Raw genomic sequence first — 52,573 nt, 5'->3', positions numbered from 1 at the left:
ACCGACGTGACGTGCCCGGCGGTGACGCCCGGCACGACTGTGGACAGGCCGCGTTCCTGCACGCCGATGGTGATCCAGTTGCAGTGAAAGGTGGTCGATCCGCCGGACGTTGAGGCCCGCAACTGGAGCCGGTTCCACGCGCCGGTGAACAGGGCGGTGGGCGCGATGTTCATCACGATCGTGGACACGCCCGTGCTGGTGATCCCGTACAGCCGCACGTTGCTCGGCCGTGCCTCGATCCGAAGCGTCGCGTAGGTGCCGGTGGTGCGCACTTCCAGGATCGTCGCCGCCACCGCTGGGTAGTCGGAGAGCTTGTAGACGCATTCCACCCGCCACGCCCCGTCCGGGCCCACAGGCACTTGGGCGCCGATCGCGCCGGCGGTGCTGACCTTGGGGAGCGCGGACGATCCGGCGAGGGTGTCATCGCTGGCGAACTCGATCCCGTCGACCACCATCGGCTGCACGCCCGGCATTGGGCTGTACGCCTGGGTGGCCTCACGCTCCTCCTCCATTGGCCAGTACGCGAGCAGCGCGGGCTCGGCGGGGATGCGGCGCCGCAGGGTGGACGCGAGGGGTTTGACACCCTGCCCGAGGCGGCGGGTGATGCCGGATGCCTCCAGCGGCACCCACACGTCCTTACCGGACACACCCCAGCGGGACGGCCAACTGCTGACTTCGCCGACGAAGCGCGTCAGCCGGTTGGTCACCGTGGCGGTGCCTGCCAGGGTCCAGACGTGGCCCGTCGCATCGGTGAAGGAGGCCGCCCCGGGCGTCACCGCGGTGAAGTCAGGGCTCGCCACCACCGTGCCGTTGATCCCGCTGCGGACCTCGAACCGGTAGCCGGAACCGGTGAAGGGAACGCGGGGCGGGTTGGTCGTGGCATCCGGCGAACCCACCAGCAGAGGTGCGGTACCCGAGTAGATGGAGGTTGCCGTGGTCTGCACGACTGGATTGCCGATCTGCGTCCACGGCCCTGCTGTGCTGCGCGCCCAGTAGAAGGTGACCGTCCGGCCGCCGGTGCCGTTGTCTGCGTCCAACGTGGCGCGCAGCGCGCACCTGTCGGGCAGGGTCGGCAGCGTCACGGCGGCGACCAGGACCGCGACGCCGTTCTCGGACCACGAGAGCAGTAGCTGCTGGTCGAGGACCCGCAGCGCGTAGGAACGCTGGTTCGTCGCCCCGTCCCACTTGCCGATCAGGACTTGGTTGAGGTCGCTGGCGGTCCAGTCGATCTCGACCTCGGCCCGCAGGTCGATGTCACCGATGATGTCCAGCGGCGCCGTATCCGGGGTGGACACGACGCCGGATAGCGAGCCGTCCAGGACCAGCCGCGGCGTCTGCCCGGCGACCGTGACCCGCAGCGGAGTGTTACGGCCGATGAGCCCGTAGAGGGGACTCCGCGGGTTCTTCGGCGAGTAGCGGCCGTCCTTGTTGTTCAGCCCCACCTGGCAGCGCGCCGGGTCCGAGCGGGCCGCCTCGTCCCGTCGGCCCCGGCTGATGCTGACCTGCTGCCGCCGGGTGAAGGTGTCGCCGGTGACGTCCGTCCAGGTGTCGCCCACCTGGATCTCGACGCGCAAGTCAGGGAACGCCATCAGGTACCTCCGAAAGCGACTTGGACGTTGCCCCGCCCTTGGACACGGACGGTCTTGCGGAGCCAGCGGGTGAGGTCATCGCCCCCATCGGAGGCGTCCACGATGACCCGCACCACGGGGGTCTGCTGCGAAGTGGCGGCCCCGCCTGCCTGCGTGCCGGGCGTGCCCGCGCGCGGGGCGGTGAGCGCTGCGGTGCCGCCCTGTCCGACCGTCAGGGCCGGGGCGTTGCCGTTGAGCGCGTCCTGCCCGGCCTGCGCGACCCGCGCCATGGCGCCGGTGACAGCGCCCTGTTGCTGGGTGATGCCGTGGGCCCAGTCGCCGATCAGCGCGCGGCCGGAGTAGGTGGTGTAGCCGCGCCCCGAGAAGGGGCCTTCGCGGGCGGGTGAGAAGGGGAAGAGGTTCCGCACCTTGCCGACGAGGGACTTCGCCTTGTTGTACAGGTCACCGGCCTTGCTCACGATTCCGTTTATGAAACCGCTGATGAGCGACCGGCCACCGTTGTACAGCTTTGAGCCCAGGTTGCCCAGCGCGGAGACAGCCCGGCCCGGCATCCCGCGGATCCAGCTGATCGCACTGCTGATCTTTGCGGTGATCGCGGAGACCATGCGGCTTCCGGCGGAGGAGGCAGTGCTCGAGAGCCGACCGCCGAGGGATGAGATCGCGCCGACAGCACGGCCGGGGAACGCCTTCAGCCAGGTAAGCAGGGCGTTCCACTTGGCGACGGCCCAGTCCTTCGCGGCCCCGAACCAGCCCGAGACCATCTCCGGGATGTTGGAGAACCAGCCGATCGCGGCCATGATCCCGCTGACTGCACCAGAGATGAATGACTTGATCGCGCCCCACACCGCCATCACGACGTTGCGGAAAGCCTCGCTCTTCTGCCACGCCACGACGATGATCGCGACCAGCGCCGCGATCGCCAGCACGACCAGGGCGATCGGGTTCATGGCCATGACCGTGTTCAAAATGCCCTGCGCGATGGCCCAGCCGCGGGTCACGGCGGTCACGATCGCGCCGTACATCGCCCACAGCTTCATGCCCAGCGCGATCGAAGTGATTCCCACGGCGATCACGGACAAGACACTGGGCGGGATCGCGTTGATCACCCCGGCCAGCAGCGTCGCAAGCTGGGCAGTCACCCCGATGAGCGGCGACAGAGCCACGAACACCTGGAGCGCGGCACCCGCGAGTGTGCCGAACAGCTGCGCGCCCTCGCGTGCGGTGTCCATGAAGGCGGCGAACCCATCCGAATCCTTCAGCGACTGGCCCCAGTTCGCGAATGCCTCGGACATGCGCACGAGGCCGCCCTCGACACCGTCGCTGGTGGGCAGGAACGCCTGGAGGAGCCCGGCGAATCCGATCGCCAGGTTCTTGATGACGGTCAGGAAGTTGTAGAGCGCCGGCCCGGCAGCCGCAGACATGTCCGCGGCCCACTGCTTGAAGCCCGCGGACTTCACCCCACGGGCGACATCGTCCAGGAACCGGCCGATGGCTCCGGCCGCTGCCTTCACGAACGGGGTCAGGGTGGGCAGCAGGTCACGGAGGATCTGGATGCCCTTGGTGAACAGCGGCATGGTGGTGCCGCTCATCTCGTCGGACCACGTCTTGTAGTCCTTCTTCAGCCCGACGAACTCCTTGGCCGTCGCCCTCGTCGCCGGAGGTAGATCGTTGAGCGCATCGGTGTACTCCTGTTGCGCCTTCGCCGCCTCCGCTCCGCCCTTGGCGGCCGCCTCCTCGGCCTTGGCCGCCAGCTCGGCGACATCCGTGACGGCCTGGAGCTGCGGCTGTGCCGCGAGCTGGAAGGCTTTGACCGCCAGCCCGGCCGCGGCCGCGCCGGATGCCAGGCTGGCGAACGCCACGACGGCCCCGGCAAGGGCCGGCACACCTGCCCCGACCGCGGCGATAGCCGGGCCCACCCGGCGTATGGCCTGGGCGGCCAGATCGGCGTGGGCGCGGATGCCGTCGGACAAGCCGCGCCCGGCTGCGTCTCCCTCGGAGACGAAACGCCCCCGCAGGTCGCGGAGGGTGCCGTCCGCGTCGCGCTGGAGGCCGCGGAGGCGGAGCGCAGCGCGGTCGAGGCCGTTCTGCCAGCCGGAGTCATCAGCCCGGATGAAACCGACCAGTTCGCCGATGCTCAGAGCCACGATGCGCCTCCCCTCGGCAGCTTGGGGACCTTGGGGTCAGGAGGCGCGAAGTGCCGGGACAGGCGGCCGTCAGCGCTGAGGAGGCCAAGGATGCGTAGCCGAAGCCACCGCCAGGACCGGGCCCGGAGGATGCCGGGCTCCTCGGTGTCGATGCCGTAGACCTCGTGCAGGTCGCACTCGATCAGCGGCCACTGCTCCAGCAGGGCGGCCCATGTCAGGTCGTCGCGGCCTTTCGGCCTTTCCCGGAACCCTTGCGGCCGCTCGTACCACTCGTAGAGCCCCGTCGTTTCGTCGCGCTCACCGCAGCCGATCCATTCTTCTTGGCCTTGGCCCGGCGCTCCGCCCGATTCGGGGCCAGCTGAGAAGGGTCCCCAGCCGCCTTCCAGTACTGCTCGGCGGTGTCGATGCCGCTGACGATCCAGAACATCGCCGTGAGCCCGGCGTGCCGGAGATGGGACCAGTTGACGCCGTCCTCGCGCAGCTGCTCAAAGACCGGGCCCAGGCACAGCTGAAGAAGGTCGCGTTCCTCGTCGTCGTCGAGGAGCGTGGTGTCGATCGCCTCGCCTCCTTGGACGAGCCGGGCGGCGAGGGTGGTGATGCGCTGCACCCGCAGGCCATCCTCTGCGGACGGGCTGGGGATGCGGTACGTCTTGCCCTGGATAGGAAGTTCGAGCGCATCGTCGAACAGCTCGTCCAGGGCCTCGAACCGGGCCGCCACGTCAGGCCGCCAGCGGATTGGTGATCTGGGACAGCGGTCCGTTACCGGTCAGCGTCACCTCGACCTGATCGAGGTCGTTGGTCTCGCCACCGGACGGGGCCCACTCCACCAACGCCGAGCCCTGGTACGCCTCGGGGAGGCCGTTGCGGTCCATCCACCGCACCGGCACCTCGGAGTCCGCGCCCCAGCCCATCGCGACGGCGCGGAGCTTCTCGTGGACCGGGTGGTAGGCGGTGAAGTCCGTCGAGGTCTTGCGGTTGAACGTGGCCTGCACCTCCCACGCCTGGCCGGTCTTGGTGTTGCCCGCCCAGCCGTCATCGTCGTACGTGGAGCTGTCCTCGTGGTTGGGCTCGGCCGACCACTCGAACGAGGTGATCGCGGGGCACAGCTGCCAGTCCGCTGCCTCAGCGGTGCCCATGTTGACCTCGAGCCGCCACCGGCGGGCCAGGGCAGTCACGGGGGTGGGGGTGCTCATCGCACGGTCCTCCTCATGTTTCGATCAGAAGCGGCGCGGGCCTGACCGGCCGCAGGTAGTAGTTCGCGGTCAGCTCTTGCCGCCCCCGGTCGTCCGCGCCGATCCAGGCCAGCGACTGCCGCCACATCAGGGCCACGTGAATGCCGCCGAGGGTGGTGTGCTCGCGCATGTGCAGCAGCTCGTACACGGCGTCCTCGCGTTCGAGGAGCACCCGAGGATCCGGCCCGGCCCGGAATCGGATCTGGATGCCCTGAACTACGTCGGTAGTGCCACTGCTGTCATCCACCGAGTACGGAGTGATGGCGATGATCTGGTCCGGGGCGTCCGGCACGGCGGTGACCGTGATGCCGACCTCCGCCGCGGTGTACGCCCCGTTGGCGTGCCAGGTGCCGATGCCGTCGGCCGCGAGGAGCTGCGCCAGGCCCTCGACGAGGGGGATGGTGTAGCTCACCGCAGCCACCGGCGGATCTCGGCGGCGATGATCTGGAGGACCCGTTCCCGTTCCCGGTTCATGGGGTCTTCCAGATACTTGGCCTTCCTGCCCGGTGCGTGCCGCCAGGTCAGCTCTTCGTGCTGGCGGCGGGCGTAAACGGTGTCGTACGAGACGGCACCGGAGAGCGTGGCCTCATCGACCGTCGCCGTACCCGACCGCTCCAGCGTCCCCTCATCGAGGGGGACTTCCTTCTTCGACTCCGCCAGCACATGCTCGGCGGCGAGCTGTAGGCCGCGGGCGGCACGACGACGGCCGCCGCTGGTCCACAGGCGACGGCCGTTGTAGGTGAGGCGCGTGTACTGCGTCATTCGAGCTGCACCTCCAGGTGGTCAGGGGTGGCCAGGCCGCCGCCGTCTCGGCGCAGGGCGTTGATGACGACTGTCTTCCGGCCCTCCGGCAGCGTCACCCGGGAGCCAGGCGGCGCCACCGTGGCGAGCGGGCAGAACGCGGTGCTGCTGCTCGTGGTGTCGGCTCCGTCGGCTGCTCGCACCATCCGGGTCTGCTCGTCGAGGAAGCACCGCACCGTGACCGGCGAGGCGTACACGTCGCCGTACGCTCCGGACCCCTCGTATGCCTCTACCTGGATGCGGTGCCGCAGCAGCCAGTTGGGGACGGCGCTCACCAGCTGCACACCGCCCCGAGCTGGAAGATGTCCGGAGTCAGGTCCGGGCTTTGCAGTTCGTCGCCCACCTGCGGGGCGATTTCACGAGCGGCTGACGCGGCGCCGGATGCCGATCCGGACCGAGACAGGCTCACCGAGCCGATCCCCACCGAGCCCCAGCCCACCCCGGCCGCGCCGATGCTGTCGCCCAGCTCGCCCCACCACTGCACCTGAGCGCACACCGCCCGCTGGATCGCCTCCAGCACGACCGTGTTGATGGGCATGCCGTCGGTGTCGACGTCGTACCAGCACAGCCGCAAGACCTCTGCCTCCAGCATCCGCGTTGCGCGCGCGAGCAGCTGGTCGGCGTCCTCGGGCGGGGCCTGCCCGGTGTAGTCCTCGAGGTCGTCCGCCGTGGCGTAGATCCTGGCCACCAGGCACCCCCTTACGCGCTTGCTCCGATGAGGACCACGTCGTATGTCACCGACGTGCTGCCGCCGGAGTTGGCGACCTTCAGTAGGTCCCCGGTCGTGGCGGTCACCGCGTAGCAGGTGGCGTCGGCCGTGCCGGTGCCCACGCCGATGAACGAGCCCGGCCGCAGAGTGACGGTGCCGGTCGAGTTCAGCAGCGTCGCCCACGTGTTGGACGAGGCCGCCCCGATGACGACGTTGTTGCTGTTCCCCGCCGAGGCTGCGATGTAGAGGCCCTTGATGCGGGCGAAGGTGATCGTGGCCCCGAATGCGTCCAGGAGCACGCCCGCCAGGTCGAGATCCTCGCTCGCGGAAGCTGGCAGTGTGCGCCGGTCGCTGAACAGGCGATCGGCCTTGCCCGCACCGGTGCCCGACGCCAGCTGAACGGCCCGCCGGACCGTCAGCGGCGCCGAGCCCGTTGCGAGGTCGAGCGCGCTGGTCTGCTCGGCCGAGGCCGATACCGAGATGCTGCTCGACAGTCCCATGCCAGTCTCCGATCAGCTCGCGATGACCAGCGGCACGTGCCGCTTGAAGGCAGGGTTGGCGATCGTGGCCGGAGCCGTCCCGGTCAGCGAAGAACCGGAGGTCTGGGCGAGGTTGCCCTCGCCGGTGAGAAACGGCTTCGCCCCGACCGAGCCGACCAGGGTAGGCACCGTGGACGCAGTCACCGACAGCGCCGCGTAGTAGATGCCCGACTTGGTGATCCGCTGCGCGGTGGCCAGGGCGAAGGTCTTGGCGGTGTCGGCCGCCCACGCCTCGGAGGTCTTGTCCGCGGACTGCGCGAGGAGCGCCCCGGCCCCGTTGTAGAGGGCGGCGAACTGGTTGGACAGGGTGGCCCCAGCCGTGCCGCCGGAGGTGAACGTCAGATTGGTGATCAGGTCGCCGTCCTGGAGGTAGATGGCGACCGAGCACATGACGCCTGACGCCGCGGTGGCGGCGTCGTCCAGGCCCGTGCGCGGCAGGTTCGCCCGGTGGAAGGTCACCTCGGGGTCGGGGCGGCCGGCCGAGTTCAGCCAGCCGAGATCGTTGCGGGGGTTCCCGCGGAATGTGCCGAGGACAGTCACTTCGTGTCTCCCTGCTCCTGCTCGCCACGGGCGAGGATCGTCTTACGGGCCTTGCCGTTCTTCTCGGCGTCCAGGACACGCGCGGTCTCGTCCTCGTCGGCGGTGTCGAGGTAGGCGAGGACGTCGTCGACCGAGTGCTCACCCGGGTCGAACGCCTCGTCGCCGTCGCCCGGCTCGCGCTGCGTCGTCCCCGTCTCCTGGACGTGCTCTTCCTCGGTCTGCTCGTTGGCCGGGGCGACGCCGTAGCCGTGCCGCCGGAAGTACTCCAGCGCGGCGCGGCCCGCCTTGTCGGTGTCGTCGACGTAGCCGGTGCCCTTGGAGAAGGTCACCCCGACGGACTCGCCGGAGAAGGACCGGACGGGAGCTTCGATCTGGTAGCGCATGGCTCACCGCACCTTCACGTTGCGCAGGACACCGCAGGACTTCGTGTTGCGGAGCACCGCGGCGACCGGGCCCATCTCGACCTCACCGGTCTTGACCGCACCGGCCACGGTGAAGTCCGGCAGCCACGTCTGCACCAGCGGGGTACCGGCCATGGCCGCCCCGTGGAAGGCATCCAGGCCGAGGCTGATGGCGTAGATGTCGGTCAGGCCGCTGATGACGCCGCCCGCGCCGCCGCCGTCGGTGTCCGCCGAGCGGATGGGGATGATGGGGGCCGATCCGTCGGCCCGGTCGCCGAGGTCGACCAGCACCCAGTCGCCGTACCGCTCGATCAGGACGCCGAGGCTGTCCCGGTCGGAGGTGTACTGCGCGGCGCGCCGCGCGAGGGACTTGATGCGGGAGATGGACTTGGTGTTACCGAGGATGGCCTTCACCCCGGCGGGGACACTGCCGTCGGCGCCTGTGTCGCCGGAGCCGGTCTGCGAGCCAACGATCCGTGACAGGAAGTCGTCGAACGCATCGAAGGCCGTCATGGCGATGTCTTCGGTGGTCACGGTCGCCGGGGACCAGTCGAGGTAGCCGGTGCTGATGCCCTCGTTGAGCGGCAGGTACTCCGTGCTCTGGCCCGTGAGCGCCTTGTCGAGGCCGTCGAACCCCGCGTCGTCGACCGCAGTGTCACCGAGGATCATCTCCTGCTGGAAGCGCGTGCGCACCGAGGTGAGCTTCTGCGACATCTGGAACATGATCTCGTTGGTCGCCGCGGGGCCGAGGTTGGCGAGCTTGCGGTCGACGTTGAACGCGCCACCGAGGGGGTGGAGCTCGACGGTCTTCCGCTCGCGGCTGGCCTGGTTCGGCACGTACTCCTCGTTGAACCGGCGGAACGCCGCGCTGCTCGGGGCGAGCAGGCGCGTGTAGCCGTAGGTGAGGGAGCCGCCGCCGGTGCCCGGGGTGACGGTGTCGTCCCAGACCATGTTGTTCAGCAGCCAGCTGTTGCGCCGCAGGTTGTCGATGACCGCGTAGTCCACGTCGGCCTGGGTGTTGATCGCCGCCTGAGCGAGCGTCACGGGCATGGTCTCTCCCTGGTGTGTCAGGTCTGGTAGTGATCGCGAATCGCGCTCGCGAGGCCGCCCTCGCCGCGCTTGCGGGCCCCGTTCTCGCCCGATCTGCCGTTGAGGTCGGCGCCGGATCGGCCCGCAGGCTGGGCGCGAAGGTTCGGATTGCGGCCGAGGGCCTCGTTGATGGTCTTCTCGACCGCCCTGTTGAACGCCTCGGGATCCGAGGTGTCGAGGCTGTCGATCGCGTCGCAGAACGCCCGGCTGTCGAGCAGCGTGTCCGCGTTGGCGCCGAGCCGCTGCGCCGTCTTGAAGATGTGCAGCTCGATCGCAGCCGAGGCGGCCTGCTCCTGCGCGGCGGTGAGTTCGCCGGTCGTCTGCCGCAGTTGCTCGGTGAGCTGATCTGGCGTGGGCGGCTGCTCGCCCTCGTCCAGGCCAATTGCCTTGCTGATCGACGCGAGGAGTTCCTGTCGAGCCTCGTCGGCAGCGTTCCGCTTCGCGACCACGCGCGCTTTGCCAGCTTCTTCGCGGGCCTCGCGGATCACCTTCGCGACCGGGTCCGGCAGGGAGTCCACCTTGCCGTCCCACTGGAAATCCGCCCACGGATCCTTCGGCTGGGACTGCCCAGCCTGCTGCCCGGAGGGCTGCGCAGGCTGCTGCCCTTCCTGCCCGGTGCTCGCGGCCACAGCCGCCTCAAGGCTGCTGTCACCGCCTGCGCTGCCGGATCCGGATTCGCCGCCGTCCCCTCCGTCGGCGTAGACGACGGGGGAGAAAGAGCCGTGGCCGTAGGGGTGTGCCCAGGCGGAGCCGTCAAGGCGCTGCCTGGCAAGAGTGCGCTTGTGCATGGTGGTGCCCTCCTGGGGCATGGGTGAGAGCCCGCGCCAGGCGGGCCGGTTGGGTCCTGCGGTTGGTCAGCGGCGCGCGACGGTCCGGCGGCGGGCTGCCTCGACGGCACGCCGTTGGATCACCTCTTGCCGGGTTCTCGCGTCCGCTTCCTTCGGCAGCCGCTCGTCAAGACGGGCGAACATGTCCGGTCGGGCTACGAGACCGGCCGCTGCACGGTCGATGTCCTGCTGCTCCTGCTCTGTCGACGGAGCGGTCCTGGCGGAACGTTCCTGAGCTTCTCGCTCTCGTTCTGCGCGCACCGTTGCGGCTGCCCACTGCCGTACGGAGGCCGCGCGCTGCTGACTCTCACGGGACTCTGGGCGCACGATCTCGCCAGAGCCGGGGACGACCCGACGGTCGCCGCGTGAGCGCTGGATTTGCTCGATCTGCCATTCCGGCAGGTCTCCCCGAACGACGCCCTGCCGTCGTGCTTTCTCGATGGCGCGGCGCTTCAACACATCCTCGCGAGACGCGGCGTTCTCCACCTGCGGTGTCTGCGCGTCGGCTCGGTTGAATGCTTTCTCGGACCAGAGGTCAGCGACGAGACGACCGACCTGGACTCTCTCCTCGCGGGTCATCTTCCTGTCCGTCGCACTCGGTTTGCTGCTATTGCCCTTGTCGCCTTTGCGACCGGTGACAGCGAGCTTCTTGAAAGCTGCCGCGCCGTGCTTCTTCCGGCCGATCCACGCCGCAAGTGCCTCGGGGTCGCGGGCGCCTTGCTTCGCGAGCTTGGCGACGAATGCTTTGCCCATGGCTCCTCCCGTAGGTTCAGCGCGCGGAGCTGATCTGCTCGCGCTGCCGCTTCCTGGGCAAGCCCTTGGCGTCCGTCAGCTCACGGATGCGGGCCTGATAGTCGCGGACGCGGGCGCCCGCGCGGCGCCGTGCGGCCTCGTCCAGCGCGGCAGCCTGGCGGCGCTTCCACGCGCGCACCTGGCGCTCCAGATACCGCTGCTGCTGGGTGTCCTCGTACGTCGCCCCTCGCGGGTGCGGGGGCGCCTGCGGGCGCGTGGTCACGCCCGGGAGGTACGCCGAAAGAGAGTGCCGGCAGTTGTGTACTACGATGTCGGCAGTTAGGTACGCACCTGTTGAGGTCTGGAGATCATAGGCATGTCCCCGGTACCAATCGCGATCGACATCGACGACCTCATCAGGCGTTACACCGCAGGCGAGACCTGTCAGGATCTCGCCCACGTCTTCGGCGTCAGCGAGGCGACGCTGCGGCGGCGCCTCAGGGCCAACGGCATCGAAATCCGTCAAGGCCCCAGCTACCGCACTTCCGACGCGATGACCACACGGGAGCAGCGAGCCCGCACCCGCGAGCGCTTGCAGCTCCACGCCGGGCCCCACGAGGCCACATTCGCCAAGCTGCTGGACGCCGAGGGGCTGGAGTACGTCCAGCAGCGCGCGTTCGGCCCATACAACGTCGACTTTGCCCTTGTAGGAGCGCCCGTCACCGTGGAAGTCGTTGCTGGTGGCGGTAGTGCTCGTGCAGCAGCCATGCGCAGCGAGCGCATCGAATACTTCCTCGAAGCTGGCTGGAGCGTCGTGGAAGTCTTCTGCGGCTGGGGACGCGACCGCGTCCCTTTCTCCGCTCGTGCCGCTCAGTACATACATGCCTTCGCGGACACGCTCGGCAGCGAGCCATCCGGTCGTGGTCAGCACCGGATGATTCGGGCTGACGGTGAGACGTTTACCCCGCGCCGTCGTCAGGTGAATTGATGGCCCCTCGTACCAGGCGCGTGCCGCGTTCTCGACATCGCCGAGGGCACGGCACGCCTGGTTCCCGAGGATGGCGTTCGGATGGAACAACCCAGCGGCGCGGGCCTCCAGCAGCGTGCCGACGACATGCACCGGCACCTGCCTCGGACGCCGCAGCAGCCCGGCCCGCTCGGTTGTGTGCTCGGCCATCACCGTCCGCGGCCCTAGAGGGCCGTCGAGGGCGAGTATTTCGCCTTCGTACGGCTCGCACAGCGGGCACTCCAGGGGGCTGTCGGAGACGATGACCAGCCCAACGCCGATGGCCTGGAGGCTGTCGGTGTGCGCCTCGATTGCCGCGCGTGCCGTGACGCTGCGGACGGCCATCTCGGCGTAGGACGCCATGTCCCACGGGCGACCGGCGCGGTCCACGAAGCCGGTGATGCCGCGCGCCGCGAAGTCGTTCAGCGCGCGCTGGCTGGCCTGTCGCCGGGTCTCAGTGCCCAGCAGCGGCCCCGCCGTCACCCGCGTGATGACGGTCCGGAACGCGTCGAGGACAGCGCGGGTGATGCGGGCGTATACGGGCCGGGTGTCGGCGGCAGCGGAGGCTGCGAGCCGGTCGACCGCCGCGGCGTTCGGCAGCGCGCGGCGCGCGGCCAGGTCCTCGCCGATGGGCAGCGCGCCCAGCTCGGCGACGGCGGCTTGTTGGCCGCGTTCGTACGCGGTGGTGAGCGCCTGCCTGATGGCGCCGTCGGCGTCCTGCTGGAGGGCGGCCGAGACCTCCTCGACCGCCCTGCGCAGGTCTCCCACTGCCCGGAGTTTCAGCTCCGCCCACAACGGGCTCTCCAAGTCCGCTGCCAGGGCGCCCGCGAGACGCTCCAGCAGGGACAGCTCGGCCGCCTCGTACAGGTCACGCACCTGCCGGGCCAGGTCCTCCGCCATCTCCGGCGACACCGGCATCCCCGGCCTCCTCTGCTCCGACGTCCATCGGGTCGGAGACCGCGCGGCCGGATTCGGCGAGGATCCGCCGCACCTCGGCCTGCTGGTCTGCCTCGTCCCAGTCCGGGTGCACCAGAGCGACCAGGGTCTCGGTGGACGCGGCCTCGGCGCGGCGCAGCGCGTCGGCGGTCTCGGCGAGGGTCTTGGTGTCGTCCTGCACTGAGTCCTGGAAACGCACCTCCGGCCGCTCCACCTCGACCGCCCGCATGCCGGGGAACAGGCCAGACGCTTCGAGGGCGAGCTGCGCCTCGACGATGTCCGCCAGCCCTACGGCGGCGAGTTCAGCTTTGCGCGCGCGGGTGCTCATGCTGCGCGTGGTGCGGGCCTTGATCTCCGTGGCGGTGACGGCTGCGCCGGCGGAGTCGTCGCCGAAGGTGTTGCCGGAGTATCCGGCGTTGCGGACGACCTTGCCCACCAGTTCTTCGATGGTGGCGTGGTGTTCCTCGTGGCGGATCGCGAACTGGTTCAGCGTGATCGCCTGGTCAGCGGTAGGCGGGATGTTCATTTCCGCGTAGACCTCTCGGTCTTCCCATGTCGCGCCGCGGCCGGGCCCGTTGCTGGTCAGGTAGCCGGACGGGACGAGGATGCGCGCCTTGGCGAGCCTGATGTCGCGCATCCATGAGGTGTACGTCTCGTCGATGCTGGACAGGAACGTCTCCGCGCCCTGGTAGTCGCTCGTTCCGAGGCAGCTGCCGCCGGGGATGTCGCGCCAGTCCGGCGCGGCCACCGTGTTGGGGATGTAGGAGGCCGTCAGTCGCCTGCCGATGTTGAGCTGGCGGGCGGGCTTCAGGCCCCGGGTCGCTTCGAACGCGCCGAGGTCGATGGGCTTGCCGAGGTTGTCGATGGTGCCCTCGTAGACGCCGTGCAGAATCTGGCCGGGCTCGTGGCGCTCCAGGTGCCGGACGACCTTCTGCCCGTCGGCACCGAGGATGGTCCAGAACGTGACCGCGCGCAGCCGGTCGTATGCGAACTCAGGTGCAGCGCCGTCTGCGTGGACGGTGCTGATCCAGGGCCGGTCGCTGATCTGGTCGTCCCAGACCAACCGTAGGTAGACCCCGCCGAGGGCCGCGCTCACCTCGCCGCCAGCGAGGAGCGTGCGCTTCAGCCCGAGGTCCATCATGTCCTCGAGGCGTTGCTGCGTGTCCTTCGACTCCGCCCTGAGTACGGGGGGTTCGGAGAACAGCAGGTCAGCTGAGGTGCGGGCGATGTCGCGGGCGAGCGGCATATGGAGGTTGGCGCGCTTCTCGCCAAGCGGGGTGGGCTCGCCCCAGAACCAGCGGGCGACGGTGCCGACCAGGCCGCCGCGGTACTGGCTGGGCCGGTTCTGCGGTTGGCCGAACCTTCCGCCGTCGCGATGCCGGTTGAGGTACCGGTAGGCGAGCCGGTCGGGGTTGGCGGAGTACCAGGCTGACCAGTCCTCCAGGTCGCAGCGGATCGCGGGGTGGACCGGCGGCCACGAGGTGCCCTTGTCAGGGAGCGCCATTCTCCACCCCCTCATCGTTCTCACCTGGGTTCTCCAGGTGGTCGGCCGCTGCCCGCAGAAACAAGGCCATCTCCCGGGGGAATGCGGCCTTGTCGATCCCGCTCTCGGTCACCTTCACCGTGACGCTGCCCCAGCACGCCTCCGTTTCGCCTGCCCGGATCTGCACGGGTAGCTTCATCTCCAAGGCCATCAGGCAGCTACCTCCAGGTTCGCGCGGATCAGGCCCCGCCACTCGTGCGCTGTGCTGTGCAGTCCATACCGGAGGGCGTCCACGCTGTGGTCGTCCACCTTCAGCGGCTTGTCCTCGCCCGCCGCCGCAGCCTTCTCATCCCACGCGTACGACGGCAGCTCGGCGAGCAGGCCCGTGCACGAGCGGTGCACCGACAACAGGTCGGAGCCGAGCGCGACGCTCACCGACCTGATGCCGTCCTTCACGTCGTTGTCCGCCTTGGCCACACCCGGCACCCCGTCAGTCCACAGTTGCGTCATGAACGAGGCGGCCGAGGGGTCAACGAACACCCACTGCGGGGCCACCCCTTGGGCGTCACGGTGCCGATATGAGCCGAGCCAGTCCCGCACACCGCGGCTGTACTCCGCGTCCGTCAGCTGACGGCGGGCGGCCCGGGAGTCGTGCCGGTACTCGGAGGCGACGTACAGCCGGTCGTCCATCCCGACACCGATCAGCAGCGCCGCGAACGGGTTGATCGTGCCGTAGTCCAGACCGACGCACATCCAGTGCCGGACCTCCGGGAGGATGTCGACGACGTGCCGGGACTCCTCCCACATGTCGTAGACCACGCCCTCCGCCAGGCACCACTCGCCGAGGACGAACCGCCGGTAGAACAGGCCCTGATACTCGACCTTGAGTGCCGCGACGTACGCCTTGGGCAGGTACGGATTGTCGTCCAGGCTGAAGCTGAACCGGTGGACGTCGATCGCGTCCGGGGCCTGCGAGGTGATGACGTTGCCCTCGCGGTCGAGGTGCAGCTTCGCCCGGTCGAGGATCTTCTTCTTCAGCCAGTGGTTCGGGCCCTCGGGGTTGGTGGTGCCGAACCACTGCGCGCCCTCCACGGACAGGCGGGTGCCGAGCATCTGGAAGAACGTCTCGGGGTAGGTGGTGACCTCGTCGCAGTACGCGCCCGCGAGCGTCAGACCCTTGATCTTGTCGGCCGCCCGCTCGTCGTTCGCCCCCGCGACGTAGATGGTGCGGCCAAAGATGACGACCTCGCCCGCGCCCGCCTTGTAGTTGCAGCGCTTCACCCCGACCATCTCGACGATCGGGTCGATGACGTTGCGCTTCAGCGTCCGCTCGGTCTTACCGACCATGAGCAGCGCGCCGGGCGGGCCGGTGCGGATGTAGCGGAGCCACACCATGATGCTGCTGACCGTCTTGGAGGAGCGAACAGCGCCTTCCCAGAGGTTGCCGCGGGCCGTCGCCAGGCGCACGGCCTCTCTCTGCTTCCCGACAAGGGGAGCGATCACCGCTGGCCACCCCCTGATCAGTCGCTCATCATCCCCCTGAGCCAGGCGTCCACAGCGGCCAGGCCCTGCTGGTCGGACTCGGGCGGGCACAGCTTGAGACTCCGGTCGATCGCCTGCGCGGCGGTGGACATGAGTGCCCGCTTGGCGTCGGCCGGCGGTTCGGGGACGTCGCGCTCGTTGTAGTCGTTGTCCTTGCCGCCGAAGTTGTAGATGACCGATGGCTCCCACATCTGCTCGGTCAGCCGCTCGGCGTCGTCCTGGAGCGCCTCGGCGAGGATCGCGCGGCGCTCGGCCAGGTCCGCCATGCGTGCGCGGGTGGCCTCCTCGGTGGCGGTGCGGTCGAAGGAGAGGCCGAGTCGTTGTGCAATGACGCTGATGGTGCGTCCGGAGCGTTGGAGGCGGCGCGCGATCTCGTTGCGGGAGCAGCCTTCAGCGTGCAGCTGCCGGACGTCCTCCTCCGTCTCCTCGGTGACCGGGCGCGGCGCCTCTCGGGACATGGGCACCTCCGAGCGTGCGTCGGCCCGGCCTCGCACGAAGCGACGGCCGGGCCGGAGTGAGTTGGTGTCAGCGGCGGCGGAAGAGGCAGATAAGCGCGCTCCGGTCGCTGGTCAGTGCCTTGCCCTCAGCGGCGCACATGTTGGCGAGCGTCCAGCCTTGGGCTTCGATGGCCTCGATCTGCTCGCCGACGCCGCTCATGAGTCCGGTGGACCGGGATCCCGCGTTCGCCTCGATGATTTTGAAGACGAGAGTGTGGCGTCCCTCGGCGTACGCGTCAGTGGCCGCCTTGGTGGCCAAGTCGGCCTTGGCGTTGTTGATCCAGCCCATGGTGTCCCCCCAGGGTGTTTGTGGTGAGGGGTGCATCATGCGCGTGTTGTGGGGCGCGGTGGGCGGGTGTGTCTGTTTCGTGACAAAGGCCCGCGCTGCGGCGGGCCTCTTGTGTCCGGGCACGCCGGACTTGGGGCCAGTGTGGGGCATGGTGTGGGGCTGGCGCAACTACGGCGTGTGACGTGACGGGGCTGGCCATGCCGCCGCCCCGCTCTTTGCCGGGCGGGGCTGGTGTGCTCGAGTAGCCGCGCAGCCCACGCGGGTCGGGTAGGAACCGAAGCAGCGTGGGCGAGGTCAGTACAGTCACGCTCAAGCTGCGGTGGTCTGGATACTCGCGAGGCGGTGCCGTGCCACCGTGGCGTACCGATCGGACAGTTCAATGCCGACGAAGGCGCGGCCGGAGGCGAGCGCCGCGACTCCGGTGGATCCCGATCCAGTGAATGGGTCAAGCACCGTTCCTTCGGGAGCACAAATCCTGATCAGTTCTGCCATCACCTCATCTGGCTTCTGAGTTATGTGTTGACGTTTCTCCCCGCGAGGCTGCGATCCGGTGACCAGCCCGGGCAGGTAGACCGGGTTTCGGTTGGCGTCGACCGACCCCTTCGTGGCCCACAACACGTACTCGCACGCGCGACGGAAGCCACCCTTCGCGGGGCGTGCGATGGGCTTGTGCCACGGAACGATTCCGCGCCATGTCCAGCCTGCCGCTTGGAGGGCGTCGCTGGTAACAGGCACTTGCCTCCAGTCAGCGAAGATCAGCAAAGGGCCGCCTTCTCGGGCCAGTCTGTAGCACTGGCCGAGGACCAGGGACATCCATGCCAGGTATCCGCGCTGGTCGCGGGTGTCGCCGTCGAAATCTGGTAGGGCGTGCTTCGCGTCGCCAGACACGTACTTGCCGCGGGTTGTGTCATTGGTGCGTTGGGTGGCGGTCATTCCGCCGGAGTTGTATGGCGGGTCCGTGATGACGGCGTCGACGGAGCCAGTGGGCAGGGTGTGGAGGAGGGTCAGGGCGTCTCCACGGTGGAGCGTCCAGTCGGACATGTTGTGCCTCCTGGTGGCGGTCGCTTGCACCGTGGTGGCGGCGAGCGAGTCGGTGCCTCGAACGACAATGATCCGATGGAACACGCGTTCGGCGCCAGGTCGTCACGTGTCGGCGCAGTGAGGCCCCGCTGCGGCGGGGCCTCGGTGCCGGGCGCTACCCGGCTCGTAGCTGCCAGTGTGGCAGTCAGTGGCCGCAGTTGGGCTTGGTCCACCAGCCGCAGTCTTCGCAGTACTCCATGATGGTGCTCCTCGTCTCGGTTCGGGGCGAGGCCCGAGGCGGCCTGGTGCTCCGCCCGCGCGGGCCGGGCGGAGGCAGCCGTCAGACCTTGCTCCGTCGGCGGGCGGCCTCGGCTGGGTCCCGTACGACGAAGCCGCTCTGGCCGATGGGCTCTACACGCACCCTCTCTTCGGCGGGCCGCCCCTCGGCGTTGTTGTTGTCGTTGGCGGGCTGACCTGCGGCAACAACGGCCGCATCCTCGGGCCGCAGGGCGAGAGTGGGGTGGACAGCCGGGCCGCCCTTCACGCCGGTCGACGAGCCCCGGCCGCGCATCCTCACCGCCTCGATGGGGATCTCCCACTTCTCCAGCACCTCCCGAACGCGCTCCGAGGTGGTGCCTATTTCCTCCGCGAGGACGGCCAGATGGGCGTGCGGTGTGCCGACCCGGGTCAGGGCGATCCGCAGATCCGGCAGGATGGGCAGAGGCGGCCCGGCGGGGGCTTGCTCGACACTGGCCCCCGGCTCCTCGTCGCCCTCCTCGCCCTCGGCGCCCGGGGCTGCGGCGCACCAAGCGGCCAACAGGAACCAGACGGCGCCCGGCCACATCAGCCAGCGGGTACCGGACACCAGCATCCCTGCGAACGCCACGGCCACCGCGGTACCCGACAGGCGGCGGAGCAGGTCCCGCCAGCCGTCCTCTACCAGCCAGGTGCCGAAGGACCGCAGCAGCGTTCCCGTACCGGCGGCGACCCGGGCTACGGCGTTGTGTGAGGCGGTCACTGGACAACCCCCGACCACCAGGCGCCGCCCGCGTTCGCGAAGTTGGCGAGCGGTGTTGCCAGGGCGCCGGCCACTCCCCCGTTGAGACCCAGGCAGATGCCGCAGATCACGCCGAGTGCGAGCTGCTTCTTGGGGAGCTTCTTGGACCATTTGAACGCGCCGATGACCATGGCGGTGGCGATCAGGACCATGACGTTCCCGCCGTCGGACAGCGGGGCGAGGCTGGCGCGTGTGACGTCGGTCGTTCGGCCTCCGACGCCGTAGACGAGGGCGAAGTCGCCCACTTTGTTGCCGCCCCACAGGACGATCTTTCCGGCGCCGCCGAGGAGGCCCCCGGCGCACAGGATGGTGAGGACGCCGTACAGGCCGGAGAGGGTGAAGGGTACGAGTTGGCGCCAGTCGCGGCCTCCGCCGCCGTCTTCCCCCTTGGCGCCCTTCTTGCCTTTGAGCCACCAGCGTTGGACGACGAGGACGAGGATGACCGTCCCTGCTGCGGCGCCGCCGAGGCTGACGCCGTTGGATCCGAGGTTCATGGGTGCGGGGTCCTCAGTGGGATAGGGCGGCTGCGGCGGCCGCGGCGATGACGACGATGAGCGCGGTGGTGCGGACAACGGGCAGCACGATCGGGTGCAGCTCGGCGCGGCCGATGACGGCGAGGCCGAGCGCGGCGGCGAGTGCGCTAGCGCCGAAGAAGACGAGGGCAGCGGCGGTCACGGGTAGAACCCCTCCCGCTTATCGGCTGGGGCGTCGGTCTCAGCCCGTTCGATCTCGCGGGTGAGGGTGCGCCGGACACTGTCCGGATTGGTGTCCGGACCGAGGACGTCCCGGGTGATGGAGACGACCGCTGCCTTGTCGGTGATGCCGCGCTTCATCAGCTCACGGACCGCTTCCGTGATCCCCTCCGGGCGTTGTCCGGACAGCATGTCCGCCCTGGCCAGCGCGATACGGGGGTCCTCGGGGGGCTCCTTGTCCGGGCGCTGTCCGGGCTGGTCCGGATCGCGCTCGACCGTGATCCTGGCGGGGAGCTGGTGGAGGGTGAGGGCGACCTGTACGGCGTCGACGATCACGCCGTAGGTGACGAGGAGCGCGGCCAGTTCGGCCGGGGGCAGGGTGGGCTGGGACTCGTGGGCGATGCGGATCGCCTCGGCCGGGTCCATGGTCGCGAAGTGCTCGCGAAGCCTGTCCGTGGCTGTCCAGGTCTTGTCCGGCTGCTGTCCGGACAGCTGTCCGGCGTGCTCGATGTGGGCTACGGCGCGGACCTTGACGCCGCGGCCGGCACGGACGGGAGCGAGGAGCCAGGCCCAGCCGCCGAACGCGGGGAGCCGGAAGGGCCGCTCGCCGCGGGCCGCGCGAGCTTCTGCGCGGGGCCCGGCCCAGGACAGTTCGGACACGGCGAGGAGAGCCAGTGTGGGGACGGAGAACAGCAGGGCCGCGGCGAGTCCGCCGCCGATGAGGTCGGCATGGAAGACGTTCAGGTAAACCGAGGTGCCGGTCATGGCGAGGGCGGCGAGGCGGGCTCCGGCGGCGCTGCGCCCGGCCTTGGACGCTTCGGAGGCGAGGTGGAGGCAGGCGTATGCGGCTCCGTCGAACACCGCCACGGCGGCACCGGCGATGGCTTCCGGCGCCGAGTAGTGGCGGGCGACGGCGTAGAGGGACCATCCGGTGGTGGCGATGGCGGCGATGGAGACGATCCCGACGGCGGTGCGCCAGGTGTCGAGGCGTTTCACGGGTGCTCCTGGAGCGTGGGGCCGGGCCCGCGCTGGGGGATGTACGCGGGCCCGGCCGGTCGGGTGGCTACCTGAGGCCGAGGCGACGGGCCTTGGACTGGGAGGCTCGGTCGAGGTCGGCTCGGGCGTCGGCGCCGGTGGCGTAGTCCTCACGGCACCGGTCGACAGTGGCCTCCGTGCAGCGCTTGGAGGTGAGTTCGGCGTCGGCGCGGCGGCTTTGAGCGGGGCGGCCGGTGCTCCCGGAGCGGAAGATCCTCATGCGGTCACCGCCGGGCGGGGCGCGGCGGGGGCGTGGTCGTCGCGGCGGACGGCGCCGGTGACTCCAGCCGCGGTGCGCACCGTGCTGATGGTGCGGCCGGCGCGGCGGCCGAGGATGCCGACGGCGATGGTGCGGCGGGCTCCCGGGGGCGGGGTGGGGTCGATACCCTTCATGCGGCTGTTCCTCCTGGTAGCTCAGGTCGGATGGCCGGCCCCAGCCGGGCTCTCACACACCGGCTGGGGCCGTGTTGTTGGTGCTGAATCGAGAGTAGCGACTTCCTAGCCATATGGCTAGGAAGTCAGGAAGAATGGTGCCCATGGCCGACGAGGTCGAAGGAGGGCCGGAGATGATTTCGCTGCGCGAGGTGGCGCGGCGACTGGTGGCCGAGGGTGTAGTCGAGGCAATCAGTCACCAGCGCGTGTCACAGCTGAGCAGGGATGATCCCGCCTTCCCGCCGGTGTCGACGATCGGCCGGTCGAAGGCCGTGGACTGGCGCGCCGCGCTGCCGTACTTCCAGAAGCGGAAGTCCCGGCAGGGCGAGCGGACGGACCTCAAGGACCGGGACGAGGGATAGCAGACGCAGCGGAGCCCCCACCCGATCGGATCTCAGAGTGGGGGCTCCGGCACGCCGGGGTGCGCCCGGCGGCGGCCGGGGAGACGCTGGAGGCGTGGTCCGGGTACCGCACGTCATCGTCCAGCCGTCCTCGCCGACCGGCGGCCGGGCGGTGCGCGTGGACTCCACGATCCTCGGCGTGGCGAGCAGGGTCGCGGTGACAAGGCAGTCGCTGTCGTTGCGAGAACCCCGAGGGTTGATCGCCGTCAGGAGAGGACGCCAGCACGGCCGGCGAGGCCGCGGAGTTCCGGGGTAGTGCGGCCGGAGACGAGGAGACCGGTCAGCATGGCCTTAACCGCGGGCCGCGTGTGTGTCTCCTCCGCAGCGCAACGCTCTGCCTCCAGCAGTGCGCCGATGCATTGGTCTCGGCGTCCCCACTGGGCGTAGGCGGTGGCCTTGTCTGTGTAGTACAGGGCACGGCGCTCTACGGTGGGCAGCGTCATCGGGTGGAGGTCGTCAGCGGCTGCGATGGCGGCGGAGGGGTCGCCGGCCTTGTATTCCGCCGAGACCAGGTGGAGCTGAACGGTGGCGGGGTTGAACCCGCCGGCGGTGTCCCGAAGATGCGTGGTACCGATCAGCTGGCCGGCGATGGCCGCGGCCTCCTTGGTGAGCTGGCGCATACCTTCCTGGTCGCCCTGGTGGGCGACGGTGTAGGCGGCGCACTGAATGAGCAGTCCCCGTTGTGCACTGCCTACGGCCCCGGCTTCGCGAAGCGCGGGGTCGTCGGCGGCGTTGAGAGCGAGGGCGAGGGACTGGTCATGCCATCCGGCCTTCCGTGCCAGTACGGCCTGCTGGCGGGCGGCTTCGGCGACGTCGAGCGGGGCGCCGCTGGCCTGGGCGAGTTGGCGGGCACGGTCGGCGGCCATCCATCCGAGTTGGGGTTCGTCGAGTTTGATGAGGACGCGGGTGGCAAGCAGGTAGCTGCGTGCGAGAACGGCGTGGTAGTCGGCGCCGAAGGCTTGGTGACCCGCGCGGATGAGGTGTGGCAGGCGGACGGCGAGAGCGCCGTAGCTGGAGGCGTTGAAGTGTGCGGCCGCGCGCGCAAGTTCGGTGGGTAGCTGGTCCGGCGAGTAGGCCGGTGGGATGGCATCGAGGCCGAGCATCGCGTCTCGCAGGCCGGCGACGAGGAGGTCGCCGGGCTGGACCTCCTTGGCGGGGTTGGTGCCCGTAGTGGGGGCGCCGATCGCTGCCGCTGCTGTGATCGCCAGGTTCGCGAGCAGTGTCCGTCGCCTCATCGCGTCATCACCGTCCTCGTGCCGCGGGATCTCCACAGTAGGCGCGGGCAGGCGCGGGTACGGGCCGGTTGACAGATCGCGGCGAGGCGGCGGTTCGGCGGGGCCCAGGGCGAGGCCGAGGTCTTGGGGCGGGATGTCGAGCGCCCGCGCGAAGCGGCGTAGCACGATGACATCGGTCATGGGTGACTTACCGCGCTCTAAGCGGGAGATCTGCGCCGCCGAGTAGCCGGTGAGGCTGCCGAGCTGGGCGAGTGTCATGCCTTGGGCCAGGCGTGTGCTTCGCACGCGTTGGCCGGGTGTCATAGCTGCTGCGGGAGCCGCATGTGAACGTGCAACCACATCCATAACCCCGTCCCGGTGGTATCCGAGGCTGCATTGCCTCCAGCGTATTGGTTCGGCGGCCGCCCGTGGGCGTTTTGCATGACATGCAAACCGTTTGCAGCCCTAGGAGTACAGCTGTCCAGGGGTGAGGCAAGTGCGGTGCTCTTGGAGCGCGGCGGTCGGCATCCGCTGGCCGCCCTCCTTCGGGCACCTGGGAGGTATCTGGTGCAACTCTCCAATCTCACCCCCTCAACGGCCGGTACTGCTGCCGTGGACGTCCGCCTCACCCCGAGCTACTACGTCCATGCGGCGGGTCTCGGAGGTTTCATCGAGGGACTGCTGGCGACCTGCCGGACGGTCTTCGACGTCAAAGGCGCCATCACGCTTGGACTGGATTCTCCCGCCGCGGCCGGGCTGCTGCCCGCGGAGCGCGGCGTCGTGGAGGCCGGTGCGGTCGTGGACGGTGACGTCATCGTGGAGGCCGGGGCCCGCGTCGAGGCGGGCGCTTGGGTCGTCGGCCCGGTCCTGATCTGCTCTGGCGCGATTATCTCCCGGGGCGCACTGATCCGGGATCACAGCGTGATCGGCCCCGGCTGCCAGATCGGATTCGGCGCGGAGATCACCCGCAGTCTCCTCGCCGGGGGTTGTTTCATGAAGCACCCCTCATTCATCGGGGACTCGGTCATCGGGCGGGGCGTCAACGTGGGTGCGTTCTGCTCCACGACGGGGCTGCGCTGCACCGGGCCGGTCATCGAGCCAGCGATGGACGAGATCACGGTAACGCTCGACGGTCAGCGCATCGGCACGGGGCAGACCAAGTTCGGCGCGGCCATCGGCGACGGCGTGGCGCTCCCGGCCGGTACGGTCCTCTCCCCCGGGACGCTGATCGGGCCCGGCACGGTGATCTATCCGCGCGATCACGTCGGCGGTGTCCTGCCTGCCGGTTCCCGGGTCCGGTGAGCCCGGTGACCCAGACCTCACCTCTCCCGACGGTCACAGACGACATGGTCATCCGGGTCACCGGCGGCCGTCCGCTCTCGGGCCGGATCACCGTGCAGGGAAGCAAGAACATCGCCTTGCACCTCTATGCCGCGACGATCCTGACGGACGCCCCGGTGACGCTGCTCGGCGCGCCGGCGATCCTCGACACAGACGTGTGCGCTCAGATCCTCACCCACACCGGCGCTCAGGTCACCGTGGTCGGCGACCAGTTCACCGTGACCGCGGTCTCTCAGGTGCGGCCGGAGATTCATCCGCAGCTCGGCCGCCGGGTGCGCACGACGTGCGTCCTTGCCGCGACGGTGCTCGCTCGCTGTGGGCAGGTCTCATTCCCCCTGCCCGGTGGAGACGCGTTCTGTCCCCGGCTGATCGACCGGCACGTGGCGGCGATGGAAGCCGCTGGTGCGACGGTCAGCAGCGACAGCACCGGCATGTTCGCTCAGTGCGGGCCAGGCGGCGTACGCCCGTTCACAGTCGACGTCGGCACCCCCTACGGCCCGAGCCTCGGGGCGACGGTGACAGCCCTGCTCCTGGCTGCTCGGGCCCCCGGCACAAGCTTGATCACCAGCCCCAGCGTCGAGCCGGAAGTCACCGAGACAGCCCGGTTTCTCGCAGAGCGCGGCGTCGGCGTCCACTGGGACAAGGCCGGGCTGCATGTGACCGGGGCCGAGCACATCGCGGGCGGAACGTTCGCGGTAGCCGGGGACCGGATCGAAGCCGCCACCATGATCATGGCAGCGGCTGTGACCGGCGGGAGCATCCGCCTCGGCAACATCACCACGACCGGCCTCCCGACCGGGCTCACGGCGCCGCTCGCCGATGCCGGGGTCCACCTGGTCGACGCGCCCGGGGGTGAAGTGCACATGGCCCCGACGGGGCCGCTGCGCGCGGTGGCGACCGCGACCGGGCCTCACCCCGGGCTGCCCACGGACACCGCGCCCCAACTGGCCGCGATGCTCACCCAAGCCCACGGCACCTCGCAGATCGCGGAGCGCATCTACCCGCAGCGGGACACCCACCTCCAGGGGCTGACGGCCTTCGGCGCGGCGGTCTCCTCCAGGGGCCCGGAGGTCCTGGTCCACGGGGCATCACGGCTGCGCGCGGCCCAGGTGGAGGCGGCGGACATCCGGGCCGTCACATCTCTACTGATGGCCGGACTTGTGGCGGAAGGCACCAGTACGATCCGCGGCATGTACCACCTCCGGCGCGGCTACGGCCATCTGCTGTCAAACCTGGCCGTGCTGGGGGCCGACATCACCACCATCCCGGAGGCCCGGCCATGTCCCTGACCCCGTTCACCGTTGACGACCTGGACCGTCTGCGCGACACACTCAACGATGTCATGGCCGACGGCGCAACCCCGGGCGGCGCCATCGTGTGCGGCACCCTCGACGGGCAACGGAGCGTGCTCGCCACCGGCACCGTCGCCCCCGAGCTCGGCGACACAACCCCGGACAAGAACACGATGTACGACGTCGCCTCGCTGACCAAGGTATTGGCGACGTGGCCGCTGGTCGGGAAGGCCGTCACCGCCGGGCTCCTCGACCTGGACCAGCCGGTGCGCGACTTCCTTCCCGCGATGAGCGGAGAGACACCCAGCGGTGAAGCGACCGTGCGTCAGCTCATCACCCACACCGCCGGCCTGCGGTCCGCAACCCGGCTAGACCTGTACCGCGGTGCGGAGGCCCCGCTGCATGAGCTGCTGTGCCGGGAGCCGCTGGAGGACGTCCCGGGAGCACACCGGTACATCAACCGCGGGTACATCCTGCTCGGTCTGGTGCTCGCTCACGTGCACGGCCAGCCGCTGGACGTACTCGCCGCCGAGATGTGGCGGGAGCTGGGGATGACCGACACGGTGTACGGACCGGTCGGCCGCGGTCCGAACGTGGCTCCGACTGAGGAGCGCATCCCTGGCGTCCCTCGTATCTGGGGTGCCGTGCACGACGACAATGCGGCGCTGCTGGGCGGTGTCGCCGGGCACGCCGGTGTCTTCTCCACGCCGCGGGACCTGGCGCGGTTCGGGGAAGCGCTGCTCACCGCCCACCAGGCGGGGGGCGAGGACGCGTTGGGTATGTGGCTGCGGGCGAGCCTCGTTCCCCAGGCGTCGATCGAGCCTGGCCTGGAGCGCGGTCTGTCCTGGATCGTGGCGGCTGGCGGGCAGGTGGCGTATCACCACGGTTGGACTGGCACCAGCCTGTACCTGGCGCCGGAGGCCGGACGGTACCTGGTGATCGCCACGAACGCTGTCTACTACGGGCCCGCCCGGTCGCGTATCGCCCCGCTCCGAGCTCTGGCACTCAAGACCATCTCCGCTGTCTGACAAGGTTCCTTGTGGGTGAGCTGATGGCTGAACACGCGGCTCTTGGCGTCGGCGGCCTTGCCGGACGGCGGCTCATCCACACCGCCCCATAGACGTGAGGGTGGGCCCGCTCCGTCCACCCTCCGGAGCGGGCCTCCTGCTGTCACGCAGCGGTGGTCTCCCGCTCCCGCCAGGTGCGGCCGCAGTCCGCGCACTGGACGGCCGGCGGTTGGCCGTCGCCGCCGTGCACCTCCAGCACTCCGCGGCATGCGGGGCAGGGCCAGTCGACGGCGACGGCCTGGCGGGCGATGCGGAGCGCGGTCTCGACCCGGGCCGCGGCCTGCGCGGCCACGGCGGTGATGCGGACGGCGTGCAGGGGGCCGAGCGGCAGGAACGGGCCGCTCACGCCCTCGAGCCGAGCCAGGAGCCACGCGGCGGCGTATACGGCGCTGCGCGCCCCGGGGTAGCGCCAGCGGCGAGGGTCGGCCGCATCCTGGGCGGCGAGCTGGTTGCGGCGAGCGATCTCCTCGGCGGTCCATCCGGCGCCGCGGGGTGCGCGGGCCATGGCCGGGCGCTGGATCTGGGAGGCGATGACGTCGGCGCAGTGGACGAGCTCCGCCTCGACCTCTCGCATGACGTCCAACACGTCCACCGAGATGGGTGCGGGGCTGGCGCCGGGTCCGGGCTGGTCGCGGTCGGGCCGGGTCGGGTGTGTCAGCCCGTCGCCGACGTGGTCGCAGCTCGCGCACTCGTAGGTGGTGCGGCCGTCGCCGAGGCGACGGGTGACGATGCGCTGGGTGTGGGTGTGCTCGTCGTGGTCGAGTTCGGCCACGAGCTGCTGGATGCCCATCCTCGGGGGCCAGGTGGTCTGTTGGCGGGCGGTGAGGGCGTCGGTGAGGTCGCTCCACCGGTTGATCACAGTCTGGAGGTGCTGGGCGGCGGGGATCATCGTGGGTGCTCCTGCGGTGCTCGGGGTACGGTGATCTCGCCGTGTGGGGCGCGCCTGGTCTGGGGAGACGAGAGGCGCGCCCCGTCGTCGTGTCAGGGCCGGTCGCCGGGCATCGCCTTCGCCGCGTTGTAGGCGTTCAGTGCGTCCACAAGTTCGCGGTCGAGCTGGGCGCGGTCCTCGTGTCGCCGCTGGGCGAGGCGGTCTTGGAGCCAGGTGATGGCGGCGACGCCGGTGAGGTGGGCGGCGAGGATGATGGCGAACTGGGCGGCGGTCACCGGCGGCGCTCCTTGATGGCGAGGTTGACGAGGTCACGTATTGCCGCAGCCTCCTTGCGTTCCCAGGCGTGGGTGATAGCGGCGATGGATTCGCGGCGCCGGTGGAGGAGCTGGTGGTGCCGTTCCTGGGCTTCGGTGAGGGTGGTGGGCGGGGTGTCGGGGAGAAGGTCCTCGGCCCAGTTGATGGGGCCGGTGGTGAGCGGGCCCCCGGCCGGCTCGGAGGGCGCTCCGTCGAGGGCGTTGTGCAGCTCCTCGCGCTCAACGTAGGTGGGCATTTCCATGCCGCTCTCGGCGACCGTGCGCACGCGGGCGATGGTGGCCTCGGCCCGCTCGGCGCGCTTCCGTAGGCGCTCAGTGCGGTGACGGAGCAGCTCGAGGTCGGCGGCCAGCTGCTCGGCGCGCATGCCGGTGTGCTCGGCGCGGGCGTCCTGCCGGTGCTGGTCGCGCTCGGCGTCGGTGAGCTGGTCCCAGCGCGGGGTGCCCCGGTTGAGGGCGGAGGCGGCGACGCCGACGCGGGCGAGGCGGTCGATGTGCTCGGGGGCGGGGCTGTCCGGGCTTGTCCAACTGGCGCCCGCCTCGCTGTCCGGACTGTCCGTCCTGGTGTCCAGGGCGTCCGCCCAGACGATGCGGGTCGCGCCACCGTGGCCGTGGACGTGCTCGGCGTCGGCAAGACTGGCCCAGTTGACTGTGGAGGGCCGGTCGCCGCGCCACCGTATGGTCACGGTGCTGTCGGGCCACTGGCAGCCGTCGGCGACGGTGCCGGTGCCGGAGACGCCACTCACGTCGCGGTCCCGCTGGAGATGGAAGACGCGAACGGCTGTGCGCCCGCGTGCGCGCCGTTCCGGGGTCGCCGCCCCCTCGGGGGCGTCTGAGGGGCTGTGAGGACCGTGGGGCGCGGCCCGGCCCGCCTCGCGGGGCTGCCCGTCGATCACTGTCCGGTCGTCGGCGGTCGGGTGCGCGGCGAGCCAGGTCCGGTACGCGTCGATCACATCGCGGACTTCGGTCTCGCGGGGGCAGCTCTCGGGGTTGTTGTAGGGGCAGTCCCCGTTCCACTCCAGGGCGTAGTGCACGGCGCGTACGGGGTCGCCCAGGGTGAGCGGCCACTTGGCGGCGGGGCTGGTGTCGGTCATCGAGTCTCGGTCTCCTCGGTGGACGAGTTGAGGTGCGGGAGGTCTGGGTGCCCGGGGCGGGATTCGAACCCGCACGCCCGCGGGGGCAGCGATTTTTAAGATCGCGGCGTCTGCCGTTCCGCCACCCGGGCTCGGGCCCGGCCGCGTGGACGGCGGCCGGGCCGGGCGGGTCAGTTGTTGGGGTGCGCGCCGCCAGCAGCCGTGAGCGCATCCATCAGCTGTCCGGCCAGGCCGCCGAGGCTGATGGCGTTGGCCGTGGTCATCGCGGACCGGGTCCAGTCGGTGAGCGGGGCGATCGCGGCGGCGGCAGTGTTCGCCGCGGCCTCGGTGGTGAACGCCGCGAGGGCGGGGCCGTCGTGGTGGGCGAGGAGCCACCGACGCTCGGACAGGGGGCTGATGTCGTCGGGGGCCTTGGCGATGCGGAGGCCGGGGGCGGGTTCGACGGCGGCCACGGTGACGGGCCCGGTCGAGGTGGCGATGGTGTAGGTGGTGGTCATCGTGCTCCTTGGATGTGGTGTGCTGGTGTTGCGGCCGCCCCTGTTACCGGCAGGGGCGGCCGTCCTGCGGGGGTGGGTCATGCGGTGGGCGGCGACTGGATGCCGAGCCGGTCGAGTACCGCGTGTAGGACCGTGCCGGGGTCGGCGTCCGGCTCGGACGCTGCGCCTTCCACGGCGTGCCAGGCGGCGCTGTACTCGTCCGGGGTGAGGACCCGGCGGCCGGTGTCAGCCGGGGCGGCAGACGACGAAGCGTCCCGGTTGACGAGGTACGCCTTGAACTCGGCAACAGCCTTCCGGTCGCCGTTGGTGAGTTGGGCGTTCGGGTTGTTGCCGCAGCGCGGGCCGACCGTGGCGGCCTCGTCGTGACGCGGGGTGGGCAGCACAGCCAGCAGGTCAGCGCCGCACGACGGATGGACGCAGATCCCCCCATCGGGCAGATCCTCCGCCGTCACCTCATGGAAGTCGGCATACCGGGAGGCGGGGGCGGGCTTGTGGTGGAGGCAGTGCAGGAGTCGACCTCGGTCCTGCTGGTAGCCGACTAGGCCAGTGGCGGCGAGGCGCTGCACCTCTCGGTCGGGGGCGATCTCAGTGGCTCCGCGCCAGGCGCCGGGCGGGGTGGGCGAGGTCATCGGTTGGCCTTTCGGTCGGTGTGGCGGGCAAGGGTGAGGAGCTGCCGGTCCGCGCGGCGCCGGTTCGGCCGGCGGGCGTGGGCCCAGGAGCCCATCAGCGGCGCGGTGATGCAGACCACGAGGGCGACGAACGCGATCAGCTCGAGCACGGCGGGCTCCTGGGTCGTTGGGGCGGGCGGGCGTTGGGGCGGGCTACGCGGCGGCCGGTGGGGCCTGTACGGGCGCGCGATCGGGCTCGGAACCGGGTGCGCGGGGCGGGTCCCCGAACGGGTACTGCGGCGGCAGGTTGTCGATGCCGGTCTCGAGTTCGATGGCGATGGCCATCCACTCGGAGGCTTGAACTGTTCCCGGGCGTTGTCCCGCGGCGACGTACAACGCCTCGAGGAGGCGGTCGGCGGCGGCGACGTCGGCGACGTTGATGTGGATCACGCGTTCTCCTTGGGTCGGCGGGCCCAGGCTTGGAGGCGGGCGTCGTGGCTAGGGATGGTGAGCTTGCGGCCGCGGGGGGTGGTGCAGCGCTGCTTGGGTGGGGCTCCGCACCAGGAGCAGCGGATGGCGTGCTCGGGGTGCTGCTCGCGGCTGTTCATGAGGCGGCCGTCTCCTCGAAGCCGTCGTTCGGCTGGATGACGGTGCCGGGTGGGAGAGCGGCGAGGGCGTTGGCGGAGGCTGCGCGGCGGCGCTCTATCTCCCGGGTGGTCTCGTCCGGGTCTGCTGGCGGGAGCCCGGCGGCGGCACGGCGGGCGTCTTCGAGGCGGGCGGGGTGGACGTCGGCGCGGTGGCGGCCGTTGGTGGTGCAGGTGCGGCCGGGGCGTGCGTGGCAGCGGGGGCAGGGGATGGCGAGGACGTTGACGACGCCTTCGCGGGGGCCGGAGAGGGCGTTACCAGCGGCGGCGAGGATGGCGCGGGCACGGCCGGTCGGCTGCGGCTCGGTGCTGCCGGGCGGGAGCGCGGGGACCGGCTGCGGCTCTGTGCGGCCGGAGGCGATGGCGCGGCGTTCGGCGAGGAGCGCGGCCCGGTATGAGGCGTGGTCGCCGAGGTCACCGGCCGGGGGCTCGGCTTCGGTGTGCCGGTCGAGACGGTCGTTGCGGGCCTTGCGGATCTCGGTGACGATCTCGCCGACGGAGACGAAGGCGTTCCCGGCGGCGATGTGGCGGGCGACGGCGGCGCGGGCTTCCTCGAGGGCGTAGGGGCTCAGGAGGTCGTGCCAGGCGTCGGCGGTGTACTCGTCGAACTTCTGCTGCGGGCACAGGGCCTTGACGTAGCGGGCGAGCATGACGGTCTCGTTGGGGTTCATGAGGTCTCCTGTTGCATGCGGGCCTGGGCGCGGGCCATGGCGCGGTCGAACATGTCGTCGCTCGCCTGCTGCTGGCGGTCGCGGAAGGGGACGACGGAGCCGCCGGGGGTGGGGCGGTGGGCGCGCTCGGACGCGTACTTCGCGGAGCGGCGGAGCCACTTCTTCCACTCCTCGGGCCAGTTGCGGCGGCGGCCGCCGTCGGCGCGGAAGTGGGAGAGGAACTGTTCGGTCTCGTAGTCGACGTCGAGGGCGTTGCCGAAGGTGGCGACTGCCCAGCGGCGCATGGCGTCGGTGAGTTCGAACCCGTCGTCGTCGATGGGGGCCGGGCCGGAAGGCCCGGGAAGCGCGAGCCGGGGCGCCCCCTCAGCCTTGGGCTCCGGCCTGTACCCCCCCTCTTCTACGGGGCTGGGGACAGGGGAAGGGGAAGGGGCAGGGGAATGCGCGCGTGATGCGCCCGCGTGCACCTGCGCGTCATGCGCGCCCGCGCCCGCGCGCGTAGAGCCTTCCCGACGCCCTTCGGCAGGGCTATCGGAGGGGGTTCCCGAAGGAGGTTCGGAAGGGGGTCGGTAACCCCCTCCAGAGGGGCCCGGCCCGGAGTCTCCGAACGCCTTCCGCAGGGTCGTCATGTGCTCGTACACCTGCGTGCGGATCGAGGGTCCTTCGCCGCTGCGGACCTTGGTCGGCTCGTCACTCAACTCGTCGAGCGGGATGCGGTCCATCTCCAGCACGAGTGCGTGCCGCAGCGCCTTGGACTCGATCTCCATGGCGCCGGAGACCATGGCGCCCATCACCTTCGGCTGCTTCCATACGCCGTCGTTCCGGACGAACGAGCGGATGAGCAGCTCCTCGGTGTCCTCGTCCATGACGATGAACCGGGCGGCGGCGAGCGCGGCGAGGTGCGACTCCAGTTCGGCCGCCGTGAGCCCCATGGCCTTGCGGGTCCATCGGCGCAGCGTGAGCGGCAGGAGCCCTGCGTGGTTCAGGTTGGGCTGGCTGATGAGGAACAGGTAGAGGCGCTGTTGCTGCTCGGTGAGCGCCAGGAAGTCCTCGTCCTCCCAGATGGAGGAAAGGATCCGGCCATGTCCACGTGCCATAGGGGGCTTCTTTCGGTCGCGCTCAGTCGGGGCCTGCGTCTTCGCGGTGCAGCGCTGGCCTGCACCGGCCATACCGGTGTGGGGCCCGGGGCGGTGGCGTGGGTGGACCGCCCCGGGCCGATCGGCGGCGTGGTCAGCTCAGGTCGGGGACGACGAGCCAGCCGGGTTCCGGGATCTCGTCCACGCCGAGCGACACGGCGGCCGCCCTCAACTGCTCGCCCCAGGCCACGTACTGCTCGCCGGTGGCGGTCTGCGGGGTGACGGTCTTGAACGCGCCGAGGTCGACCGCGGCGGACTGGGTGACGAGGAAAGTCATGTCCCGGTCGTAGTCGCCCGCTTGGAGGTGGCCGACGTCCGGGCACTGGTCCTTGACCTTGGCCAGTTCGGCGTCGATCCGGTCGGCGAGCTTCCACGCGGGGCCGTCGTCGGGGATGCGGATTCCGTAGGCGAAGTAGGTGGAGTGGTACATGCCCATCAGGTGGTGTCCTTCCTGGTGGCGACCGCGGACTGAGCGGCGTGGTACGCGTGCTGGTGGGAGCGGCGTTTGCCGGATGCGATGGCGCGCTCGTCGGCGACGCGGGACGCGGAGAGCGGGCTGAGCGTGGTCCAGGCGGCGGCCGGGAGCCCGGGGCCTGGTTGGGGCTCCAGGCGTCCGGCCATGGCGGCGGGGGTGTGGAGCGGGCAGCGGTGACCGATGACGTACCGGTGCACGTCGCGGACCGCGCGGCAGTAGCGGCGAGCCGAGCCATCCCAGTGGCGGCACTCGGGGAGCGCGGCCTCGAGCCGGGCCCGGCCGGTCACAGCGCCCTCGCCTTCCGGCCACGGCCGGTGCCGCGCCCGCGTCTGCGGAGGATGGCGCGCCGGTCGTCCTCGGTCAGCGCGCCCCATACGCCGCTCTCGATGCGGTGCTCGAGGGCCCACTGCCCGCAGATCTCCATGACCGGGCAGCGGTAGCAGACGGCCTTGGCCTCGTCGGCCTGTTCGCGAGCGGCGGCGTTGTTGCCGACGGGGAAGAAGAGCTCGGGGTCCTCACCCGCGCACGCTCCGTGCATCTGCCAGCGGTCATCGTCCGGGAGGAAGGCGAAGATCATGATGCGCTCTCCTCGCCGAAGATGGCGGCCAGCAAGGCGCGGGTCCGGGCGCGGCCCGGGCCGTCGTCTACGTGGCTTGGAGCCACGCAGCCGGGGCGCCCGCAGTCCGGCCGGCACCGGCCCTTGGGGTCGCGGCTGTGCCCGATGCGGTAGGCGATGAGGTAGGCGCTGTGGCGTTGGCCCTTGTAGCGGATGACGGGGACGCCGCTGTTCACGGTCCCGGTCCACAGCAGGTGGCCGCTGTCGGCGGGCTCGGTGTGGGCGTGCCAGGCGGCTTCGAGCGTGTTGTAGACCGGGCGGCCGGGCGGGTTCTGCGGCAGGCCGAGGGCGGCGCGGGCGCGGGCGATGGTCTTGGGGCAGGCGCCGAGCTGCTTGGCGATGGCGTTGTCCCGGTGTCCGGCGTGGAGGAGTTCGGCGATGTCGGCGCGGATCTTCACGGGGCCGCTCCTTCCTTCTTTGCCCGGCGCCGGGCTTGCGCGGCCCGGTTGCAGGCACGACACACCCGGTAATTGCCAGCCATGTATGTGTTGGCCGACGTGAATTCGTGGCCGTTCACGCAGTGCGTCCGGGGGTCGTAGGCGGACCGCCGCTCACGGGCACGAGCTGAGTTCTCGAAGGGCGTGACCGGTTCCAGGTGGGCAGGGTTCACACAGGCCCGGTTGTGGCACAGGTGGTCGAGCTGCATGCCCTGGGGGATGGGGCCGACCGTGGCCTCGTAGGCAGCTCGGTGGGCTGGTACGAAGCGCCCCTGGTTCATGTCATGGAATCGGCCGTATCCCCATCGGTCGCGCTTGCCTGTCCAGACGAGGCATTCGCCTTCCTGGCGGCTGCGGTTGCGGATGCGTTCCAGAACGGGGGCTCGATCTCCCTTGACTGGCATCAGGCATCACCGCCGCACGGTGCCCCGAGGTCGGGCCACTGGCACCCGGCGAGCGCACGCGAGTGAGTGGGCGGCACTTCGGCCAGCGCGTGGCCGAGGTGGTCCAGGAGCATCGAGAGGATCACGTACGCGTCGGCCTGGTCGTACCGGCCGGGCCCCTCGCACGGGATGCCGTACCGCTCCTGCACGGCGGTGCGGACCAGCCCCTTGACTTCGGGGGAGGTGAGCTTGCGGCCGGTCTCGAGGTGCTTGTGCCGGGCTTTGCCGGTGGCGTAGATGGTGCGGTTGTCCGGCGGGATGATGGCGTACGGGATGCCGCGCTTCCACAGGTCGTGGCGGACCATCCAGCGGGCAGCGGCCATCTCGTCGTGCCCGTTCTGGAGGGCGCTGCCGTACGACGGGCCTTCGATGGCCACGTAGTCGGCGTTCCGGTAGAAGGATGCGGCGGTCTTGACGATGTGGTTGAGGCGTTCCTCGGCGCGGCGGGTGCCGGTGCGGATGGTGTCGGTCCAGCCGGTGCCTGCGACGCCGGTGGTGCCGAGTGCGATGTCAAGGGCGATCACCAGAGGGGCGGGGCCCGCCCCGGCCGGAGCCGGGACGGGGCGCGCGGGCGCGGAGTCGAAGAGGGTCGGGGCGGTCACTGGGAGCCGCCCTTCCGGGCAGCCTGCCGGGCCTGCCACTCCTCCTCGGTCAGGTACACCTTCTCCTTGGGATCCTTCTTCGGCCTCCTGGGCTTCCCCGCGGACTGCTCACGCTGGTAGGCGTTTTCCGCTTCGGGGCACGGCGGGCACAGGGGCTCCTGGCGGTACCGGTGCTGCCTGGCGCCCTTGAAGGTGCCGTGCGCGATGGGCTTGCGCTGGCTGCCGCCGCGGGGCCGCTTGAGGCCGATGTCCTTGATGAGCTGGTCGAGTTGGGCGTCGGTGAGTTCAGGCACTGCGGCCCTCCTCGGTGGTGTGGGTGAGGTGGACGTCGCCGCGGTGCCGGGCTGCGTGCTCGCACCGGTACGAGCCATCCGGGCGTGGGAGCCACCGGGTGGTCATGTGGCCGCACGTCACGTCGTGGCAGGCTCGCCAGACGGTGCCGGGCGGCAGAGGCTGGAACTCGGCGGGAGGCTCGGCCGGGAGGGCGTACAGGGAACGGAGCCGGGTCTCCACCGCCCAGCCGAGGACGGCGACCGTGACCACGAGCGCGGCCACGGCGAGGCCGTTGATCGTGCTGCTCATGCCGTCACCTCGCCGGGCTTCGGGATCGCGAGGTTCCCGGCGCGGTCCACGGCCTCGCGGCACATGAAGTCGTTGGACGCCTGCACCGTGGCCAGCTGTCCGGCGAGGTCGCGGCGGGCTCGCTTGCACAGCTCCAGCTCGCGCAGGAGGTCGGCGCGGCCGGCGGCTACAGCGCGGGCGATCTCGGCGTCCTTCTCCTTCAGCTGCTGGTGCGCGGTCTCGACGGCGCGCTCGGCGGTCTGGGCGCGCTCGCGCACGCGGTGGAGCCGGGCGCGGAGGTCGGCGTTCTCCTCGCGGAGGCAGCGGGTGCGGAACCACATCAGCGGTCACCCGCCTTCGCCTGGTGCGGGATGAGTGGCCACTCCGGCGCGCAGTACGCTTCCGGGTCGCTCTTGCGCAGGTGCTCTTGGAGCGAGGCGGCTTGCTCGGCGGCCCATCCGATCTGCGCGGTATGCAGCTCATCGAGCGTCATAGCGGCCAGCCGCTCGTACTGCGTTCCCTGCCTCCACGCGACCCGGCAGGCAGCGATAGCATCCGCGTCGGCCGAGTGCGCGCCGTCCAGCCGTACCTGGTAGTGCTGGCATAGATGGGTGAGCGTCCGCCGCCCCTTGCGGTAGCGGGCGACCTGCTTGTCGATCACGTACGGATCGACCACCCGCAGGTCGCCGCCGACGCGTTCGGTCAGCGGGGTCATGCCGTATCGGCGGGCCTCGCGGTCCAGCACGGTCACGTCGTAGCGGGCGTTCATCGCTACGACCGGCACGCAGGACAGCACCACCTGTGACAGGGCGGCGAGCAGGGTCTCGACGACCTCGCGTAGGTCGGTTCCCTCGGCGCGGGCCCGCTCGGTGGTGATGCCGTGGATGTGCGCGGCCTCGGCGGGGATCTCCTCGCCGTCCACGTCGGACAGCCAGTTCGCCGTCTGGGCGGGATGGTTGCCGCCGACCTGGACGACGCACGCGGTGACGATGCGCGCGGTCTCGGGGTCGGGGCCGGTGGTCTCCAGGTCGTAGCCGCACAGGCGGCCAAGGTGCCAGCTCATCGGCGGGCCCCCGATCCAGGCTGGGCCGCCACCGGCCAGTGCGTGGACTGCCGCTCGCCCGGCTCCTCATCGATGACCTCAGCCTCGTACGCGCCGTCCGCATCCGGGCCCGGCTCCGCCTCGGCCCTGGTCTCGGCATCCTTCTCCGCCGCGATCGCCATCAGCTGCTTCGACAGCGGGTCAGTCCCCTTGTGGTGCACAGCGCCCGCGGCCTGAGCCTCCATCCACAGGTCGCGCACGTCATCGGACGTCAGCGCCCCCTTGGCATCGGCGATCCAGTCCCGGCCCTTCGGGGCCTCGATCGCGGCCACGGCTTGACCGCCACCCGCAGGGTCAAGGGCGACCGCGGCCGTCATCGGCCCGGCCAGCGCCTGCCTCGGGGTCACGCCCCGAAGCTCGACCACGACGACAGGGAACTTCTTCGTCTCGCCGTTCGCGACGCGCTGTCGCGGCTCGATTCGCAACGTCACGGGCACGAACCCGTCGCCGCGTGTCCCGGCGAGGACCATGTCCACCATGCCGCCCCACTCCGAGGCGGCGTAGAAGCTGTGGGTTTCGGCCCGCCACATGCCCATGCCGGACAGGTCCGGGAGCATCACGTTCAATCGGGAGGTGGCAGAGCAGACGGTGCCCTTCTTCTGGTGGTGCCAGTCCTCGCCGAACCGGGCCGCGCAGATGCACGGCTGGCGGGTCAGCAGCTCGGTCTCACCGTCGCAACGGCGCTGGCATCCCCCCTTGGACCACATCTCGTTGTACTGGTTCAGCGGGTCACCGGGGGTGATCAGGGCCTCGATCGCCGGGGCCTTGGTGATGACCCGCCACTGGCTGATGCTGGAGTTCAGCGGCGTCCACTGCTCCGGCTCACCGCCCCACAGATCGGCGGCGCGCCGGACGTGCTCCTCGGCGTGGGAGGTGATGACCCAGGTCGCGGAGCGGACGGGCCGGTTGCCTTGGGTGTAGCCGGTGCGCAGGCGGCCGTGTTCGGCGGTCCGGCGTTGAATGTTGAGGAGTCGGGAGCCCATGGTCAGGCTGCCTTTCGGATCGGGCGCGCGGGGGCGGCGAGCGCGGGGTACGAGGAGGGAGCGGCATGCAGCCAGCGGGTGGTCTCCAGCGCGCCGCGGAACGCGCGGTGCGCGTCACGGCCGGCGGGCATCGGCACCAGGGCGTGGCTCTTGGCGCGAAGGTTGAGGACACCGGTCCGTTCAATGCGGGGCATTGGGGCGTCGGTGTCGTCAGGGAGGAGAACGGTCTCGCAGTAGCGCAGCGCGGCGAGCTGGAGTGTGTTCTCCGGGTAGACGCTCTTGGCCGGGCGGGTGGCACTCGACTTGTAGTCGATCAGCCACAACTCCATGCGCCCGCCGGGCCCGGTGGGCAGCCAGATCAGCAGGTCCGCGGTCCCGGCGTAGCCGAGGCGCCGGTGGAGACAGGTGATCTCGGTGGCCTCGACGTGCTCGGCCAGGTCCACTCCCCATGAGGCGAGCCACACGTCGAGCTGGGCGACGTACGGCAGTACCTCCGGATCGTCCGCGATCGGGGCGCCGAGGACCCGGGCCTCCGCAGCGGCGTGGACCCGGTCGCCGAGGTCGGCGGCCCGTTCCTTGGCCTCACGGTGGATCGCCTTGAGTTCCTTTGTGAGGGCGACGCGCTCGGCGAGCATGCGGCGGCCGATCGCAGCCCAGTTGTTGAAGGTGTACTCGACTGTGAGCTTCACGCCCCATGGGATGAGGGCGTGGGACTTGTTCACGGCGGTGTCGATGACGTTGGTGACGGAGACGAGGTCGGGTCCCCCGGCGGGGTCGCTGTAGTAGCGGCCCCGCTCGGTGTCCCGGGCGTGCTTGGGACTGGTCACCCGCGCCCTCCAGCGATCTTGTTGGTGAGGCGGGTGATGAGGCCGCGCCTGCGGGGCTGGTGGTCGAAGAGGGCCCGGTCCCGGGCGGTGCCGATGCTGGGGGCGCGACCGGTGCGGTCGGCGGGGCGCCAGAAGCCGCTGTCGGAGAAGGAGTCACGGCGCTTCACTCGTCGGCCTCCTCGTCGTACGCGGCGGCGACGGTGAGCGCGGTCACGACGTAGCCAGACCAGTCCTGGAACTCGCCGTTGACGTGGAGGGTCAGGTCCTGGACGCCGTCGTCCTCGTCGGTCCAGGCGATCTCGGCGTTGGGGTCCTCGCGACGGACGAGCGTCTCGCAGTGCTCGCGGGCGGCCTCGCGGGTGACGTAGTGGCCGAAGGTGATGGACTCGTGCGACGCCCGGTAGACCGTCAGCTCGGCGGGCTGGCCGGTCGTCTCCCCGGCGGGCTCGGCCTTGTCGGCCATGGCGAACAGCTGCTCGGCCGCGCCCTCTCTGCCCGGGGCGCACCCGTCGCAGTGTGGCCGGGCGAGGACGGCGGCTGCCGCCTCGCGCAGCACCTCGCCGTCACGGGCGGCGTCGCCCTCGGTCCACCGGCGGTGCATCCGGTCCCGGCACGGCACGCAGATCACCGGAGTCTCACGGCCCGCGCCGAGCCGAACGAACGCGACACCCGGAGCACCGAGCTTGGTCGGGCACGTCGCGCACTGCTCCGGCACCACATACCGCTTGACCGGGCGCAGCCACCAGAACCGAAACGGCACCTCGTCGAGGGCGAAGTCGACGGTGATCGAACGTCCGTCGTCGGCCAGCTTGCTGGCGTGCAGCACGGCGAGCGGCTCCATCAGCCGGTATGCCTGCGCCTCCGACTGAGCGTTGATCTCGGCGTGCGCACCCCACACGCCGTCGGTGGTGGCGATCTCCCAGTGGGCGGTGGGCGGGAGCCAGTCGGCTCCGTCGAGGGCGGCGATGGCGGCCGCTACGGTGAAGACGTTCACGCGGCCACACCCCCATCGGCGGCACGCTGCGCGGGCAGCCACCCGGCGCGGTCGCCTGGCAGCATCTGCTGAGCCAGCCGCGCGGCCTGGGCGTCCGTGAGCCGGATCGTGTAGCCCAGCTGCTCGACGAGTTGCTCGACGGCCAGCGACTCCGGGGCGTGCCCGTCGTATTGCCGGGCGGTGCCGCGCTCGTCGGCGATCTCCAGCAGGGTGTAGAGGTGGTTGTCGATGAGGTCCACGACCATGTCCGTGACGTACGGCTCCAGGTCGAGCACGCCCCCCGACGGGTGGCGGCGGTAGTAGAGGGGGCTCGTGCGGGTCACGGCCGGGCGGAAGAGGCGCGCGAGGGCGCGGCGGATCCGGATCATCGGTGGTCTCCAGAGGGAAGAGCGCGGCCAGCGACGGCGGCCGAGGAGAGGGAGACGCGGAGGCCCGCGCACGGGTCGGTCGGCTCGGGCCGGGGCGGGCGCGTCCAGGCGTTGACGCCCGCGCAGATCGCCAGCCAGGCCAGGAACCCGGCGGTGAAGAGGGCGAGGAACATCACGGCCGCTCACCACCCGGGAGCGCAAGCGTCCGGCGCAGCTTCGCCACAGCGGCCATTGCCGCCGAAGTAACGGCCGCCGAGGGCAGCAGCTCGGCCTCCGCGCGCTCCGTCGGCACGTACGGCACCGGCTCGTCATCGAGCGGCATGACGTACGGCAAGCTCACGCCGAGCACCTCGGCGACCATCTCCATGGCCCCGTACCACCCGGCCTCGTGGGACAGGTCGTTCGGCAAGCCGCGCTCGCGCCGAGGCTCCGTCGGGAGGAGAGCGCGGAGCGCGGTCTCCACCTGCTCCAGCTCGGCGACCTTGCTCCGCAGCCGCTTCAACGCGGCCGCCGTCTCGGGCGACTGCAACAGCCCCCGGTCCTCCAGCGCCTGAGCCGCCTCCGTCGCCGGATCACCCAGCGCCGACCGGCCGCACTCCCACGCGGCAACGATCGTGTTCCGTGCGGCCCGCACCCGCGCCGCCGCGCTCACGCCGACACCGCGGCAGTGGACTCGACGGGCCGGATCTCCATGCCCTTCCGCTCCGCCCACGCCCGGGCGCTGCGCTCGTCAGTCCGGTCGCAGTGCTCGATGAAGTCGACGTAGCCGTACGCGTGGTACCGCATCGGCCCGAATACCAGGTCCGCGCTGGCGTTGCCCTCCGCGCTGTAGACCACGGTCAGGCCGTGCTCAGCGGCGAACGCCTCCACGGCCGCGTTCGTGTGCAGCGGCAGCAGGAACCGCTGGTCGATCGACGGGACCGGCAAGGAGGGTGTGGCCTCCATGAAGTCCGCCAAGGCCCGGAGTCCGGCCACGTAGGCGGCGCGCTTCTCATCGGGCTGGGTCTGCGAAGATGTGCTCACGGTGGAGCCTCCTTCTTGATCAGGTTGTGAGGTGAAGCCGTGTCGGGTCCGTCCCGGGCTTGGTCGTTGCGGGGCGGGCCCTCATGTGTTGATCAGGTGTTGGCCAGGCGTCGGCCACGCCGTTGGCGGCCGTTCCCGCCGCCCCTGCTTGGTCGCTTCTGCGGCTCGTGGGTCTGCGCGATCAGGTCGCGGATGTGCTGGGCGGTCCAGACCGGGTTCCGCCCGAGGTAACCGCCCGGGATCATCTGGCTACGCAGCGCCCTTTTCAGCCACTGAGGCTTCGCCCCCGTGTACTGGCTGACCTCCTCCGCCGAGTACAGGCGGTCGTCGTGCAGCGGAGGGAGCGCAACTACGGCCGGGGGGCCGTGTTCGTTGCCTGTCATCACGGGTCCTCCCTGGTGATGGCTTGGTGATGGACGTCTAGGGCTTTCGCGATGAGGAGCAGGGTCGAGAGGGACGCGCCGCGTCTGCCGCGCTCGAGCCGGGAGAGGTAGCCCCTATCGAGGCCCGTCCTTCGTTCGAGTTCACGCAGGCCGCCGAGCTTGACCCTTCGCAGTTCGCGGATCGCGACTCCGTTGGCCTTCATTGAGCCATACATTAGGCATTTATTGGGCACATGGCAAGCCCCTGGGCGCCTTCGTTGACCTTTCGATGGCCACTACTGGTCTCCAGAGGGCGCGGAACGGCGTGAGTGGCAACCATCAGGGAGTCGGCCAAAGCCCAACAGCAGGCCAAAAGGCCGGAAGGGGATGTACAGGGTTGCCTAGCCGTGGGGCATCATGTGCCCATGGAGAGCCGACGCGACTGGACGCGCCTAGGGCGAGCGATCCGCAGCGCCCGCGAGGAGCTCGGGATGACGCAGGCCGCCCTGGCGAAGGCTGCCGGTGTGGCGCGCCAGACCCTCCGCAGCCTGGAGGCCGGCGAGGACCGAGGCCGCATCCCCCCATCCCTAGGCAAAGTGGAGAGTGCTCTCGGCTGGCCGAGCGGCCACGCGATGCGCACCCTCGAAGGCCGGGACGAGCCGCCAGCCCCTCCCGCCCAGACACGCCCTCCGTACGAAGGCATGCCGCTCCGCGTCATCAAGGAGCTGACTGACGGCCAGGTCCTCGACAGTGAGGTCGTAGACCTGACCAAGCCCGGATCCAGCTCGCGACTCGTGGTCGTCTATATGAGCGATGCCCCGGCTGCGGAGATGGACCCAGAGCAGTTGCGGGCGGAGATTGAGGAGTGGACACGCGTCCAGCGGGCCATGCGTCGGATCGCGGAGAATGAACCGCCGAACGTGAACGAGGCATAGAGCGGGCTCAACCTTTTCCGGACGGGAGTCTCCACATATCCCCCGCAGGTGTGGCAGGGTGCTGGTACCTGTGAGGGGGGCCACCGTGACAGGTGATATGAGGGGGCGGCTACATGCTCGTGCGCATGGTGAGGGTGCCTCGCCTGCCCGGCGGCGTGACTGCCATTTGGGATGACCAGCCTGACGGTCTTGTCATCTGGGTTCAGGAGGACACAGTTTCAGAGAGTGCCGCTCGAATGATGGAGCAGCTCTGCAACGTGGCCGTCTACTACTGGCGGCGACGTACGGTCGCCGACGCTCACCTTCGGGCCGTCTGATCTCATCCCGGCACATCCCCCACACCTCGCCCGTCATTGGGCGTCGGGTGCCGTACCCGACCAGCACGTGAGGTGACTCATGGCGTACGCAGAGCGGCGCGGCAAGGGGAAGCATCCCTGGCGTGCCCGGTACAAACTCCCGGATGGCTCGCTCGGCAGCGAGCCCGGGTTTCGAACGAAGAAGCAGGCGGAGGAGTGGGGTGAGGAGCAGGAAGCCGCGATCCGGCAGGGTCGGTGGCAGGATCCGAAGCGGGCCCGGACGCCGTTCAGGGAGTTCGCACCCCTCTGGATGGAGGCGCAGAAGGTCGCCCCCGCGACCGTGATCAAGCGCAAACGTCTGCTCACCCGGCATCTGTTGCCCGGATTTGGCGACCTGCCGCTGTGTGAGATCAACGTGTTCGTCGCCCGAGCGTGGGGCAACAAGCAGACCTGTGCACAGTCGACGGTCAATCAAGCGCTCACGCTGCTGAGCATGATCCTTACCGGCGCGGCTGACGCCGGCTATCTACTGGCCAATCCGATGTACGGGCGGCGGCGGCAGTCAGAGCGCGCCGAGCACGACATCACCCAGCAGCACGGCACGGTGGAGCACGCTGAGGACGACGAAGAGGTCTGGGCTCAGCCCGAGGAGATCTTCCAGCTGTACCAGCGGCTCGGCGGGGTGGCCGGCCTGATGGTGGTAACCACGGCCTACACCGGTCTGCGATGGGGCGAGCTGGCGGGGCTGCACCGGAGCAACGTTCTGCTGAAGCGGCAGGACACGCTGCATCAGCGGCCCTTCGAGCGCACGGTGTTGCGCGTGGATCCGAAGGTCGGCGCCCTCCATGAGGTGGAGTTCGAGCTGGACGCCGAGGATCTCGAAGCGTGGCACGCTGCGGAGGACGCGCGGCTGGAGGAGTGCCGGGCAAAGGGCTGGAAGGCCAACCGACGGAAAGAGGCCAAGTCACAGGTGAAGCTCTACCTGGGGCCGCCGAAGAACAGGACGTCGGCGCGCGAGGTGGACCTACCGCCGTTCCTGGTGCGGCTGCTGGAAAAGCACCTCGCCGATTGGCCGCACGAGTACATCTTCTCGACCCCGGCCGGGAAGTGGTGGCGCCGGGGCAACTTCACCCGCCAGCAGCTGCGCCCGGCCGCGGACGGCCGCTCGGCTCTGGAGCGGAAACGCGGCTGCGCTGGCCGTGAGAAGTGGGAGCCGATCCTGCCCGGGTTCACGATGCGGGGCGGCCGGCACACGGCCGACACCTGGATGAAGGAAGACCGCATCGACCGCGCGCTGCGATTCCAGGCTCAGGGCTGGGCGGTCGGCGACATCGAGGGTGTGTACGAGCACGTGACGCCGCAGATGCGTAAGGAGAGGCTGGACGCTCTGGATGCGCGTTGGCGTCGCAGTCGTCGGCAGATCCTCCGCGTCGCAAGCTGAGCGTCTCCCGGGAAGTTGATCTCCCGTTTCGCTCCCATTCGGGTGCACAAGAGCCCCGTACCGATCTTGGTACGGGGCTCGTTGCCTGGTCAGGCGGGGTGGGCGCAGACGGGTTCGAACCGCCGACATCTGCCTTGTAAGGGCAGCGCTCTACCGCTGAGCTATGCGCCCGGGAGCGAAAGGTCAGCCTACAGTGTCCCCGGGCCGGGGCCGCAATCCCGGTTCGGGCCGGACCGGCCGTACCGAGACCCGCCACACGCGAACCGCCCGACCGCTGTGCACGTCAGTGACGGGTGGGAGAATGACATCCGGGCCTACGGGCGATCCATGGCGATCCCATGGGCGATCCATTGGGAGAGGGAAGTGGCGGCGACACCTGGTGGCGGGGGCGGGCGGCGTTGGTTCGGGGGCCGTGGAGAGAGTCAGCGGGCCGAGGCCCAGGCGGCGAAGGACGCTGCCGCGGCGGCGTTCTATGAGCTGGACACCGCCCAGCGCGATCTGCGGATCTCGATAGAGACGATCACCGCGGTGGACGACTCCCCCGCCGCCCGCCGGACCGCGGCCGACTTCGCCGCGCTCGGGCAGCGGATCGACCAGGTCAGCCATGACTACATCACCGCTGTCGACGCCCATGATCTCGACCGTGACGGTCTCGACGGGGCCACCGCCGCCCGTGCGCGGATGGAGCTGACCCGGGCCAAGGACGAGCTGCTGCGCACCAAGGCCGATCTCGACCGGTTCGCGCAGGGGCTCGGAGCGCTGTTGCAGCAGGCCGAGACGCAGCTCGCGCGGCTGGCGCCCGCGGTGGAGCGGGCGCGACAGGCGCTGCTCGCCGCCACCAACGCGCTGGACGCCGTACGGGCCTCCGGTCTGCGGGCGGACGATCTCGCGGCGCGGCTGGCCGCCCTCTCGCCCGAGCTGACCAAGCTCAATCAAGGCGCCGGGCAGCACGGTGTGCAGAACACCATCCGGCGCGCCGACGATGTGCTGCGCACGGCGGAGGCCGTCCGCGGCGAGGCCGAGCGGCTGCCGGAGCGGGCCGCCGAGATCGACCGCAGGCTGGTGTCCCTGCGGACCCGTGCCCAGGCGATCACCACGCGGGCCGCCGGGGTCGAGCCCGTCCTCAGCGAGTTGCGCCGCCGCTACAGCGCCGCCTGCTGGCAGGACCTCCAGCCCGTTCCCGCGCAGGCCGGGCGAGATGTCGCCCTGGCCGAGGAGAAGCTCAAGGAGGCGCAGACGGCCCGCGAGGAGCAGCGCTGGCCGGACGCCACCGCGCTGCTCGCCACCGTGCGGGCGCTGCTGAACACCACCGACGAGGCCGTCTCCGCCGCCGGCGACCGGCTGCGGCGGCTCGACGAGGTGTCCTTCGACCACCGGAAGGAGGTCGAGCGCACCCGCTTCGCCATCCGCGACGCCCAGCGGCTGGCCATGGCCGGGCGCAGCACCCCCGATCCGCGCCATGCGCGCCCGCTGGATGACGCGGTGGGGCGGCTGGAGCGCGCCGTCGAGGGGCTCGAGGGGCGGCACCCCGACTGGTGGCACTTCCTGTCCGAGACCGAGGCGGTACGGCAGACGGTCGCCCGGGTGGTGCAGGAGATCCGCGACGAGCGCGGGGGCGGGGCCGGGGCCGGGCACTGACCGCCCCGGGCCGCCGCGACGAGCCGCGGGGGCGGGACGGGGGCCGGGCCGCCCCGGCCCGATGGTTCGCTTCACCGCCCTGACCTGGCCTTCGCTGGCTATGCTCCTGCCATGCCTCGCTATGAGTACCGATGCCGTTCCTGCGGCACCACCTTCGAGCTGAACCGGCCCATGGCCGAGTCCTCGGCACCCGCGTCCTGCCCCGAGGGGCACGACGACACCGTGAAGCTGCTGTCGACCGTGGCCGTCACCGGCACCGCCGGTTCCTCCGGTGCCTCCGCCGCCGCGCCGCCCCGGCCGCAGGGTGGCGGTGGCGGGTGCTGCGGGGGTGGGTGCTGCGGCTGAGGTTGAGCGGATCCGGCGGGGGGCGGATGCTGGGAGGTACCTGCGTACCTGCGTGGGTGCGGTACGGCCCCGCGGGTACGGCCTCGACGGCGATGCCGAGGTCCGGCGAAGCGAAGGAGGCCGGAGATGGCTACGGGCCGCCCCTCCCCCATCGGCGCACACCCCGCGGGAATCGCGCGGCATTTCCCCGAGCGGGTCGGTGGGCACACCACACTCGACGAGCATCTGCCCGTCGATCACCGGCTGAGCCAGGTCTACCGCGTGGGGGCCGGGCTCACCGGGCTCGTCCTGGTCGCCTTCGGCATCCTCGGCCTGGTCAACAAGATCGGGTTCTTTGCCACCGGTGACAACACGGTCGCCGGGCTCAACACCAACGGCTCGCTGAGCGTGCTGTCCATCGCCATCGGGCTGTTGCTGTTCGTCGGCATGGTCATCGGCGGCAATTTCGCCTCCACGCTCAATATCGTGCTCGGGGTCCTCTTCCTGCTGAGCGGGTTCGTCAATCTCGCCCTGCTGGAGACCGACTTCAACTTCCTGGCGTTCCGCCTCCAGAACGTGCTGTTCAGCTTTGTGGTCGGGCTGATGCTGATGTGGTTCGGCATGTACGGGCGCGTCAGCAGCAAGCTGCCGCACGACAATCCGTACTGGCGGTCCCGCCACCCCGACCTGGCCGAACGCGAGGACCGGGCCCATGCGGCCGCCGCCGCCCGCCTCCGCGCCGTGGAGCGCGCCGGTGGGGGGACGGCGGAGTCGGCCGAGTCCGAGGAGCCGGGCAAACGGGCCGGTCAGCCGCCCGGGAAGTGGGGCAAGCTGGACCGGCCCGGTGAACCCGGGGGGAAGGGCGAGGACGAGGGCCGGGGCGGCTCGCGCTCCGGCCAACCGCCGGGTAAGTGGGGCAAGCACGATCAACCCGGCAAGGCAGCCCCGCCCCGGGAAGGGGAGAAGGCAGCCCCGCCCCCGGAGCGGCCGGACGCCCAGGAACCGCCCCCGCGCCGCCGGCGGCACCGGCGGCTGCGCGACCGGTTCAGCCGCGGCGGCGGGCCAGAGTGAGCCCGTCCGCGACCGTCAGCATGATCGCTTCCATCCGGTCGTCCGCGGCCACATGATCGTTGAACGTCCGGATCGCGGCGCCCGCGCCGGTCGTCGCCGGGTCGGTGACGTCCCCGTTGTAGAAGACGTTGTCCGCGACGATCACCCCGCCGGGGTTCAGCCGCGGCACCAACTCCTCCCAGTAGTCGACATAGCTCGCCTTGTCCGCGTCGAGGTAGACGAAGTCGATATGCGGCTCGGCGGGCATCGCCCGCAGCGTCTCCAGCGCGGGCGCGATCCGCAGGTCGATACGGTCGGCGACACCCGCCTTCGCCCACGCCTCCCGCCCGTACGCGGTCCACTCCTCCGAGACATCGCAGGCGATCAGCTTGCCGTCGGCGGGCAGCGCCTGCGCCATGGCCAGCGCGGAGAAACCCGTGAAGGTGCCGACCTCGACGATGTGGCGGGCGCCGGTCAGCCGGACCAGGAACGCCAGCAGCGGGCCCTGCTCCTCGGCCGACTGCATTCCGGCGTACTCGGGCAGCCGGGCGTGCGTGACCTCGACGAGCTCACGCTGCACGGGGTCGAGCTGCGGATTGTGCCGCAGCATGTACTCATACAGCTCGGACGTGATCGGAGTGCTCTTGCTCTTGGCCACGGGTCCCCCTTCGTTTCTTCGCTCAACTGCCCAGAAAACGCAGTACAGCCAGGACCCGGCGACTGTAACCCGAGCTGCCGGGGAGTTCGAGCCTGCCGAAGATCGCGTTGATGTGCTTCTCGACGGCGCGCTGCGCGAGACACGCGGCCGTCCGGCGTCCAGACCGCCCTCGGCGGCCTGACCCGGAACTGCGTCTTCGTGCCGGCTGATCAGCCCCGGCCGCGGGAAACCGCGCGGATGACCTCGCTGCGCGCCCGCGCCCAGGTGACCGAGGCACGCTCGGACAGGGCGCGGATGATGGCCTCGCCCGCCGCCACGCCCCGCTCCTCGAGCGCGGTCACCTCCGGCGCGGACCAGCCCGCATCGGCCAGTTCGCCGTGGCCCGGACGCCAGCCGCGGTCGGCGGCCAGCAGCAGATCGGTGTCCAGCAGCGAATCACCGGCGGCGAGTACCTCGTCCGCCCCGGTACGCCGCTTGATCTCGGCCACCGCCGCGCTCTTGGTGAGCGGCTTCGGTACGGCGTAGAGCTTGCGGCCCTGGAGGGAGACGGTCCAGCCGCGCGGTTCCGCCCACTCCGTCAGCTCCTTGACGTAGTCCGCGGGCAGTTGGTCCCGTTCGACCACGAGATAGGCGAACAGGTCGTCCGCCACCCGCTCCTTGAGCAGCCAGCCGGCGTCGGCGGTGGCGCTGAGGTGGGCGGTGATCTCGCCGAGCGGGGCGCATTCGCCGTCGAGGCGGGCCCGCACACTCGTGTGCCACTCGGGGTCGGACTCGCCGTCGATCAGCAGATGACCGCCGTTGGCGCAGACCGCGAAGCGGGACGGCGGGCCGGGGAGGCGGACCCGGCGGTACTGCTCGGGGGTGCGGGTCGTGGTCGGTACGAAGACCGAGGTGCGGGCCAGCTCGGCGAGCAGCCCGGCCGCGGTCTCGGTCATGTACGACAGCGGCTTGCCCTCGTACACCTCGACGCACATCAGCCGCGGGGCCTCGGCGTCCGGCATGTCCAGGCCGAGCGCGGCCGCCGAATAGATCAGGGTGCGATCGAGGTCACTCGCCACCACAACACTCATCGCGCGTCCGCCGTTCTTCTCTCGACCACGTTCTCGTCGTTCTTGTCTGTTGGGTTGTTTTCAGCCAGGTGGCTGTCAGGCGTAGTGTGGCCGACCGCGCCGTCATCGGCTGTGACGTGGACCGCTTTGCCGTCCGCTCCGATGGCGCCGCGGGTGTAGCGCGGATGGATCAGCCCGACGCAGGTGTAGGGCAGATCGTCGGCCTCCTCCACCGGTACGCCGCGCTGTTCGGCCAGCAGCCGTACGTGGTCCAGGTCCGCGCCCGCGCCGCGCTTGGCGAGGATCTTCCACGGGACGCGGCGCAGCAGCACCCGGGTGGTCTCGCCGACGCCCGGCTTGACCAGGTTGACGTCGTGGATGCCGTACTCCTCGCTGATCCGCTCGACGGCGGCCCAGCCCTCCCACGTCGGGGTGCGGTCGGCGGCGGCGAGCTGCTTGACGTCGGCCGCGACGTCCTCGGCGACCGCGTCGAAGTGGGCGGCGACGGCGTCCAGGAAGTGCCCGGAGACATCGGATTCGGCCAGTTCCCGGTAGAACTTCGCGCCGTGGAAGTCATCCGGCCCGACCAGGTCGGCGCGGAGCACGGTGCGCGATATCAGCCCGGAAACGGTGGAGTTGAGGCAGGCGGAGGGGACGAGGAAGTCGTCCCGGGTGCCGTAGGTCTCGACACAGCGGCCCGGGTCGGCGAGGACGGCGATCCGCGGGTCGATGTCCGGATACGGGGCGACGGCGTCCGCCAGCTCGCGGGTGATCGCGCCCTTGCCGGTCCAGCCGTCGACGAAGACGATGTCGGACGGGTCGTGATGGTCCGCCAGCCAGCGCAGCGCCGCGGTGTCGATACCGCGGCCGCGCACGATGGAGATCGCGTAGTGCGGCAGATCGAGTCCGTGCGCATGCCGCGCCCAGCGGCGCATCAGCACGCCGACCGGGGTTCCGGCGCGGGCCAGCGAGACCAGCACGGGGCGGGGTGAGCGTTCGGCGAGCACGGTCTCGGTGACGGTGCCGACGGCGCGCGCGATCCGGGCGGCCGAGGCGGTCAGCGCGGCCCGGAACAGCGCCTGGTACTCCTCGCTCGGCTGGTACTCCTGGGGCAGCGACTCGGCGTAGTGCGCACCGCCGCTCTGGATCGCCTCCTCGCGCTCCTCGGTGGGGGCCTCCAGCGTGACGTGCGAGAAGTCCTGGAGCAGCCAGCCGACGTCGTCGGGGGCGTAGGAGGAGAAGTCGGGTCCGCGCAGGGGTTCCTGGGGTGGTGGGGGCATACCGGGGGCCTGTCGTTCGGTGCGGGGGACGGGGGTTGGGGAGGAAGGCTCAGAGGGCGCGGCGGGCACATGGGACGGGACGACGGCGAGCAGCACCCGGTCGGTGTGCGGCGCCAGCCGGGCGAGCAGCCCGTCGGGGGCGTGCAGCGCGGGGGTGTCGGCGGCCGAGTCGACGACGGCGACGACCGCGTCGAAACGCCGTGCGGGGTCGCCGCCGGGCGCCACGTTGTACGCGAAGCGCGGGCCGGAGCCGTCGGCGGGGCCGTCATGGGCGGGGAACGCGATCCGGGTGCGGATGGCGTAGCCGGGGTCGTCGACGGCGAGCACGGGTGAGCGCGTGGTGGTCGAGTAGCGCACCTCGGCCCCGTCGAGGGCGTCCTCCAGCGCCTCGGCGAGCCGCAGCGGTGCGTACATCAGCTCCTCGAAGCCGAGGACGAGGACCCGGGGGCGGCTGCCGTCGCCCGGCGTCGGCAGCGCCGCGGCGATCCGGGACGCCATGCCGGGAAGCGCCGCCTCCAGCCGGGCGCGGTGGGCGGGGGTGAAGCCGTGCCGGCCGCCGTCGGGCAGCCCCCCGGGCCAGCCCAGCTCGACGCGGACGGCGGCGGGCGCCACGGACGGGTCGGCGGGCTGGCGGGCGGGCTCGTGGACGGGCTGGTGGACGGGCTCGTGGACGGGCTCGTGCTCATGCTCGGCCACCAGCCGCTGTCCGCGCTCGAGGACGCCCTCGGGGAGGTGGACCGTGCCCGTGGCAGCGGCGATCAGGTCCACCCGGGCGCCGAGTTCGGCCGTGAACGCGTCCAGCCGGGCGCGGTCCTCGGCGGAGCGCATATCGACCAGGGCGACGACCACATAGTGGTCGCGGGGGAAGCGCCGGTGGAGGGCGGCGATGGTGTTGAGCACCGTACGGCCGGTCGAGAACTCGTCGTCCACCAGGACCAGCGGACCGTCACCGCCCAGCAGCCCCGGGTCCTCCGGCAGCAGCAGATGGGAGGTGGCGTGGCTGTGCTCCTCCTCGAAGCCGCCGACGGTCGCGACGCCGTCGACCGGGCGGCGGGTGGAGTGCAGATACGGCGCGAGGGCGAGGCCGTCCGCGACGCTGTGCCCCAGACCGGTGGCGGTCTCGGCGTATCCGAGCACCACCGCGCGGGCCGCGGCCTCCTCGCCCAGCAGCTCCCGGACCCGGCGGCCGAGCCGTACACCCGCGCCGTGGACCGCGGCGGGGCGCTGCGGGACATGCTTGCCGAGCACGTTCGACACCAGCAGATGGGCGCGCTTGGGGTTGCGCCGCAGCGCCAGCCCCAGCAGCCCGGTCAGCTCCTCGCCGCCGTCGAGCCGTACCCCCAGCCGGTCCGCGACCCACTGTCCCGACCACACCACGCCGTACGCCTCGTCTCTCTCGATCATTCCCACATTCTTCTCTGCATCAGCCCCCCGTGACGTTCAGCGTCCCCGCAGCCCCAGCCGTTTCCGCCGGGCCCCGACCGGGGCCCGGCGGGGCGGGCTCAGCCCGTCCGCAGGCCCGCCGAAAGCAACTCCACGAAGCTCACATCCTCCCGTGCGACGCCGAACACCTCCGCGCGCAGCATGGTGCGCTCGGCCCAGGCCCGGTGCGGCTTCACCTCGTTCATCTTGTTGGTGTACGAGGAGCGCAGCACCCCGCCCCCGTACCGCTCGGGCTCCAGGATGTCCGCCGCGTCGCTGAACTCCTCGTGGCTGACGACGGAGAGCGCGTGCACGGGGGCGACATGGGTGGGGTGGATACAGGTCTTGCCCATCAGGCCGTTGGCCCGGTCCAGCTCGATCTCGCGCAGCAGACCGTCCATGTCGTGCTCGATGAGCGCGGTGCGCAGCGCCTCCGCGCGCCCGCTGAAGGGGCTGAGCCGCAGCTGCGGTTTGAACATCCGCTCGTGCTGTTTGAAGTACTCCCACACCGGGCCGGTGACCGTGAAGCCGGTGCCGTCGGCCCGGCCCAGCATGTTCACCACGTCCCCGATCACGGAAGCGACGAGCTGGACGTCGTAGGCGGTCATGTCGGGCGCCCGGCGCAGCCCGTACGCGGAGCACAGATCGGTGACGCCGAGCCGCAGCGCGAGCACCCGCTCCCGGTACTTGTCGACGATCCGGCCTATGCCGCTGAGGGTCTCGGTACGGGTTTCCCGGTGCATCAGCTCGGGGGATTCCAGAACCGGCATCGCGAAGAGCCGCCGTCCGCCCAGGACGGCCGTCGTCTCGGCGGTTTCGGCGGAGATCAGCGCCTCGAGGAAGGAAACGCCCCGCTCCTCGGTGAACTTCGGCAGTACGAATCCGGACAGCAGCCGGATGGCCGGACCCAGCCTCCGGACCAGATCGACGATCTGTTCCGGGGTGCGGACCCGGATGAACAGCAGGGGCAGCGCGGCGTCCGCATCACCCTCGGCGAGTGCGCCGAGCTGACGTACGAGATTCTCCTCCGCGCCGGCGACCTCGGCGTCATGGATGGAGTCCTCCAGGCACAGCACCATGGACACCACGCCGCGACCTGCCTGTTTGACGATGTCATCGGCGAGCCGGGGCCGGGAGGCGGGCGAGTAGAGGGTGGCGCCGAGGGCGACCGCCAGGGTCCGGGCGGGCGAGGACACAGTGAATTCGCCGGGCTCCCGATGAAAGAGACCCGACCGCACCCCATCTGGCAGGTGTCCAAAATGTCTCATATATCTCCCCCGTGCTGCCGGTACCGGTAGAGGTCATGACGACCTCTGGTTGGCCGATAATCGTACGTGCGGGCAAGGGTCAAAAGTTCCCCAAGACCGTGAAAATCGCGTAACCGGTCTGGGTCGGATCCATGTCCACGCCGCCCCGCGGACCGGCCCGCATCCCCGCATCCCCACCCCGCGCGCCCCCGCACTACGGACGCGTACCGCCTCCGCCGTGGCACCCTGCGTTGTCCCGGAGCCATCGGGGAGGGCAGGATTGCGGCCATGACGCACGCGATGCTGAAGGGGTCGAACATCCCGCTCGAGACCACGGCCATACGCGCGGTGCTGCGCTGGACCTCCGGCACCGACGTACCCGATGTCGATGCCTCGGCGCTGCTGCTGGCCGAGGACGACCGCGTGCGTTCGGACGAGGACTTCGTCTTCTACAACCAGCCGCGGCACCCCTCGGGCCTGGTCCGCCATCTGCCCAAGAAGCGGTTGCCGGAAGGGCTGACCGACACCATCGAGGCCGAGCTGTCCGGTCTGGAGGCGGAGGTGCGCCGGGTGGTGCTGGCCGCGTCCGCGGACGGCGGCGCCTTCGGACAGGTACGGGATCTGAGCCTGCTGCTGTACGACGCCTCGGCCGCGGCGGACGCGGAACCGATCGCGATCTTCGAGGT

The 52,573-nt window shown here is 70.7% G+C and carries 71 protein-coding genes, 2 tRNA genes and 2 pseudogenes (2 of these 75 only partly in view); 10 read left to right on the top strand and 65 right to left on the bottom strand.

The features are described 5' to 3' along the window. The 27 genes from JK363_RS26455 to JK363_RS26320 form a co-directional block, all read right to left on the bottom strand. Positions 1-1,589 carry the 5' portion of a hypothetical protein gene (locus tag JK363_RS26455; protein WP_201877832.1) on the bottom strand. 1,141 nt of this gene lie to the left of the window's left edge, so only the first 1,589 of its 2,730 coding nucleotides appear in the window; the start codon lies at positions 1,587-1,589; the stop codon falls past the left edge of the window. Beyond that, a complete protein-coding gene (locus JK363_RS26450) occupies positions 1,589-3,733 on the bottom strand; it encodes a phage tail tape measure protein (protein ID WP_201877831.1) in 2,145 nt (714 codons plus the stop codon). Before JK363_RS26450 ends, JK363_RS26455 begins: the two co-directional genes overlap by 1 nt. 214 nt (positions 3,734-3,947) lie before the next feature. Beyond that, positions 3,948-4,451 carry a DUF7426 family protein gene (locus tag JK363_RS26445; protein ID WP_201877830.1) on the bottom strand — a complete coding sequence of 168 codons (504 nt, stop codon included), beginning with the start codon at positions 4,449-4,451 and terminating at the stop codon, positions 3,948-3,950. Between the two features lies 1 nt (position 4,452). Continuing rightward, complete coding sequence (locus tag JK363_RS26440; RefSeq protein WP_201877829.1) at positions 4,453-4,926, bottom strand: phage tail tube protein; 474 nt, start codon at positions 4,924-4,926, stop codon at positions 4,453-4,455. A gap of 13 nt (positions 4,927-4,939) precedes the next feature. Then, positions 4,940-5,377 (bottom strand): minor capsid protein, encoded by a 438-nt coding sequence (locus tag JK363_RS26435; protein WP_307821874.1) that lies wholly within the window; start codon positions 5,375-5,377, stop codon positions 4,940-4,942. Next, positions 5,374-5,727, bottom strand: a complete 354-nt coding sequence (locus JK363_RS26430) for a minor capsid protein (protein WP_201877827.1) — start codon at positions 5,725-5,727, stop codon at positions 5,374-5,376. The genes JK363_RS26435 and JK363_RS26430 overlap by 4 nt, the downstream gene beginning before the upstream one ends. Then, entirely contained in the window at positions 5,724-6,041 is a 318-nt protein-coding gene (locus JK363_RS26425; protein WP_201877826.1) for a hypothetical protein, read from the bottom strand. Before JK363_RS26425 ends, JK363_RS26430 begins: the two co-directional genes overlap by 4 nt. Beyond that, positions 6,038-6,454, bottom strand: coding sequence for a head-tail connector protein (locus JK363_RS26420; RefSeq protein WP_201877825.1), 417 nt, complete (start codon positions 6,452-6,454; stop codon positions 6,038-6,040). The genes JK363_RS26425 and JK363_RS26420 overlap by 4 nt, the downstream gene beginning before the upstream one ends. An 11-nt stretch (positions 6,455-6,465) precedes the next feature. After that, positions 6,466-6,975, bottom strand: a complete 510-nt coding sequence (locus JK363_RS26415; protein WP_201877824.1) for a hypothetical protein — start codon at positions 6,973-6,975, stop codon at positions 6,466-6,468. Positions 6,976-6,987: 12 nt separating this feature from the next. Further along, positions 6,988-7,554, bottom strand: coding sequence for a hypothetical protein (locus JK363_RS26410; protein ID WP_201877823.1), 567 nt, complete (start codon positions 7,552-7,554; stop codon positions 6,988-6,990). Continuing rightward, the gene (locus tag JK363_RS26405; protein WP_201877822.1) at positions 7,551-7,937 is read right to left on the bottom strand and encodes a hypothetical protein; all 387 of its coding nucleotides are present in this window, start codon (positions 7,935-7,937) and stop codon (positions 7,551-7,553) included. The genes JK363_RS26410 and JK363_RS26405 overlap by 4 nt, the downstream gene beginning before the upstream one ends. A 3-nt stretch (positions 7,938-7,940) precedes the next feature. After that, a complete protein-coding gene (locus JK363_RS26400) occupies positions 7,941-9,005 on the bottom strand; it encodes a major capsid protein (RefSeq protein WP_201877821.1) in 1,065 nt (354 codons plus the stop codon). Positions 9,006-9,022: 17 nt separating this feature from the next. Beyond that, on the bottom strand, positions 9,023-9,832 hold the full coding sequence (locus JK363_RS26395; protein WP_201877820.1) for a hypothetical protein: 810 nt from the start codon (positions 9,830-9,832) through the stop codon (positions 9,023-9,025). A gap of 66 nt (positions 9,833-9,898) precedes the next feature. Next, positions 9,899-10,624, bottom strand: a complete 726-nt coding sequence (locus JK363_RS26390; protein WP_201877819.1) for a hypothetical protein — start codon at positions 10,622-10,624, stop codon at positions 9,899-9,901. A gap of 16 nt (positions 10,625-10,640) precedes the next feature. Continuing rightward, positions 10,641-12,509 (bottom strand): phage minor capsid protein, encoded by a 1,869-nt coding sequence (locus JK363_RS42775; protein ID WP_236076115.1) that lies wholly within the window; start codon positions 12,507-12,509, stop codon positions 10,641-10,643. Further along, positions 12,478-14,049 (bottom strand): capsid protein, encoded by a 1,572-nt coding sequence (locus tag JK363_RS26375; protein ID WP_201877818.1) that lies wholly within the window; start codon positions 14,047-14,049, stop codon positions 12,478-12,480. Before JK363_RS26375 ends, JK363_RS42775 begins: the two co-directional genes overlap by 32 nt. Then, positions 14,036-14,239 (bottom strand): hypothetical protein, encoded by a 204-nt coding sequence (locus JK363_RS26370; RefSeq protein WP_201877817.1) that lies wholly within the window; start codon positions 14,237-14,239, stop codon positions 14,036-14,038. The genes JK363_RS26375 and JK363_RS26370 overlap by 14 nt, the downstream gene beginning before the upstream one ends. Then, positions 14,239-15,495, bottom strand: coding sequence for a PBSX family phage terminase large subunit (locus JK363_RS26365; protein ID WP_307821873.1), 1,257 nt, complete (start codon positions 15,493-15,495; stop codon positions 14,239-14,241). The genes JK363_RS26370 and JK363_RS26365 overlap by 1 nt, the downstream gene beginning before the upstream one ends. Before the next feature lie 53 nt (positions 15,496-15,548). Beyond that, on the bottom strand, positions 15,549-16,028 hold the full coding sequence (locus tag JK363_RS26360; protein WP_201877815.1) for a helix-turn-helix domain-containing protein: 480 nt from the start codon (positions 16,026-16,028) through the stop codon (positions 15,549-15,551). A gap of 67 nt (positions 16,029-16,095) precedes the next feature. Next, complete coding sequence (locus tag JK363_RS26355; protein ID WP_201877814.1) at positions 16,096-16,356, bottom strand: hypothetical protein; 261 nt, start codon at positions 16,354-16,356, stop codon at positions 16,096-16,098. 309 nt (positions 16,357-16,665) lie between these two features. Beyond that, entirely contained in the window at positions 16,666-17,397 is a 732-nt protein-coding gene (locus tag JK363_RS26350) for a DNA-methyltransferase (protein WP_201877813.1), read from the bottom strand. 319 nt (positions 17,398-17,716) lie between these two features. Next, positions 17,717-18,394, bottom strand: a complete 678-nt coding sequence (locus JK363_RS26345) for a hypothetical protein (protein WP_201877812.1) — start codon at positions 18,392-18,394, stop codon at positions 17,717-17,719. After that, positions 18,391-18,927: a hypothetical protein gene (locus JK363_RS26340; RefSeq protein ID WP_201877811.1), complete on the bottom strand. Its 537-nt coding sequence runs from the start codon at positions 18,925-18,927 to the stop codon at positions 18,391-18,393. Before JK363_RS26340 ends, JK363_RS26345 begins: the two co-directional genes overlap by 4 nt. 13 nt (positions 18,928-18,940) lie before the next feature. Beyond that, positions 18,941-19,108 carry a hypothetical protein gene (locus tag JK363_RS26335; RefSeq protein WP_201877810.1) on the bottom strand — a complete coding sequence of 56 codons (168 nt, stop codon included), beginning with the start codon at positions 19,106-19,108 and terminating at the stop codon, positions 18,941-18,943. Next, entirely contained in the window at positions 19,105-20,121 is a 1,017-nt protein-coding gene (locus JK363_RS26330) for a DUF2637 domain-containing protein (protein WP_201877809.1), read from the bottom strand. Before JK363_RS26330 ends, JK363_RS26335 begins: the two co-directional genes overlap by 4 nt. Positions 20,122-20,188: 67 nt before the next feature. Continuing rightward, positions 20,189-20,380 (bottom strand): hypothetical protein, encoded by a 192-nt coding sequence (locus tag JK363_RS42770; RefSeq protein ID WP_201877808.1) that lies wholly within the window; start codon positions 20,378-20,380, stop codon positions 20,189-20,191. Further along, positions 20,377-20,553 (bottom strand): hypothetical protein, encoded by a 177-nt coding sequence (locus JK363_RS26320; RefSeq protein ID WP_201877807.1) that lies wholly within the window; start codon positions 20,551-20,553, stop codon positions 20,377-20,379. The genes JK363_RS42770 and JK363_RS26320 overlap by 4 nt, the downstream gene beginning before the upstream one ends. Before the next feature lie 143 nt (positions 20,554-20,696). On the opposite strand from JK363_RS26320, the gene JK363_RS26315 reads away from it, so the two are divergent. Continuing rightward, the gene (locus tag JK363_RS26315; protein WP_236076114.1) at positions 20,697-20,954 is read left to right on the top strand and encodes a hypothetical protein; all 258 of its coding nucleotides are present in this window, start codon (positions 20,697-20,699) and stop codon (positions 20,952-20,954) included. Positions 20,955-21,199: 245 nt separating this feature from the next. Here JK363_RS26315 and JK363_RS26310 read toward each other — a convergent pair whose 3' ends face one another. Further along, entirely contained in the window at positions 21,200-22,513 is a 1,314-nt protein-coding gene (locus JK363_RS26310) for a helix-turn-helix domain-containing protein (protein ID WP_307821872.1), read from the bottom strand. A gap of 261 nt (positions 22,514-22,774) precedes the next feature. Between JK363_RS26310 and JK363_RS26305 the strand changes: the two genes are divergently transcribed. From JK363_RS26305 to JK363_RS26295, 3 genes are read left to right on the top strand one after another with little or no spacing between them, the layout of a single operon-like run. After that, positions 22,775-23,509 (top strand): LbetaH domain-containing protein, encoded by a 735-nt coding sequence (locus JK363_RS26305; protein WP_201877805.1) that lies wholly within the window; start codon positions 22,775-22,777, stop codon positions 23,507-23,509. A 5-nt stretch (positions 23,510-23,514) separates the two neighbouring features. After that, on the top strand, positions 23,515-24,837 hold the full coding sequence (locus JK363_RS26300) for a UDP-N-acetylglucosamine 1-carboxyvinyltransferase (protein WP_201877804.1): 1,323 nt from the start codon (positions 23,515-23,517) through the stop codon (positions 24,835-24,837). Next, entirely contained in the window at positions 24,828-25,868 is a 1,041-nt protein-coding gene (locus JK363_RS26295; RefSeq protein WP_201877803.1) for a serine hydrolase domain-containing protein, read from the top strand. The genes JK363_RS26300 and JK363_RS26295 overlap by 10 nt, the downstream gene beginning before the upstream one ends. Before the next feature lie 142 nt (positions 25,869-26,010). On the opposite strand, the gene JK363_RS26290 is transcribed toward JK363_RS26295, so the two are convergent. The 31 genes from JK363_RS26290 to JK363_RS26140 all read right to left on the bottom strand — a co-directional run bounded on the left by JK363_RS26290 (position 26,011) and on the right by JK363_RS26140 (position 40,771). Then, positions 26,011-26,796 carry a hypothetical protein gene (locus JK363_RS26290; protein ID WP_201877802.1) on the bottom strand — a complete coding sequence of 262 codons (786 nt, stop codon included), beginning with the start codon at positions 26,794-26,796 and terminating at the stop codon, positions 26,011-26,013. A gap of 92 nt (positions 26,797-26,888) precedes the next feature. Further along, complete coding sequence (locus tag JK363_RS26285; RefSeq protein ID WP_201877801.1) at positions 26,889-27,071, bottom strand: hypothetical protein; 183 nt, start codon at positions 27,069-27,071, stop codon at positions 26,889-26,891. Next, positions 27,068-28,201 (bottom strand): hypothetical protein, encoded by a 1,134-nt coding sequence (locus JK363_RS42765; RefSeq protein WP_201877916.1) that lies wholly within the window; start codon positions 28,199-28,201, stop codon positions 27,068-27,070. The genes JK363_RS26285 and JK363_RS42765 overlap by 4 nt, the downstream gene beginning before the upstream one ends. A gap of 48 nt (positions 28,202-28,249) precedes the next feature. Next, a tRNA-Leu gene (locus JK363_RS26275) sits at positions 28,250-28,332 on the bottom strand. A 39-nt stretch (positions 28,333-28,371) separates the two neighbouring features. Next, positions 28,372-28,698, bottom strand: coding sequence for a hypothetical protein (locus tag JK363_RS26270; protein WP_201877800.1), 327 nt, complete (start codon positions 28,696-28,698; stop codon positions 28,372-28,374). Between the two features lie 77 nt (positions 28,699-28,775). Then, the gene (locus JK363_RS26265) at positions 28,776-29,327 is read right to left on the bottom strand and encodes a hypothetical protein (RefSeq protein ID WP_201877799.1); all 552 of its coding nucleotides are present in this window, start codon (positions 29,325-29,327) and stop codon (positions 28,776-28,778) included. Further along, positions 29,324-29,476, bottom strand: coding sequence for a hypothetical protein (locus JK363_RS26260; protein ID WP_201877798.1), 153 nt, complete (start codon positions 29,474-29,476; stop codon positions 29,324-29,326). The genes JK363_RS26265 and JK363_RS26260 overlap by 4 nt, the downstream gene beginning before the upstream one ends. A 43-nt stretch (positions 29,477-29,519) precedes the next feature. Next, on the bottom strand, positions 29,520-29,756 hold the full coding sequence (locus JK363_RS26255) for a hypothetical protein (protein WP_201877797.1): 237 nt from the start codon (positions 29,754-29,756) through the stop codon (positions 29,520-29,522). After that, on the bottom strand, positions 29,753-29,914 hold the full coding sequence (locus JK363_RS26250; protein WP_201877796.1) for a zinc finger domain-containing protein: 162 nt from the start codon (positions 29,912-29,914) through the stop codon (positions 29,753-29,755). Before JK363_RS26250 ends, JK363_RS26255 begins: the two co-directional genes overlap by 4 nt. Continuing rightward, positions 29,911-30,621 (bottom strand): zinc finger domain-containing protein, encoded by a 711-nt coding sequence (locus JK363_RS26245; RefSeq protein ID WP_201877795.1) that lies wholly within the window; start codon positions 30,619-30,621, stop codon positions 29,911-29,913. Before JK363_RS26245 ends, JK363_RS26250 begins: the two co-directional genes overlap by 4 nt. Then, a complete protein-coding gene (locus tag JK363_RS26240) occupies positions 30,618-31,715 on the bottom strand; it encodes a hypothetical protein (protein ID WP_201877794.1) in 1,098 nt (365 codons plus the stop codon). Before JK363_RS26240 ends, JK363_RS26245 begins: the two co-directional genes overlap by 4 nt. Positions 31,716-31,848: 133 nt before the next feature. Next, positions 31,849-32,190, bottom strand: coding sequence for a hypothetical protein (locus tag JK363_RS26235; RefSeq protein ID WP_201877793.1), 342 nt, complete (start codon positions 32,188-32,190; stop codon positions 31,849-31,851). Next, complete coding sequence (locus tag JK363_RS26230) at positions 32,190-32,516, bottom strand: hypothetical protein (RefSeq protein ID WP_201877792.1); 327 nt, start codon at positions 32,514-32,516, stop codon at positions 32,190-32,192. The genes JK363_RS26235 and JK363_RS26230 overlap by 1 nt, the downstream gene beginning before the upstream one ends. Continuing rightward, positions 32,513-32,806 carry a WhiB family transcriptional regulator gene (locus JK363_RS26225; protein ID WP_372444849.1) on the bottom strand — a complete coding sequence of 98 codons (294 nt, stop codon included), beginning with the start codon at positions 32,804-32,806 and terminating at the stop codon, positions 32,513-32,515. The genes JK363_RS26230 and JK363_RS26225 overlap by 4 nt, the downstream gene beginning before the upstream one ends. Then, positions 32,803-33,243 carry a hypothetical protein gene (locus JK363_RS26220; protein ID WP_201877791.1) on the bottom strand — a complete coding sequence of 147 codons (441 nt, stop codon included), beginning with the start codon at positions 33,241-33,243 and terminating at the stop codon, positions 32,803-32,805. The genes JK363_RS26225 and JK363_RS26220 overlap by 4 nt, the downstream gene beginning before the upstream one ends. Beyond that, entirely contained in the window at positions 33,240-33,563 is a 324-nt protein-coding gene (locus JK363_RS44745) for an HNH endonuclease signature motif containing protein (protein ID WP_372444852.1), read from the bottom strand. The genes JK363_RS26220 and JK363_RS44745 overlap by 4 nt, the downstream gene beginning before the upstream one ends. A 122-nt stretch (positions 33,564-33,685) precedes the next feature. After that, a complete protein-coding gene (locus JK363_RS26210) occupies positions 33,686-34,327 on the bottom strand; it encodes a hypothetical protein (RefSeq protein ID WP_307821871.1) in 642 nt (213 codons plus the stop codon). Continuing rightward, a complete protein-coding gene (locus tag JK363_RS26205; protein WP_201877789.1) occupies positions 34,324-34,620 on the bottom strand; it encodes a hypothetical protein in 297 nt (98 codons plus the stop codon). The genes JK363_RS26210 and JK363_RS26205 overlap by 4 nt, the downstream gene beginning before the upstream one ends. Continuing rightward, positions 34,613-34,909 (bottom strand): hypothetical protein, encoded by a 297-nt coding sequence (locus JK363_RS26200; protein WP_201877788.1) that lies wholly within the window; start codon positions 34,907-34,909, stop codon positions 34,613-34,615. The genes JK363_RS26205 and JK363_RS26200 overlap by 8 nt, the downstream gene beginning before the upstream one ends. Continuing rightward, entirely contained in the window at positions 34,906-35,229 is a 324-nt protein-coding gene (locus JK363_RS26195) for a hypothetical protein (protein WP_201877787.1), read from the bottom strand. Before JK363_RS26195 ends, JK363_RS26200 begins: the two co-directional genes overlap by 4 nt. Continuing rightward, entirely contained in the window at positions 35,229-35,951 is a 723-nt protein-coding gene (locus JK363_RS26190) for an exonuclease domain-containing protein (RefSeq protein ID WP_201877786.1), read from the bottom strand. The genes JK363_RS26195 and JK363_RS26190 overlap by 1 nt, the downstream gene beginning before the upstream one ends. Next, on the bottom strand, positions 35,948-36,973 hold the full coding sequence (locus JK363_RS26185) for a recombination directionality factor (RefSeq protein WP_236076113.1): 1,026 nt from the start codon (positions 36,971-36,973) through the stop codon (positions 35,948-35,950). Before JK363_RS26185 ends, JK363_RS26190 begins: the two co-directional genes overlap by 4 nt. 2 nt (positions 36,974-36,975) lie before the next feature. Continuing rightward, complete coding sequence (locus JK363_RS26180) at positions 36,976-37,800, bottom strand: hypothetical protein (protein ID WP_201877785.1); 825 nt, start codon at positions 37,798-37,800, stop codon at positions 36,976-36,978. Further along, positions 37,797-37,967 (bottom strand): hypothetical protein, encoded by a 171-nt coding sequence (locus tag JK363_RS26175; protein WP_201877784.1) that lies wholly within the window; start codon positions 37,965-37,967, stop codon positions 37,797-37,799. Before JK363_RS26175 ends, JK363_RS26180 begins: the two co-directional genes overlap by 4 nt. Beyond that, on the bottom strand, positions 37,964-38,794 hold the full coding sequence (locus JK363_RS26170; RefSeq protein ID WP_201877783.1) for a hypothetical protein: 831 nt from the start codon (positions 38,792-38,794) through the stop codon (positions 37,964-37,966). Before JK363_RS26170 ends, JK363_RS26175 begins: the two co-directional genes overlap by 4 nt. After that, a complete protein-coding gene (locus JK363_RS26165; RefSeq protein ID WP_201877782.1) occupies positions 38,791-39,162 on the bottom strand; it encodes a hypothetical protein in 372 nt (123 codons plus the stop codon). Before JK363_RS26165 ends, JK363_RS26170 begins: the two co-directional genes overlap by 4 nt. Next, positions 39,159-39,335, bottom strand: coding sequence for a hypothetical protein (locus JK363_RS26160; protein WP_201877781.1), 177 nt, complete (start codon positions 39,333-39,335; stop codon positions 39,159-39,161). The genes JK363_RS26165 and JK363_RS26160 overlap by 4 nt, the downstream gene beginning before the upstream one ends. Next, a complete protein-coding gene (locus JK363_RS26155) occupies positions 39,335-39,814 on the bottom strand; it encodes a hypothetical protein (RefSeq protein WP_201877780.1) in 480 nt (159 codons plus the stop codon). Before JK363_RS26155 ends, JK363_RS26160 begins: the two co-directional genes overlap by 1 nt. Continuing rightward, positions 39,811-40,185 carry a hypothetical protein gene (locus tag JK363_RS26150; RefSeq protein ID WP_201877779.1) on the bottom strand — a complete coding sequence of 125 codons (375 nt, stop codon included), beginning with the start codon at positions 40,183-40,185 and terminating at the stop codon, positions 39,811-39,813. The genes JK363_RS26155 and JK363_RS26150 overlap by 4 nt, the downstream gene beginning before the upstream one ends. 92 nt (positions 40,186-40,277) lie before the next feature. Continuing rightward, positions 40,278-40,568, bottom strand: a complete 291-nt coding sequence (locus JK363_RS26145; protein WP_201877778.1) for a hypothetical protein — start codon at positions 40,566-40,568, stop codon at positions 40,278-40,280. After that, the gene (locus JK363_RS26140) at positions 40,568-40,771 is read right to left on the bottom strand and encodes a helix-turn-helix domain-containing protein (RefSeq protein WP_201877777.1); all 204 of its coding nucleotides are present in this window, start codon (positions 40,769-40,771) and stop codon (positions 40,568-40,570) included. The genes JK363_RS26145 and JK363_RS26140 overlap by 1 nt, the downstream gene beginning before the upstream one ends. Positions 40,772-40,972: 201 nt before the next feature. Between JK363_RS26140 and JK363_RS26135 the strand changes: the two genes are divergently transcribed. After that, positions 40,973-41,482 (top strand): helix-turn-helix domain-containing protein, encoded by a 510-nt coding sequence (locus JK363_RS26135; protein ID WP_201877776.1) that lies wholly within the window; start codon positions 40,973-40,975, stop codon positions 41,480-41,482. A 396-nt stretch (positions 41,483-41,878) separates the two neighbouring features. Continuing rightward, a complete protein-coding gene (locus JK363_RS26130) occupies positions 41,879-43,219 on the top strand; it encodes an N-terminal phage integrase SAM-like domain-containing protein (protein ID WP_201877775.1) in 1,341 nt (446 codons plus the stop codon). A 99-nt stretch (positions 43,220-43,318) separates the two neighbouring features. On the opposite strand, the gene JK363_RS26125 is transcribed toward JK363_RS26130, so the two are convergent. Next, positions 43,319-43,390 (bottom strand) — tRNA-Val (locus tag JK363_RS26125). 192 nt (positions 43,391-43,582) lie between these two features. On the opposite strand from JK363_RS26125, the gene JK363_RS26120 reads away from it, so the two are divergent. The 3 genes and pseudogenes from JK363_RS26120 to JK363_RS42760 form a co-directional block, all read left to right on the top strand. After that, positions 43,583-44,857: a hypothetical protein gene (locus JK363_RS26120; RefSeq protein WP_372444848.1), complete on the top strand. Its 1,275-nt coding sequence runs from the start codon at positions 43,583-43,585 to the stop codon at positions 44,855-44,857. A 111-nt stretch (positions 44,858-44,968) separates the two neighbouring features. Further along, positions 44,969-45,202, top strand: a complete 234-nt coding sequence (locus JK363_RS26115) for an FmdB family zinc ribbon protein (protein WP_201877773.1) — start codon at positions 44,969-44,971, stop codon at positions 45,200-45,202. Between the two features lie 126 nt (positions 45,203-45,328). Further along, a pseudogene (locus JK363_RS42760) lies at positions 45,329-45,889 on the top strand (DUF4383 domain-containing protein); the annotation flags it as partial. 337 nt (positions 45,890-46,226) lie between these two features. On the opposite strand, the gene JK363_RS26105 reads toward JK363_RS42760, so the two are convergent. From JK363_RS26105 to JK363_RS26090, 5 genes and pseudogenes are all read right to left on the bottom strand, one after another. Beyond that, positions 46,227-46,841: an O-methyltransferase gene (locus tag JK363_RS26105; protein ID WP_201877902.1), complete on the bottom strand. Its 615-nt coding sequence runs from the start codon at positions 46,839-46,841 to the stop codon at positions 46,227-46,229. Between the two features lie 70 nt (positions 46,842-46,911). Beyond that, positions 46,912-47,028: pseudogene (locus JK363_RS42755) on the bottom strand (DNA-binding response regulator); the annotation flags it as partial. A gap of 70 nt (positions 47,029-47,098) precedes the next feature. Continuing rightward, the gene (locus tag JK363_RS26100) at positions 47,099-47,959 is read right to left on the bottom strand and encodes an HAD family hydrolase (RefSeq protein WP_201877771.1); all 861 of its coding nucleotides are present in this window, start codon (positions 47,957-47,959) and stop codon (positions 47,099-47,101) included. Further along, positions 47,956-50,622, bottom strand: a complete 2,667-nt coding sequence (locus JK363_RS26095; RefSeq protein ID WP_201877770.1) for a phosphoribosyltransferase — start codon at positions 50,620-50,622, stop codon at positions 47,956-47,958. Before JK363_RS26095 ends, JK363_RS26100 begins: the two co-directional genes overlap by 4 nt. 98 nt (positions 50,623-50,720) lie before the next feature. Next, entirely contained in the window at positions 50,721-51,908 is a 1,188-nt protein-coding gene (locus JK363_RS26090; protein ID WP_201877769.1) for an HpcH/HpaI aldolase/citrate lyase family protein, read from the bottom strand. A gap of 267 nt (positions 51,909-52,175) precedes the next feature. Here JK363_RS26090 and JK363_RS26085 point away from each other — a divergent pair, with 267 nt between their 5' ends. Beyond that, positions 52,176-52,573: the 5' end (the start) of a TerD family protein gene (locus tag JK363_RS26085; protein WP_201877768.1), read on the top strand. 691 nt of this gene lie beyond the right edge of the window; 398 of the gene's 1,089 nt are visible here — the first part of the coding sequence; the start codon lies at positions 52,176-52,178; its stop codon lies off the right edge, out of view.

Origin of the sequence: Streptomyces coffeae, assembly GCF_016741875.1 — a bacterium.
In the GTDB taxonomy this organism is placed as follows: domain Bacteria; phylum Actinomycetota; class Actinomycetes; order Streptomycetales; family Streptomycetaceae; genus Streptomyces; species Streptomyces coffeae.
This window is presented reverse-complemented; position numbering and strand designations above follow the sequence as displayed.

Excerpts from the sequence above, each read along its gene's own strand:
- JK363_RS26440 (WP_201877829.1), bottom strand. The coding sequence starts at position 4,926 with ATGAGCACCCCCACCCCCGTGACTGCCCTGGCCCGCCGGTGGCGGCTC.
- JK363_RS26430 (WP_201877827.1), bottom strand. The coding sequence starts at position 5,727 with ATGACGCAGTACACGCGCCTCACCTACAACGGCCGTCGCCTGTGGACC.
- JK363_RS26415 (WP_201877824.1), bottom strand. The coding sequence starts at position 6,975 with ATGGGACTGTCGAGCAGCATCTCGGTATCGGCCTCGGCCGAGCAGACC.
- JK363_RS26405 (WP_201877822.1), bottom strand. The coding sequence starts at position 7,937 with ATGCGCTACCAGATCGAAGCTCCCGTCCGGTCCTTCTCCGGCGAGTCC.
- JK363_RS26400 (WP_201877821.1), bottom strand. The coding sequence starts at position 9,005 with ATGCCCGTGACGCTCGCTCAGGCGGCGATCAACACCCAGGCCGACGTG.
- JK363_RS26395 (WP_201877820.1), bottom strand. The coding sequence starts at position 9,832 with ATGCACAAGCGCACTCTTGCCAGGCAGCGCCTTGACGGCTCCGCCTGG.
- JK363_RS26390 (WP_201877819.1), bottom strand. The coding sequence starts at position 10,624 with ATGGGCAAAGCATTCGTCGCCAAGCTCGCGAAGCAAGGCGCCCGCGAC.
- JK363_RS42775 (WP_236076115.1), bottom strand. The coding sequence starts at position 12,509 with ATGGCGGAGGACCTGGCCCGGCAGGTGCGTGACCTGTACGAGGCGGCC.
- JK363_RS26375 (WP_201877818.1), bottom strand. The coding sequence starts at position 14,049 with ATGGCGCTCCCTGACAAGGGCACCTCGTGGCCGCCGGTCCACCCCGCG.
- JK363_RS26370 (WP_201877817.1), bottom strand. The coding sequence starts at position 14,239 with ATGGCCTTGGAGATGAAGCTACCCGTGCAGATCCGGGCAGGCGAAACG.
- JK363_RS26360 (WP_201877815.1), bottom strand. The coding sequence starts at position 16,028 with ATGTCCCGAGAGGCGCCGCGCCCGGTCACCGAGGAGACGGAGGAGGAC.
- JK363_RS26355 (WP_201877814.1), bottom strand. The coding sequence starts at position 16,356 with ATGGGCTGGATCAACAACGCCAAGGCCGACTTGGCCACCAAGGCGGCC.
- JK363_RS26350 (WP_201877813.1), bottom strand. The coding sequence starts at position 17,397 with ATGTCCGACTGGACGCTCCACCGTGGAGACGCCCTGACCCTCCTCCAC.
- JK363_RS26340 (WP_201877811.1), bottom strand. The coding sequence starts at position 18,927 with ATGAACCTCGGATCCAACGGCGTCAGCCTCGGCGGCGCCGCAGCAGGG.
- JK363_RS42770 (WP_201877808.1), bottom strand. The coding sequence starts at position 20,380 with ATGAGGATCTTCCGCTCCGGGAGCACCGGCCGCCCCGCTCAAAGCCGC.
- JK363_RS26320 (WP_201877807.1), bottom strand. The coding sequence starts at position 20,553 with ATGAAGGGTATCGACCCCACCCCGCCCCCGGGAGCCCGCCGCACCATC.
- JK363_RS26315 (WP_236076114.1), top strand. The coding sequence starts at position 20,697 with ATGGCCGACGAGGTCGAAGGAGGGCCGGAGATGATTTCGCTGCGCGAG.
- JK363_RS26295 (WP_201877803.1), top strand. The coding sequence starts at position 24,828 with ATGTCCCTGACCCCGTTCACCGTTGACGACCTGGACCGTCTGCGCGAC.
- JK363_RS26290 (WP_201877802.1), bottom strand. The coding sequence starts at position 26,796 with ATGATCCCCGCCGCCCAGCACCTCCAGACTGTGATCAACCGGTGGAGC.
- JK363_RS42765 (WP_201877916.1), bottom strand. The coding sequence starts at position 28,201 with ATGACCGACACCAGCCCCGCCGCCAAGTGGCCGCTCACCCTGGGCGAC.
- JK363_RS26270 (WP_201877800.1), bottom strand. The coding sequence starts at position 28,698 with ATGACCACCACCTACACCATCGCCACCTCGACCGGGCCCGTCACCGTG.
- JK363_RS26265 (WP_201877799.1), bottom strand. The coding sequence starts at position 29,327 with ATGACCTCGCCCACCCCGCCCGGCGCCTGGCGCGGAGCCACTGAGATC.
- JK363_RS26250 (WP_201877796.1), bottom strand. The coding sequence starts at position 29,914 with ATGAACAGCCGCGAGCAGCACCCCGAGCACGCCATCCGCTGCTCCTGG.
- JK363_RS26245 (WP_201877795.1), bottom strand. The coding sequence starts at position 30,621 with ATGAACCCCAACGAGACCGTCATGCTCGCCCGCTACGTCAAGGCCCTG.
- JK363_RS26240 (WP_201877794.1), bottom strand. The coding sequence starts at position 31,715 with ATGGCACGTGGACATGGCCGGATCCTTTCCTCCATCTGGGAGGACGAG.
- JK363_RS26235 (WP_201877793.1), bottom strand. The coding sequence starts at position 32,190 with ATGGGCATGTACCACTCCACCTACTTCGCCTACGGAATCCGCATCCCC.
- JK363_RS26225 (WP_372444849.1), bottom strand. The coding sequence starts at position 32,806 with ATGATCTTCGCCTTCCTCCCGGACGATGACCGCTGGCAGATGCACGGA.
- JK363_RS44745 (WP_372444852.1), bottom strand. The coding sequence starts at position 33,563 with ATGAACCAGGGGCGCTTCGTACCAGCCCACCGAGCTGCCTACGAGGCC.
- JK363_RS26200 (WP_201877788.1), bottom strand. The coding sequence starts at position 34,909 with ATGAGCAGCACGATCAACGGCCTCGCCGTGGCCGCGCTCGTGGTCACG.
- JK363_RS26195 (WP_201877787.1), bottom strand. The coding sequence starts at position 35,229 with ATGTGGTTCCGCACCCGCTGCCTCCGCGAGGAGAACGCCGACCTCCGC.
- JK363_RS26190 (WP_201877786.1), bottom strand. The coding sequence starts at position 35,951 with ATGAGCTGGCACCTTGGCCGCCTGTGCGGCTACGACCTGGAGACCACC.
- JK363_RS26185 (WP_236076113.1), bottom strand. The coding sequence starts at position 36,973 with ATGGGCTCCCGACTCCTCAACATTCAACGCCGGACCGCCGAACACGGC.
- JK363_RS26165 (WP_201877782.1), bottom strand. The coding sequence starts at position 39,162 with ATGATCCGGATCCGCCGCGCCCTCGCGCGCCTCTTCCGCCCGGCCGTG.
- JK363_RS26160 (WP_201877781.1), bottom strand. The coding sequence starts at position 39,335 with ATGTTCCTCGCCCTCTTCACCGCCGGGTTCCTGGCCTGGCTGGCGATC.
- JK363_RS26145 (WP_201877778.1), bottom strand. The coding sequence starts at position 40,568 with ATGACAGGCAACGAACACGGCCCCCCGGCCGTAGTTGCGCTCCCTCCG.
- JK363_RS26140 (WP_201877777.1), bottom strand. The coding sequence starts at position 40,771 with ATGAAGGCCAACGGAGTCGCGATCCGCGAACTGCGAAGGGTCAAGCTC.
- JK363_RS26135 (WP_201877776.1), top strand. The coding sequence starts at position 40,973 with ATGGAGAGCCGACGCGACTGGACGCGCCTAGGGCGAGCGATCCGCAGC.
- JK363_RS26130 (WP_201877775.1), top strand. The coding sequence starts at position 41,879 with ATGGCGTACGCAGAGCGGCGCGGCAAGGGGAAGCATCCCTGGCGTGCC.
- JK363_RS26115 (WP_201877773.1), top strand. The coding sequence starts at position 44,969 with ATGCCTCGCTATGAGTACCGATGCCGTTCCTGCGGCACCACCTTCGAG.
- JK363_RS26105 (WP_201877902.1), bottom strand. The coding sequence starts at position 46,841 with ATGCTGCGGCACAATCCGCAGCTCGACCCCGTGCAGCGTGAGCTCGTC.
- JK363_RS26100 (WP_201877771.1), bottom strand. The coding sequence starts at position 47,959 with ATGAGTGTTGTGGTGGCGAGTGACCTCGATCGCACCCTGATCTATTCG.
- JK363_RS26095 (WP_201877770.1), bottom strand. The coding sequence starts at position 50,622 with ATGATCGAGAGAGACGAGGCGTACGGCGTGGTGTGGTCGGGACAGTGG.
- JK363_RS26090 (WP_201877769.1), bottom strand. The coding sequence starts at position 51,908 with ATGAGACATTTTGGACACCTGCCAGATGGGGTGCGGTCGGGTCTCTTT.